The sequence below is a fragment of the Streptomyces sp. HPF1205 genome (genome assembly GCF_020400825.1).
In the GTDB taxonomy this organism is placed as follows: domain Bacteria; phylum Actinomycetota; class Actinomycetes; order Streptomycetales; family Streptomycetaceae; genus Actinacidiphila.
In genome coordinates, this window is sequence record NZ_JAINVH010000046.1 from 1 (window position 1) to 50,119 (window position 50,119).

43 protein-coding genes and 1 pseudogene are annotated in these 50,119 nt (G+C 72.4%); 26 read left to right on the top strand and 18 right to left on the bottom strand.

The window, feature by feature from the left end; translation table 11 throughout:
* On the top strand, positions 1-530 hold a 530-nt coding region (locus tag K7G61_RS32755), incomplete at its 5' end, for a hypothetical protein (RefSeq protein ID WP_225850777.1).
* An 828-nt stretch (positions 531-1,358) separates the two neighbouring features.
* Positions 1,359-2,228 (top strand): helix-turn-helix transcriptional regulator, encoded by an 870-nt coding sequence (locus K7G61_RS32760; protein ID WP_225850778.1) that lies wholly within the window; start codon positions 1,359-1,361, stop codon positions 2,226-2,228.
* A 225-nt stretch (positions 2,229-2,453) separates the two neighbouring features.
* Here K7G61_RS32760 and K7G61_RS32765 read toward each other — a convergent pair whose 3' ends face one another.
* On the bottom strand, positions 2,454-5,180 hold the full coding sequence (locus K7G61_RS32765; protein ID WP_225850779.1) for an AAA family ATPase: 2,727 nt from the start codon (positions 5,178-5,180) through the stop codon (positions 2,454-2,456).
* Positions 5,181-5,225: 45 nt separating this feature from the next.
* Between K7G61_RS32765 and K7G61_RS32770 the strand changes: the two genes are divergently transcribed.
* From K7G61_RS32770 to K7G61_RS32785, 4 genes and pseudogenes are all read left to right on the top strand, one after another.
* Entirely contained in the window at positions 5,226-5,678 is a 453-nt protein-coding gene (locus K7G61_RS32770) for a helix-turn-helix domain-containing protein (protein WP_225850780.1), read from the top strand.
* Between the two features lie 243 nt (positions 5,679-5,921).
* A complete protein-coding gene (locus K7G61_RS32775) occupies positions 5,922-6,200 on the top strand; it encodes a WhiB family transcriptional regulator (RefSeq protein ID WP_225850781.1) in 279 nt (92 codons plus the stop codon).
* A 61-nt stretch (positions 6,201-6,261) separates the two neighbouring features.
* Positions 6,262-6,517: pseudogene (locus tag K7G61_RS32780) on the top strand (alpha/beta hydrolase); the annotation flags it as partial.
* A 318-nt stretch (positions 6,518-6,835) separates the two neighbouring features.
* The gene (locus K7G61_RS32785; RefSeq protein WP_225850782.1) at positions 6,836-8,224 is read left to right on the top strand and encodes an NAD(P)/FAD-dependent oxidoreductase; all 1,389 of its coding nucleotides are present in this window, start codon (positions 6,836-6,838) and stop codon (positions 8,222-8,224) included.
* 186 nt (positions 8,225-8,410) lie between these two features.
* Here the strand turns inward: K7G61_RS32785 and K7G61_RS32790 are convergent, their stop codons facing one another.
* Positions 8,411-8,827: a YceI family protein gene (locus tag K7G61_RS32790; RefSeq protein ID WP_263985144.1), complete on the bottom strand. Its 417-nt coding sequence runs from the start codon at positions 8,825-8,827 to the stop codon at positions 8,411-8,413.
* Between K7G61_RS32790 and K7G61_RS32795 the strand changes: the two genes are divergently transcribed.
* The 4 genes from K7G61_RS32795 to K7G61_RS32810 all read left to right on the top strand — a co-directional run bounded on the left by K7G61_RS32795 (position 8,826) and on the right by K7G61_RS32810 (position 11,692).
* Positions 8,826-9,242, top strand: a complete 417-nt coding sequence (locus K7G61_RS32795; protein WP_225850784.1) for a TetR family transcriptional regulator C-terminal domain-containing protein — start codon at positions 8,826-8,828, stop codon at positions 9,240-9,242. The two genes, K7G61_RS32790 and K7G61_RS32795, sit on opposite strands and share 2 nt — an antisense overlap.
* A gap of 163 nt (positions 9,243-9,405) precedes the next feature.
* A complete protein-coding gene (locus K7G61_RS32800; protein ID WP_225850785.1) occupies positions 9,406-10,269 on the top strand; it encodes an alpha/beta fold hydrolase in 864 nt (287 codons plus the stop codon).
* A gap of 15 nt (positions 10,270-10,284) precedes the next feature.
* Positions 10,285-11,004, top strand: coding sequence for a hypothetical protein (locus K7G61_RS32805; RefSeq protein ID WP_225850786.1), 720 nt, complete (start codon positions 10,285-10,287; stop codon positions 11,002-11,004).
* A 151-nt stretch (positions 11,005-11,155) separates the two neighbouring features.
* A complete protein-coding gene (locus K7G61_RS32810; RefSeq protein WP_225850787.1) occupies positions 11,156-11,692 on the top strand; it encodes a hypothetical protein in 537 nt (178 codons plus the stop codon).
* 272 nt (positions 11,693-11,964) lie between these two features.
* Here the strand turns inward: K7G61_RS32810 and K7G61_RS37150 are convergent, their stop codons facing one another.
* The 3 genes from K7G61_RS37150 to K7G61_RS32825 form a co-directional block, all read right to left on the bottom strand.
* A complete protein-coding gene (locus K7G61_RS37150) occupies positions 11,965-12,414 on the bottom strand; it encodes an SSI family serine proteinase inhibitor (protein WP_225850788.1) in 450 nt (149 codons plus the stop codon).
* Between the two features lie 195 nt (positions 12,415-12,609).
* A complete protein-coding gene (locus K7G61_RS32820) occupies positions 12,610-13,296 on the bottom strand; it encodes a DUF3761 domain-containing protein (RefSeq protein ID WP_225850789.1) in 687 nt (228 codons plus the stop codon).
* A gap of 139 nt (positions 13,297-13,435) precedes the next feature.
* Positions 13,436-13,684, bottom strand: a complete 249-nt coding sequence (locus K7G61_RS32825; protein WP_308190780.1) for a hypothetical protein — start codon at positions 13,682-13,684, stop codon at positions 13,436-13,438.
* Between the two features lie 1,009 nt (positions 13,685-14,693).
* Here K7G61_RS32825 and K7G61_RS32830 point away from each other — a divergent pair.
* Complete coding sequence (locus K7G61_RS32830; protein ID WP_225850790.1) at positions 14,694-16,262, top strand: endo-1,4-beta-xylanase; 1,569 nt, start codon at positions 14,694-14,696, stop codon at positions 16,260-16,262.
* A gap of 107 nt (positions 16,263-16,369) precedes the next feature.
* On the opposite strand, the gene K7G61_RS32835 is transcribed toward K7G61_RS32830, so the two are convergent.
* The 6 genes from K7G61_RS32835 to K7G61_RS32860 form a co-directional block, all read right to left on the bottom strand.
* On the bottom strand, positions 16,370-17,035 hold the full coding sequence (locus tag K7G61_RS32835; protein ID WP_225850791.1) for a dihydrofolate reductase family protein: 666 nt from the start codon (positions 17,033-17,035) through the stop codon (positions 16,370-16,372).
* Entirely contained in the window at positions 17,035-17,556 is a 522-nt protein-coding gene (locus K7G61_RS32840; RefSeq protein WP_225850792.1) for an SRPBCC family protein, read from the bottom strand. Before K7G61_RS32840 ends, K7G61_RS32835 begins: the two co-directional genes overlap by 1 nt.
* The gene (locus tag K7G61_RS32845) at positions 17,540-17,902 is read right to left on the bottom strand and encodes a helix-turn-helix transcriptional regulator (RefSeq protein WP_225850793.1); all 363 of its coding nucleotides are present in this window, start codon (positions 17,900-17,902) and stop codon (positions 17,540-17,542) included. The genes K7G61_RS32840 and K7G61_RS32845 overlap by 17 nt, the downstream gene beginning before the upstream one ends.
* Positions 17,903-18,067: 165 nt before the next feature.
* Positions 18,068-18,619: a GNAT family N-acetyltransferase gene (locus K7G61_RS32850; protein ID WP_225850794.1), complete on the bottom strand. Its 552-nt coding sequence runs from the start codon at positions 18,617-18,619 to the stop codon at positions 18,068-18,070.
* Positions 18,620-18,822: 203 nt separating this feature from the next.
* Positions 18,823-19,824 (bottom strand): PP2C family protein-serine/threonine phosphatase, encoded by a 1,002-nt coding sequence (locus K7G61_RS32855; protein ID WP_225850813.1) that lies wholly within the window; start codon positions 19,822-19,824, stop codon positions 18,823-18,825.
* A gap of 414 nt (positions 19,825-20,238) precedes the next feature.
* Positions 20,239-21,954: a chloride channel protein gene (locus K7G61_RS32860; RefSeq protein ID WP_225850814.1), complete on the bottom strand. Its 1,716-nt coding sequence runs from the start codon at positions 21,952-21,954 to the stop codon at positions 20,239-20,241.
* Between the two features lie 207 nt (positions 21,955-22,161).
* Between K7G61_RS32860 and K7G61_RS32865 the strand changes: the two genes are divergently transcribed.
* The 3 genes from K7G61_RS32865 to K7G61_RS32875 all read left to right on the top strand — a co-directional run bounded on the left by K7G61_RS32865 (position 22,162) and on the right by K7G61_RS32875 (position 23,940).
* A complete protein-coding gene (locus tag K7G61_RS32865) occupies positions 22,162-22,698 on the top strand; it encodes a MarR family winged helix-turn-helix transcriptional regulator (RefSeq protein ID WP_374204321.1) in 537 nt (178 codons plus the stop codon).
* Between the two features lie 104 nt (positions 22,699-22,802).
* On the top strand, positions 22,803-23,336 hold the full coding sequence (locus K7G61_RS32870; RefSeq protein ID WP_225850795.1) for a hypothetical protein: 534 nt from the start codon (positions 22,803-22,805) through the stop codon (positions 23,334-23,336).
* A 91-nt stretch (positions 23,337-23,427) separates the two neighbouring features.
* On the top strand, positions 23,428-23,940 hold the full coding sequence (locus K7G61_RS32875; RefSeq protein WP_225850796.1) for a tetratricopeptide repeat protein: 513 nt from the start codon (positions 23,428-23,430) through the stop codon (positions 23,938-23,940).
* A 118-nt stretch (positions 23,941-24,058) separates the two neighbouring features.
* Here the strand turns inward: K7G61_RS32875 and K7G61_RS32880 are convergent, their stop codons facing one another.
* Complete coding sequence (locus K7G61_RS32880; RefSeq protein ID WP_225850816.1) at positions 24,059-24,913, bottom strand: NAD-dependent protein deacetylase; 855 nt, start codon at positions 24,911-24,913, stop codon at positions 24,059-24,061.
* A 391-nt stretch (positions 24,914-25,304) separates the two neighbouring features.
* Here K7G61_RS32880 and K7G61_RS32885 point away from each other — a divergent pair, with 391 nt between their 5' ends.
* The 3 genes from K7G61_RS32885 to K7G61_RS32895 all read left to right on the top strand — a co-directional run bounded on the left by K7G61_RS32885 (position 25,305) and on the right by K7G61_RS32895 (position 27,129).
* The gene (locus K7G61_RS32885) at positions 25,305-25,949 is read left to right on the top strand and encodes a DUF3105 domain-containing protein (RefSeq protein WP_225850797.1); all 645 of its coding nucleotides are present in this window, start codon (positions 25,305-25,307) and stop codon (positions 25,947-25,949) included.
* Between the two features lie 107 nt (positions 25,950-26,056).
* On the top strand, positions 26,057-26,707 hold the full coding sequence (locus K7G61_RS32890; RefSeq protein ID WP_225850798.1) for a DUF305 domain-containing protein: 651 nt from the start codon (positions 26,057-26,059) through the stop codon (positions 26,705-26,707).
* The gene (locus K7G61_RS32895; RefSeq protein ID WP_225850799.1) at positions 26,704-27,129 is read left to right on the top strand and encodes a hypothetical protein; all 426 of its coding nucleotides are present in this window, start codon (positions 26,704-26,706) and stop codon (positions 27,127-27,129) included. The genes K7G61_RS32890 and K7G61_RS32895 overlap by 4 nt, the downstream gene beginning before the upstream one ends.
* A 4-nt stretch (positions 27,130-27,133) precedes the next feature.
* Here the strand turns inward: K7G61_RS32895 and K7G61_RS32900 are convergent, their stop codons facing one another.
* Together K7G61_RS32900 and K7G61_RS32905 are read right to left on the bottom strand one after the other, a co-directional pair.
* Positions 27,134-28,378, bottom strand: coding sequence for a M20 family metallopeptidase (locus K7G61_RS32900; RefSeq protein ID WP_225850800.1), 1,245 nt, complete (start codon positions 28,376-28,378; stop codon positions 27,134-27,136).
* A 203-nt stretch (positions 28,379-28,581) separates the two neighbouring features.
* Complete coding sequence (locus K7G61_RS32905; RefSeq protein ID WP_225850801.1) at positions 28,582-29,826, bottom strand: MFS transporter; 1,245 nt, start codon at positions 29,824-29,826, stop codon at positions 28,582-28,584.
* A gap of 333 nt (positions 29,827-30,159) precedes the next feature.
* Here K7G61_RS32905 and K7G61_RS32910 point away from each other — a divergent pair, with 333 nt between their 5' ends.
* The 3 genes from K7G61_RS32910 (at position 30,160) to K7G61_RS32920 (ending at position 35,149) form a co-directional block, all read left to right on the top strand.
* Positions 30,160-31,029 carry a LysR family transcriptional regulator gene (locus K7G61_RS32910; RefSeq protein ID WP_225850802.1) on the top strand — a complete coding sequence of 290 codons (870 nt, stop codon included), beginning with the start codon at positions 30,160-30,162 and terminating at the stop codon, positions 31,027-31,029.
* Positions 31,030-31,174: 145 nt separating this feature from the next.
* The gene (locus K7G61_RS32915; RefSeq protein ID WP_308190781.1) at positions 31,175-34,015 is read left to right on the top strand and encodes an AAA family ATPase; all 2,841 of its coding nucleotides are present in this window, start codon (positions 31,175-31,177) and stop codon (positions 34,013-34,015) included.
* Between the two features lie 141 nt (positions 34,016-34,156).
* The gene (locus tag K7G61_RS32920; protein ID WP_225850803.1) at positions 34,157-35,149 is read left to right on the top strand and encodes a helix-turn-helix domain-containing protein; all 993 of its coding nucleotides are present in this window, start codon (positions 34,157-34,159) and stop codon (positions 35,147-35,149) included.
* Positions 35,150-35,173: 24 nt separating this feature from the next.
* Here K7G61_RS32920 and K7G61_RS32925 read toward each other — a convergent pair whose 3' ends face one another.
* Positions 35,174-35,908, bottom strand: coding sequence for a YoaK family protein (locus tag K7G61_RS32925; protein WP_225850804.1), 735 nt, complete (start codon positions 35,906-35,908; stop codon positions 35,174-35,176).
* 268 nt (positions 35,909-36,176) lie between these two features.
* Between K7G61_RS32925 and K7G61_RS32930 the strand changes: the two genes are divergently transcribed.
* From K7G61_RS32930 to K7G61_RS32940, 3 genes are all read left to right on the top strand, one after another.
* Positions 36,177-37,157 (top strand): alpha/beta hydrolase, encoded by a 981-nt coding sequence (locus tag K7G61_RS32930; protein WP_225850805.1) that lies wholly within the window; start codon positions 36,177-36,179, stop codon positions 37,155-37,157.
* Between the two features lie 152 nt (positions 37,158-37,309).
* The gene (locus tag K7G61_RS32935) at positions 37,310-38,029 is read left to right on the top strand and encodes an alpha/beta fold hydrolase (RefSeq protein ID WP_225850806.1); all 720 of its coding nucleotides are present in this window, start codon (positions 37,310-37,312) and stop codon (positions 38,027-38,029) included.
* A gap of 251 nt (positions 38,030-38,280) precedes the next feature.
* Positions 38,281-38,730 (top strand): DUF5709 domain-containing protein, encoded by a 450-nt coding sequence (locus K7G61_RS32940; protein ID WP_225850818.1) that lies wholly within the window; start codon positions 38,281-38,283, stop codon positions 38,728-38,730.
* 64 nt (positions 38,731-38,794) lie between these two features.
* On the opposite strand, the gene K7G61_RS32945 is transcribed toward K7G61_RS32940, so the two are convergent.
* The 3 genes from K7G61_RS32945 to K7G61_RS32955 all read right to left on the bottom strand — a co-directional run bounded on the left by K7G61_RS32945 (position 38,795) and on the right by K7G61_RS32955 (position 42,123).
* The gene (locus K7G61_RS32945; RefSeq protein ID WP_225850807.1) at positions 38,795-39,373 is read right to left on the bottom strand and encodes a hypothetical protein; all 579 of its coding nucleotides are present in this window, start codon (positions 39,371-39,373) and stop codon (positions 38,795-38,797) included.
* 196 nt (positions 39,374-39,569) lie between these two features.
* Positions 39,570-40,544: a DUF72 domain-containing protein gene (locus K7G61_RS32950; RefSeq protein ID WP_225850808.1), complete on the bottom strand. Its 975-nt coding sequence runs from the start codon at positions 40,542-40,544 to the stop codon at positions 39,570-39,572.
* A 118-nt stretch (positions 40,545-40,662) separates the two neighbouring features.
* Positions 40,663-42,123, bottom strand: a complete 1,461-nt coding sequence (locus K7G61_RS32955; RefSeq protein WP_225850809.1) for a ricin-type beta-trefoil lectin domain protein — start codon at positions 42,121-42,123, stop codon at positions 40,663-40,665.
* A gap of 1,029 nt (positions 42,124-43,152) precedes the next feature.
* Here K7G61_RS32955 and K7G61_RS32960 point away from each other — a divergent pair.
* From K7G61_RS32960 to K7G61_RS32970, 3 genes are all read left to right on the top strand, one after another.
* On the top strand, positions 43,153-46,221 hold the full coding sequence (locus K7G61_RS32960; RefSeq protein ID WP_225850810.1) for a glycoside hydrolase family 48 protein: 3,069 nt from the start codon (positions 43,153-43,155) through the stop codon (positions 46,219-46,221).
* 286 nt (positions 46,222-46,507) lie between these two features.
* Positions 46,508-49,246, top strand: a complete 2,739-nt coding sequence (locus K7G61_RS32965; RefSeq protein ID WP_225850811.1) for a cellulose binding domain-containing protein — start codon at positions 46,508-46,510, stop codon at positions 49,244-49,246.
* A gap of 321 nt (positions 49,247-49,567) precedes the next feature.
* Positions 49,568-50,119: ricin-type beta-trefoil lectin domain protein (locus K7G61_RS32970; RefSeq protein WP_374204322.1), on the top strand; the 552-nt coding region annotated here is incomplete at its 3' end.

A 50,119-nucleotide genomic window follows, 5' to 3' on the forward strand; every position in this document is an offset into this window, starting at 1 on the left:
ACTCCCCGTTCTGGGCCGCACTGCCCGCCACTGACCGCTCCGCCGTTGACGGCCTGATCCGCAAGGACCACCGGCTCGCGGCGGTCAAGCGCCTGCGCGATGCGTTCCCCGACGATTCCGGACCGGGCCTGTACGAGGCACTCGACGTGGTGGCGGAGCGCTACCGGGAGCTGGGCCGACGGTTCGAGCGCTCCCCGACCCCGCCGCTGAACCTGCCGGCGCTGACGGAGAAGGTGAACGCACTGCCGGGCCGGGCAGTGGCCATCGAAGCCCTGTGGGACGGCGACAGCGACGGCTGGTGTGTGGACCTGATGGCGCTGACGGACGATCCGCCCGCCGAGCACCGGCTTGCGGGCATCCGGCACGGCAGTGACATGCGGCTGTTCAACGGCTCGGTTCCGCCATGGCCCGAAGCCCAGGAGGCGGCGACGATCGGCCGTGCCCTGGCCGAGCACTTCGACGTGCCGTTCCACTTCGCCAGCCCCGATCGACCCGACCTTGACGCTCCCCGTTGGAGGGCCATCTCGTGAGCGTCCTCGGGTGTGCGAGAATCCCCCTCCCACACACGACGGCACAACTGCGCGCGTCCGGTCCGTCGTTCCGTACGGAAGGCGCGCGTTCGAGGGAGAAGCGAGGCTCCATGCGGGGAATTCGGGCGGTCGCGGTCTCAGGCGTGGGCGTCACCGCCCTGGCCGTGCTCACGGTGAGCGGCTGCTCCGCGTCCTCGCCCGCACCGCGCCCGGCAGCCGTCCACCCGGCCCGGACCGGGGCCGGCGTGTCCGCTTCGCCCACCGCCGCCCCACCCGGCCCTGCGACAACGCCGACCCGACCTGCTTCCCCGCCGACACCCTCCGCCACGCCCCGCACGAGGTCCCCGCACACCGTCCGGCCCGCCACCACGGCCAGCCCGAAGTCGGCCCCCACCGCCTCGCAGACACACGCGCCGACTGCGCAGGACGGGCTCAAGGAGGATCCCGGCCCGCGTCCCACCGGCCAGGCGACCGGGCCCGGGACGCACCCCGAACCGGGCTCGTCCGCCCCCGGCCGAGGCCCTTCCCTGTCCCCACCGGCCACGCCCTCCCCCGGTCCACCCCGCCCGGCTCCTGGCACCCCCTGAACCGCGCAGGCCACCCGGGCACGAACATGTCCTCCCGGGACGCCGGATACGTACCGCCCGCCCCGCGCGACCCGGAGTTCCGCCGGCGCGCGGTGCGCTGAACCGGGCCCGGCGCTCAGCCGCGCGGTCCGGCGCGGGTGGCCACTGCGGCGGCTGTCGGACTCGGGTCGCAGGCTCTAAGCTGGACGCGCGCTTCTCTTGTTCTGCTTGGAGCACGGACGGCGAGGGGGAAATTCGTTCCGTGGAAAAGGTCGGGCAACAAAGGGATCAGTTGGCGTCGTTCCTCAAAAGCCGCCGTGACCGGATCACGCCGGAGGAGGCCGGTGTGGACAGCACCGGCGGACGGCGGCGCAGCCAAGGGCTTCGCCGGGCGGAAGTGGCAAAGCTCGCCGGGGTGAGCCTGACCTGGTACACATGGCTGGAGCAGGGGCGCAGCATACGGGTGTCGCGTCAGGTGCTGAGCAGTCTGGGCCGGGCCCTGAGGCTGGACTCGATGGAGACCGAGCACCTGTTCCGCTTGGCCGGAGAGGTGCCGCCGACCGATCACCGCCTTGTGGGGCTGGCCGACATTCCGCCGCCGTACCTGTCCCTGCTGGAGAATCTCGACCCGCTGCCGGCGGCGATCACGAACTCGCGTTTCGATGTCCTGGCGTGGAACCAGGGTTACTGCGTGCTGTACCCGTATTTCGAGGAGCTGCCGCCGGCCGATCGGAATGTCCTGCTCATGACGTTCAACGACCGGGCGCGGTCGCTTCTCCCGGAATGGGACTACCATGCCGCTCAGTTACTGGGCCTGTTCCGTTCGCACAACGCCGAACGCCTGGCGTGCCCGGAGTTCGCGGGGCTCGTAGATATCCTGCGCGCTCGTGTTCCGGAATTCGCCAAGTACTGGGATCAGATGGATCTGACGGTCGGCGACCCGACGGCGGCCCGTCTCGACCATCCGGTTCTGGGACGTATAGAACTGGAGTACACCAAGCTGCATCTGGTGGGTATTGACGCGACGTTGTACGTGCACCAGCCTGTTACCGACCGCGATGCGCTGAAATGCCGGCTGGCCCGACTGGTGGCGGCCCGTCCGGCGTCCTCGTTGGTCGTTTCCGCTTCGTAAGGCCGATGCTCGCGCCGACCGGCCGGGCACGCCGCCGGGAACCCGAACCCCCGCGACTGCGGCTGTCCCCGGCCACAACCCCCGACGCGCACTCCACCCCCCTCCGGAGCGGTGAAGCCTGGCGGGGGGAGTCAAGGCCGCGGGAAGATCGACGAGACCCACTGATCAGGACATTTCGAGTGGACCTATGGCCAAACCCCAGCGCCGGGGGCGCCCAGCTCCGGCCTACGGCGCCGCCTCACCGAGGGCCGCGTGCAATTGACCGCGACTTGTTATGCCGAGCTTCGGGAACAGTTTGTACAGGTGAGCGGCCACGGTGTGGTGCGAGACGTAGATCCGGTCGGCGATCTCCCGGTTGGTCAGTCCTGACGCGGCCAGCTGCGCGATCTGCAGTTCCTGCGAGGTCAGCGTCGCCGCGGGTCCCGCCGTGGCCGCTCCTGGCACCGTCCCGCCGGCCGCGCGCAGTTCCGCCGCGGCGCGGTCGGTGAACGGGGCCGCGCCCGCCATGTCGAAAGCCGTCAGCGCGGTGGTCAGCTGCGTGCGCGCGTCCACGATCCGCCGGTGCCGGCGCAGCCATTCACCGTAGAGCAGACGGGTCCGGGCGAGTTCCAGCTCGGCGTCGACCCCCTCGGCCCCGTCCAGCGCGGCCCGGAAATGTTCGTCGGCTTCGGCGTCGGTAGGTGCCAGCAACGCGCGCGCCCGGTGTACGAGGAGGCTGTCCAGCCGGGCGCCGAGCCGCCGGGCCTGCTCTTCGGCATCCGCCACAAGCGGGCGGACCAGGTCCGGCCGATCGCATCCGGCCGCCGCCTCGGCCAGATCCGCGACGGCCCAGCGCCGGCTTGTGCGGTGCTGCGTCATCCGCAGCAGATGGTGCAGCGCCTCTGTGTGGTTCGCCGCGCACAGCGCCGCCAGTCCCGCCGCCCAGTGCGCGTCGTCGTTCCACAGGATCGCGGGATCCGCCGCCAGCAGTTGCCGGGCCCGGTCGAGGGCCTGCCGCGCGCGCTCGGGGTGCCCCTGCCACGCCAGCGCGCGGGCCAGGATCGCCGCCGCGGATCCCGCGGTCATCGGCAGGTTCATGTCCTCGGCCATGCGCAGGGCGTTCTGCGCCGTGATCACCGCCGACTGGATCCTGCCCTGCTGGATCATGAGGTGGGCCGTGCCGCGCAGGCTCTCGCACTCGTCGGCCGAGGAGTTCCGCGGCCGGGACTGGTTCTGCACGAGCGTCCAGCACCGCAGCGCGCTGGTCCGGCTGGAGACCGCCTCGGCGGCGAAGGCCAGCGACATGGCCAGCAGAGGACTGTCGGCGGCCCTGTCGACGAGCGTGGGCAGCCGTTCCCGCAGCCGCACCCCGTCGCCGACGTCGTCGACCAGTGCCATGGCCACATCCGTCAACGGGTCGTCCCCGGCGTCGTCGAGGCCGCGCAGGGCGGCCGCGACGGCCTGGCGCGGCCGCTCGGCCAGCCCGTGCATCCGGCATTCGATGGCGGCCGCCCACAGCAGTTCCCGCTGCCTGGGGTCGCCGTGGGGGTACTTGGCGGCCAGCGCGACCAGCTCCTGCGCCGGCTGACCAGGCAGCGCCGCCGTCACGTGCAGTACGAAGCGGGTGATCGCCAACGACTGCGCGCCGCAGTCCTCCTCGGCGAAGGGTTCGGCCTCCTCCAGGATGCTGAAGGCCTCCGCCGTCAGACCGGCACCGCGTGCGACGTCCGCGGCCGCGGCCAGCCGCCGTACGCGGTCCTTCACGTCGGGTGAGAGCAGCGCCGCCCGCCGCAACATCGCGGCCGACTCTGCGCCCGCGCCCCGCGCCCGGGTACGTTCGGCCGCGCGCTCCAGGTCGGCCGCCACGGCTTCGTCGGGCCCGAAGGCCGCCTCGGCGCGGTGCCAGGCCGCCCGGGTCGGATCGGGCGCGGCATCCGCCAGCGCGCGGTGCACGGTCGCTCGGGCCGACAGCGGAGCGGACCCGTACACGGTGGAGCGGATCAGCGGATGCCGTACCTGGATGCGGCCGCCGCCCACGGTGACCAGGCCCGCCCGCTCCAGCGGCGCCAGCTCCCGCACGAGGCTCATGCCGAGGCCGCGGGCGGCGGCGTGGATCTCGGCCATCGAGCCGTGCCCGGCCGCGATCACCAGCAGCAGCAGGCGGCTGTCCTCGGGCAGCGCCTCCAGTTGGGTCAGGAAGGCGCGCTCGACACGCCGGCTGGTGGGAAGCGGCTCGCCGGAAAAGGCGACCGTACCGCTGCAGCGCTCCCCGAGGGCGGCACTGAGTTCGATGAGTGCCAGCGGGTTGCCGTTCGCCTCTTCGAGCAGTCGCTGCTGCAGGTACGCGTCCACCTCGCGCGGCGACTGCCGCAACGCGTGCGCCAGCAGTTGCCGCGCGTCGTCGAGCCGGAGCGGGCCCACCGGCACTCGGGGCACCCCCTCCAGGCGCACCGCCGGGCCGCCGAGGTCCGCCCGCTCGGCGCACAGCAGCATCAAGGGCGCGTTGGTCAGGCGGCGGGCCACGAAGGCCAGGACGTCCAAGGAGGACTGGTCGAGCCATTGCACGTCGTCGACGACGAGCAGAAGGCGCCGCCTGCTCGCGGCCTCCTCCAGCAGGCCCAGCACCGCTAGGCCGACCAGCAGCCGGTCGGGGGCGGGTCCGTCGTCCAGCCCGAACGCGGTCATGAGCGCGCCCCGCTGACGGGGCGGCAACTCCGCGGCCTGGCCCAGCAGCGGGTGGATGAGTTCGTGGATGCCGGCGAATCCGACCTCGGTCTGGCTCTGGAAGCCGGAGCATCCGAGCAAGCGGTACCCGTCGGCGGCCGCCCGGTCCGCCGCGGCCTTCAGCAGCGTGGACTTGCCGATGCCCGCCTCGCCCTCGATCACCAGCGCCGTACCGGTACCGGAGATCGCGTCGAGCGCGTCGCCGATGACGGCAAGTTCCGCTGATCGCCCGAATATCACCTTCGTCACGCTAGCACGCTCACTTGGGCCGACCAACTCAGCTATACTACCCCGATGCGCACCGATCCGTGGCTCGACGACGCCTGCCCGATCGCACGCACCATGGCGGTGCTGGGGCAGCGGTGGGCGGTCCTGATCGTCCGGGAGGCCATGCTCGGCCGGTCACGCTTCTCGGAGTTCCGGGAGCGGCTGGGTGTGGCGTCCGACGTGCTGAGCGCCCGGCTGTCCGAACTGGCGGCGGCGGGCATACTCGAAGCGGTCGACTACCAGCGGCCCGGCGACCGCACCCGCAGCCGCTACGTGCTGACCGACGCCGGGCGCGACCTCGCACCGGTACTGGCGGCGATGGGGCAGTGGGGCCACGTCCACCTGGCCCGCCCGCACAGCAACGGCTCCTACTTCGTCGACACCGGCACCGGCGAAGCCGTCGGCGTCGGCTTCCGGAGCCCGGACGGCAGCAGCGTGCAGCCGGCCGGCGTCGGCATGGTGGAACGGCACCACGGCTGACCGTTCCGTTCCCTGACGGCAGCGCGGCGTCCGCCCCGGCCGCTCCACCAGCGTGCCGGGGTGAGCAGCGGACCCGTTGGGCGGCCGGGGCGGCGGGAACGGCGGGGCGGTGCTGCCGGACGCGGGCGGAACGGATCCGCGCGGGTTCGTTCCCGTCAGTCAAACGACCGATGCGCCGGCCTCTCGCACGGGGGCAGTCTCGGTCGGACACGACTGCGCGGACCGCTCGTGAGGTGAGTGACCATGTACAGAACCAGTTACCCCCGCCGGCTCAGACCTGTCGGTGACCTGTGGGACTGGCAGCGTTCCGCCGCCTGCCGGGGCATGGACAGCTCGGTCTTCTACCCGCCTGCGAACGAGCGCGGACGCCGGCGCAGGGAGCGCGAGGAACGGGCGCGCCAAGTGTGTGCCGGGTGCCCGGTCAGGGAGCAGTGCGCGGGCATGGCGCTTGCGGCGGGTGAGCAGTACGGCGTGTGGGGCGGCCTGTCGGAGACCGACCGAAACCGGTCCGGCGGGCGGTGACCCGACGGTGGCCGCGTGACCCTGGCACTTCCGCTCTGGATCGCGGGCCGAGCGGGGCGCCGACAACCCCGACGGCGCCGCCCCCCCTGGAGTTCTTCCAGGACATCGCCGACACCGTCAAGAAGGACCGCTACGCCTACTGCACGGCCTTCTACCGCGACTTCTACAACCTCGGCGACAACCTCGGCACCCGCATCGGCGAGGAAGCCGTGCGCAACAGCTGGGACGTCGCTGCCGCCGACGGCTCCTACGCCGCCTCCGCCGCACCCCTGACCTGGTTCACCGACTTCCGCGCGGACCTTCCCAGGATCGACTTGGGGCACTCAGGGCCCGGCCGGTGCGCGGACGACAGCGGTCGGCGCACCCGCCGGGCCCTTGGCAGTGGCGACTCCTCGGCTCCGTTCGAGGACAGGATCGACGTCCTGAGGCAGCTGCGCTACCCGGACAAGTGAAGCGGGCGGCCGGCGCCGGAAAACTGGTCATCTTCCGGATGCGGTGCGGCCCGGGCCGGACGATGCTGCTGCGTGGTGGTCACCGGGCCCGTACGCCGTCATCGGCTCCGGCCGGTGGCTGCGGCCGGTGGGTCCGGTCACCGCCGTCCGCGAACGGTTCACCCTGAAGGAGAACGCACAGTCATGACCGATTCCCAGAACGTCGTCGAGGACGTCGACCTGCTGGTGGTGGGCGGCGGCAAAGCGGGAAAGACCCTTGCCATGGACTTCGCGCGGGCCAGTCGCAGAGTCGTCATGGTCGAACGCGGCATGATCGGAGGCACCTGCATCAATGTGGCGTGCATCCCCACCAAGTCCCTGGTGACGAGTTCCCGGCTCGTCCGCCGGGCGGCCGCCGCGCAGTCGCTGGGACTTAGCCTCGGCAGGCCGGAGATCGACCTGCCGGGACTGCGCTCCCACAAGGAGGGCGTGGTCGCGGACATGGTGGAGCTCAACCACCGCCAGTTCCTGGACAGCGGGATGGATCTCGTCCTCGGTACGGCGCGCTTCGTGGCCGAGCGCACGGTCGCGATCGACCTGAACGACGGCGGACACCGGGTGGTGCGCGGCGCGGACGTCGTGATCAACACCGGCACCGTCCCGCACTTGCCCGCCGTACCGGGACTGGCCGGCATCGAACCGCTCAACAGCGAGACGATCATGAATCTGGAGCGCATACCGGAGCGCCTCGTGGTGATCGGCGGCGGATACGTCGGCCTGGAGTTCGCACAGATGTTCACGGCTTTCGGAAGCAGGGTGACGGTGCTCGACCGCAACCCGCGACTGCTGCCCCGGGAGGACGCCGACGTCTCCGGACTGCTCACCGAATGCCTGCGTGAGGACGGTGTCGAGATCCTCACGAGCGTCGACGTCAAGGAGGCCGACCGCGACGGGAAGGCCGTGCGCCTGGCGCTCGACGACGGCCGGGTACTCGTCGCCGACGACGTGCTGGCGGCCGCCGGGCGCGACCCGGTCACCCGCGACCTGGATCTGGACGCGGCAGGGGTGCGCACGGACGAACGCGGCTTCGTGCGCGTGGACGACACCCTGGCCACCCACGCCCCGCACACCTGGGCGGTGGGTGACGTCACGGGCGGTCCGCAGTTCACCCATGTCTCACTGGACGACTACCGCATCGTCAAGGCCAACATCGCGGGCGATACGCGCAGCACCACCGGGCGCCTGGTCCCGTGGAACCTGTTCACCGACCCCGAACTGGCACGGGTGGGAATGACCGAGGAGCAGGCGCGGGCCGCGGGACGCGACATCCGGGTAGCCAAGCTGCCGGTCAAGGCCATCCCGCGGGCCCGTACGATGCGCGAGACCCGGGGCATGTGGAAGGCGGTCGTGGATCGGAACACCGAGGAGATCCTGGGGGTGGCCCTGCTCGGCCCCGAATCCTCCGAGGTTGTCACCGTGGTCCAGACGGCCATGTGGGCCGGCCTGCCCTTCACCAGGCTGCGGGACGGACTCATCGCGCATCCCACCATGGCCGAGGGACTGAACGCGTTGTTCGCCGGCTGGGTGGACTGAGGCGCGGGACCGAGGTGGCGGGAAGGGGGATGAGCCGTCCCCACGCGCACCTGGGCTTCGAGTGAGGGATCCGGGCGCCGGCCGGTGTGCCGCGGGCCCCGGGCACCGGCCCGCGCGCCGGCCCGCCGGCTCCACCACGGCGAGCCGGCGGGGTCGGGCCGCGTTACTCCGGGGAGCGGCGCAGCTTCAGGTCGAATCGCACGGCCACCTTCCGGCCGACCAGGAACGACGGGCCGTAACCGAGTCCCGCGGCCCGCCGGTCGAGCACGGTGGTCGCGACGGCTTCGGCGGTGTCGTCCCCGTTCCGCTCCACCCGGACGTCAGATGTACTCCGCTGGTGACCCCGCGCAGCGTCATGTGGCCCTCGACCAGCCAGGTTCCCGGCTCCCGCGGTACGACCGCCGTGGAGCGGAAGGTGAGGTGCGGATGGGCCTGCGCGTGCAGGAAGTCCTTGCTGCGCACGTGCGTGTCCCGCTTCGGGTGGCCGGTGGAGAAGCCGTCCGCGTCCAGCGTGGCCGTGACGGACCGGGGGGCGCCCTCGGCGTCCACGGAGACCTCGGCGGACACGATCGGGAACCGGCCGTGAACTGTTTTGAAGATCATGTTGCGAACGGAGAACGCTGCGGTACTCGCGGCCGACGGCCTGCGAAGGCTGCTCGACCACACCCTCGACGTGCTGCGGGAAGAGGTGCGCTCTCCCGGAATCACCCGCCTGTTCGCGACGACCGCCGGCGAGGCCACCGACCCCGCCCATCCGGCACACGACTACTTCCGGCGGCGGTTCGAGCTGATGCGGGTGAACAACGCCCGCGCGGTGCGGGCGTCCGTCGAGTCCGGACTCGTCAGGGCGGACGTCGATCCGGACGCGCTGGGCCGCGCCCTGGTCGCGGTGGCGGACGGAATGACGGCGCAGTGGCTCATGGACCCCTCCTTCGACGTCGTCGCGCACGTTCGCGGCCACTTCGAGACGCTGATGCGGAGCATCGTCACCGACGGCGGCGGACTGAACGCGCCCTGAAGCGGCGAGGGCGGCCGGCCGCGACTGCGGACCGCGGCCCCGGACCGGTGGCGGCCCTGCGGCCCGGCCGCCGGCGAGCCGTAACAGTCATCCGAGGGATACCCGGGCCGGCCCGACCGGGGACAGCGTGGTGGTTGTACACCGACTGATGAGGAGATGCGGGATGACGACCCTCACCGAGAACACCGGGGCGGCCCACGCGGCCAACCTCCGCGTCGACGCGGCAGGCGAGACCTTCGCCTACCGGCGATTCGGTACGCCCTCGGCCACGCTGCCGCCGCTGGTGATGCTGCAGCATTTCCGCGGGAACCTGGACTACTGGGATCCCGCCCTGCTCGACGTGCTCGCCGCCGATCGCGAGGTGATCACGGTCGACCTGCGCGGTGTCGGAGGGTCCACCGGTACGACGCCCGACACCGTCGGCGAGATGGCCCGCGACGCCCTGCGCTTCATGGACGCGCTGGGGCTGGACGGCGTGGATCTGCTCGGATTCTCGCTCGGCGGGCACATCGCCCAGGAGATTGCCCTCGTGCGTCCCCGGCTGCCGCGCCGGCTCGTACTGGCCGGCACGGCGCCGCAGGGCGCACCGGATCTGCACCGCTGGTCCGACGACGTCTACGGCTACGCCTGCGGCGATGTGACCGCGCCGGAGGACTTCATCGCGTTGTTCTTCTCCGGGTCCGAGCAGAGCAGCCGGCGCGGGTGGGAATACCTGGCACGTACTCACGCCCGCACCGAGGACCGCGACGCCGAGACCACACTCGCCTGCCGCGACGCCCAGTACCGGGCGCTGATGACGTGGGGCATCCCGGAGTCGGCGAAGTCGGAACGCCTGTCGGCGATCAGCCAGCCCACCCTGGTGGCCAACGGGGACAACGACACCATGATGTCGACGAAGAACAGCTACCTGCTGGCCGAGAAAATCCGCGGCGCGCAGATCCGCATCTACGCCGACGCCGGCCACGGCTTCCTCGACCAGTACCCGGTCGAGTTCGGCCACCACATCCGTCAGTTCCTCGGCCGCTGACCCAAGGGAAATACCATGACAGACCTTCTCGAGAAGACACTGCAGGCCTACGGCGGATACGACCGCTGGAAGGAAGTGACGTCGGTCAGCGCGCACAAGCGCTTCGGCGGGGCGATCTGGGACATCAAGCAGGTCCCCGGCATCGTCGACGACGGCGAAATCACCGTGTGGATCAAGGATCAGCGAACGTCGCTGCGGCCGTTCACCGCACCCGACCTGAAGACGGCGTACACGCCCCGGCGGGTCGGCATCGAGACCACCGGCGGCGACGTCGTGGAAGTGCTCGCCGACCCCCGCTCCTCGTTCGCCGGCCACACCCTCGAAACGCCCTGGACGGCGCTGCAGTTGGCGTACTTCACCGGATACGCCATGTGGACCTACACCGCCGAGCCGTTCAACCTCACCTTGCCCGGTGTGCGCACGGAGGAAGGCGAGGCGTGGTCCGAGAACGGCAACCGGTGGCGGCGGCTGCACGTGACCTATCCCGACACCATCGCCACCCACAGCCCGCACCAGGTGCTCTACATCGACGACGACGGGCTCATCCGGCGCCGCGACTACCAGGTCGACATCGCGGGCGGCTCCCCCGGCGCCCACTACGTGTCGGACTTCGACGAGATCGACGGCATCGTCGTACCACGCACCCGCATGATCTACGTCCGCGACGAAGCGAACCACCCGGTGCCCGAGCAACTCGTGGTGTCCATCGAACTGACCGACATCGAACTCGACTGACGCGAGAAGGGATTGCGCGACATGCCCCACCTGTGTGCCGGCCACGCGTCCCTGTTCCAGCGCATCACGGACCTCGCCCACCAGGTCGACCGGCTCCTGAGCCGAGGTACTACCGTAGACCTCGGCCTTGTGTCGTCCGAAACGAGGAACGTTGACCAACGATGAGGACCGCGACCGACCGGTCCGGGATCTCAGCGCCTGGACCGTCGACCGGCTGGAAGCCTTCACGAGCACGCAACGAGGCCACGAACTGGAGCACATCAGAGTCGTCGCGCAATCCCACTCCTACCGATCCGACGAGCCACGGCACGTCCGCCTGCGCTGGGCGAAGCTGTCCTTGGACGCCAACACGCGTATGCCCGGCGACACCCCGTGGAGTCGGGACCGGAAGACGCGCCAGAACTTCGCCCTCCGCACCTGGATCATCGATCATCTCGGTCCCGGCACCGATGCGGACTGGGATCCCGAAGCCCTCGCCGCCGACACGCTGGCAGCGCTCGCTCTCGACCCCGGCCAGGCCGCAGCGATGTCCGCCGGTTGGCGTGACCTCCCGACCGAGCGGATCGGCGAACTTCGCCGCCACAAGAACATGACGGCTCACCTGGACCGGCTCCTGGACTTCCTGCCGCCGGGGCCCGACAGGGACCGGCTCACCGTCTGGACTCGGGTGCGTAAGTACCTGCCCTGAGTCGTCCCGTCCCGACGGTGCGCCCGCAAGTCGACGACATGTCCGACGCCGACCTCATCGGCATCCGGCCGCAGCGCAGCTCCATCGGCCGGGCGTCAACTGGTGCCGGCGGCCCGCTCACCCTGAGGGGGCCCGGGCCGCCGGCAGTACCTTGGGAGCGGCCATGACCGGACTGCTGCCCGGGACACCGCCACGCGGAGGCGCCGTGGCTGATCAGGCCCGGCCCGGGTCCGGGAGCGGTATCGGTATCGGTATCGGAAGGGTTCGGAAATTCAGAAACGGAAGACCCAGTTGCTCTCGACGGCGGCCTCGCAGTTGTTGCTGAAGACCTTGCTGAAGTACACCGCCCGCAGTTGCCAGTAGCCGGTGACGGTGACGGTGACCGGGTTGTACTCCGCCGTGCACCCGACGCCGGGGACGCTCGGCAGCAGCGCGAACTGGCCGTACACCGAGGTGAGCGCGGCGCAGGCGTCACCGGGCGTCGGGTGAGTGCCTCCGGCGGGGTCGCACTGCAGGGTCACTTGCTTGCTGACGGCGCCCGACTTGGTCATCGTGAGGTTTGACAGCGCCGAGGCGGTGGCCGGGGCCGATGACGCCGACGAGGGGGCGGACGAGGAAGCGGACGACGGGGCGGACGCGGCCGAGGCCGGGACGACGGAGGCGGCCGCCGCGGCGAGCACGGCGGCCGTCGTCGCGAGCGAGTTGCGCAGCTTCTTGTCCACGTTTCCTCCCGGTGCCTTGTGGGGGTCGCCCCCAGTGAACACCGCGGTGGCGCGCGGGAGAACGGCCCGAACGAGCCATCCGGCGTACGGGCCGGCCCGTACGCCGTGCCGGCGAACTCACACACCCGGAGCCGGGGTCTGCGGCGCCCTGCCCACGGTGTGCCGCAGACCCCACACGTCGGGCCACGTATCGGGCTACTTGTACCAAATGGCGACGCCGCCGTGATGTGAACACGTGCCCCGGTGGTGCTGGCTGTACGACAGGGTGCCGTCGTTGCACCGGGCGGTGGCCCCTCCCCCGGGCGCCACCGGCGCTTCGGTGTGATGAGAGGTGGAACCGGTGGGCAGGGACGAGCCGCCCGATCCGCCGCTGCCCGAGGTGCCGCTGTGGGTGGTTGCGGTATGGCGGACGATCGGTTTGCGCGTCGGCGGGTGGGTGGTCGGTGCGGGGGTGCTCGGTGCGGGGGTGGCCGTCGCGGTAGGAGACGGCGACGACGTCACGTCGTCCGGGCAGGACTCGTCGAGCTTGACGGCACCCAGATCGATCTTCACGTCACTGGTCGCGGTGGTCCCGGCCGCGGGGGCCTGGGTGCACACCTTCCAGTTGCGGTCGATGATCTGCATACGGCCCGCGCCGGAGGAGTCGTGCGAGGTGAGGTTGCGGAAACCGGCGGCCTGCGCCATGTCCTGAGCGGTTTGCAGACCGAGGCCGGTGAGCGCGGGCACTGGCGCCTGCGCGGCCGCAGCGGTGGTGCCACTTGCGGCGGCGGCCGGCGATGACGTGCCGCCGGCGTGGGCCGTGGTGTTCGGGTCACACCCGGTGAGCGCCACTCCCGCGGCGAGTAAAGCGGCGAACGTGACGACGGCGGCGTGAAAACGCATGATCATCCCCCCTGTGTGCTTTACGGGAGGATGAGCCTGTCAGTACCGCTGCCGTGACATGGGCGACGTGACGGTTTTGTGATGTAATGACTGGCTGGTAGGCAGAAGGACCAGGGTGAGCCGTCACCTTCCCGTCGTGTCAGGCGCTGCTGTCCCACCGCTCGATCAGGCGGAACGCCTCCAGCGGGTAGGGGGTTTCCCGGCTCTCCTCCTGGAGCGCGCGGAAGAAGTCCCACGTCACGGCGGCGACGCGCGCATAGCGGGTGGTGATCGCCGCGGCCGCTTCCGTGATCCCCGTGGGCCGCTCGCCCTCGGCGCACGCGCGCACCAGCGCGAGCCGCTCGTCCCACCCGTACCCGTACAGGGCGGTGATGAGCCAGTACACCAAGTACGAGGCCGTGTAGCGGAGGTCGTGCCCCCGGTGCCGGTCGTGGAAGGCGGCCTCGTCCTGGGACAGCTCGAAGCGGGAAGAGAACGCGAGGCCGTAGTCCGCGAAGTAGGTCCACGATGGTGCGCCATCGAGGTGAGGGGGCGGCGGCCAAGGCGGACCCTGGCGGATGCCCCGCGTCTGTCCGCCGGACGCCCAGGTCAGCAGCCCGTCCGGTGGTGCGTCAAGTGCGCGGCACTTCCCGACCCGGACGCGGGCGCGGACGCGGGCGCGGACGCGGGCGCGGACGTCAGGGCGTATGCGTCGCGAGCGCTGTGACGCGTCCTGGCCGCGCGGTCGGTCCTCCCGCCGTGCCGTCCCCCGGCGATCGCCTCGGCCTCCAGCGGCCCGTCACCCCCGTGAGGCCGCGAGCTGCGGCGCCGGCACGTAGCGCGTAGTCCGCTCCCGTACGGGTCTCGGTCGGCGTAGATGCCAACCATTTCAGCGCCTGCTTCGAAACATTCGACCGTCCTCGCGGGGTCCGCGCCGACAGGTCTCGCCTCACTGCCCGCCACCTGAGTCCGCGTCCGGCCGCTGTGCCCGGCCCCTCGGCGCGGCGCGGATCGGGATCCGTCACCGGGCGCGTGATCCTGTCGGCCCAAGCCCTCACGCCGGTCCCGGGTACGGTCGGAGCGACCAGGTAACGATGAATTCCCTGGTGAACGAGCCGGGGTTCAGCTCATGCGCCCCGGGCGGGGGTCAAGGACCGCGAAGGCCGGCCGGCCGCGAGGACCGGCGGCGAAGGGCATGGCCGCCCGGCGGGTGAGCGCGGGCCACCTCGGCGCTCCACCGGGTCAGGTGCGACGTCGAGCCGACGGTGCGTCACCCGATTTCCCAAAGTCTCCGACGAGCGTCTTGACGACCCCTATCGGCGGGCCTAATGTCGCGCCCGCCCTCCGAAACAACAGGAGTTGATCCCGAATGTTTCGACCAGGAGGGTCATCCTCCCACGACGAAGGGGTTCACATCGATGGACGCGCACATCGGCGCAGGCCGGCCCAGACGTCCCTCCCCCAAGCGCGCACGCGCGCGTGCACTCACCGCCTCGTTCACCGTGCTGGCGATCGCCGCGGTCGCCGCCCTCGCGGGCGCCCTGGCGACGGCCGGCTCGGCGTCGGCCGCCACGACGCTGCGGTCGCTGGCCGAGGCCCAGGGCCGCTACTTCGGCGTCGCGGTCGGCCAGGGCGACCTGAACAATTCGGCGGCGACCGGTGTCGCCGGGACCCAGTTCGACATGCTGACCCCCGAGAACGAGATGAAGTGGGACACGGTCGAGCCGTCCAACGGGAACTACAACTTCGGTCCGGGTGACACGCTCGTCAACTTCGCCACCTCGCACAACATGCGCATGCGCGGCCACAACCTGGTCTGGCACTCCCAGTTGCCCGGCTGGGTGACCAGCCTGCCGCAGAGCCAGGTGAAGTCCGCGATGGAAAGCCACATCACCACCGAGGTGAACCACTACGCGGGCAAGATCTACGCCTGGGACGTGGTCAACGAGCCGTTCAACGACGACGGCAGCTTCCGCCAGGACGTGTTCTACAACGCCTTCGGCGGCGGGGCGGCCTACATCGCGGACGCGCTGCGCACGGCGCACGCCGCCGACCCCAACGCCAAGCTCTACATCAACGACTACAACATCGAGGGCATCGGCTCGAAGAGCAACGCCATGTACAGCCTCGCGCAGACGCTGCTGGCGCAGGGCGCACCGCTGAGCGGGATCGGCTTCGAGAGCCACTTCATCGTCGGCCAGATCCCCTCCAGCCTGCAGGCCAACATGCAGCGTTTCGCCGACCTGGGTCTGGACGTCGCGATCACCGAGCTCGACGACCGCATGTCGACGCCCGCCAGCAGCGCCAACCTCCAGCAGCAGGGCACCGACGACTCCAACGTGGTCAAGGCGTGCCTGGCCGTCTCGCGCTGCCCGGGCATCACGCAGTGGAACATCAGTGACGCGGACTCCTGGGTGCCCGGCACCTTCCCCGGCCAGGGCGCTGCCACGATGTACGACAGCAACTACCAGCCCAAGCCGGCGTACAACGCGGTCGTCACGACCCTGAGCAACGCCACCCCGCCGACCTCGACGCCTCCGACGTCCACTCCACCGACGTCCACTCCGCCCACCTCGCCCCCGCCGGGTTCGCCGTCGGTGATCAGCCTGCGCGCCCACGCCAACAACGACTACGTGACCGCCGACAACGCCGGCTCCTCGCCGCTGATCGCCAACCGCACCGCCATCGGCCCCTGGGAGGAGTTCGACCTCATCAACAACGCCGACGGCAGCGTCAGCCTGCGCGCCCACGCCAACAACGACTACGTGACCGCCGACAACGCCGGCTCCTCGCCGCTGATCGCCAACCGCACCGCCATCGGCCCCTGGGAGGAGTTCGACCTCGTCAACAACGCCGACGGCAGCGTCAGCCTGCGGTCCCACGCCAACAACGACTACGTGACGGCCGAGAACGCCGGCTCCTCGGCCCTGATCGCCAACCGCACCGCCATCGGCCCCTGGGAGGAGTTCGACCTCATCAAGGACTGACCCGCCCGAAACGCGCGGCCCCGCCCCCGTGGGGATCGGGGCGGGGCCGGACGCGAGGGACGGGTCGGCCGCCTACGAAGGAGTCCCGCCCCACGCGGGAAGGCGGGTCACCGCTGCTTGACGGTGTACCTCAGGTGGGTCACCCGGGACGACGCGTCCGTACGGGTCTGTTCGAGGGCCAGGCGGGCGGGGTCCACGCGCTCGAACAAGCGGATGCCGGTGCCGAACAGCACCGGCGCCAGGGTGATCGAGAACTCGTCGACCAGGCCGCCGTCCAGGTACTGCTGGATCGTCTCGGCGCCGCCGGCGATGCGGATGTCGCGGTCGCCGGCGACCTCGCGGGCCCGGTCCAGCGCGCTGGAGATGCCGTCGTTGACGAAGTGGAAGGTCGTGCCGCCCGGCCGCTCCCACGGGTCGCGCTCGGTGTGGGTCACGACGAACACCGGCGTGTGGAACGGCGCGTCCTCCGGCCAGGCCAGCTCGCCTGCGTCGAACATGCGCTTGCCCATGATGCTCACGCCGGTGCGCTCGTACGTCGCCCGGGCGACGTCGTTGTCGAGTCCTTCCTCGCCGCCCTCGCCGAGCTTGGAGTTCTCCCGGAAGAACCGCTGCGGGAACAGCCACGCCTGCAGCTGCGACCACTTCGCCATCCACTGCCGCACCCTCGGGTCGTTTTGCCCCTCGGGCGAGAACACGTCCGCGACAGGCACGGCATCGGGTGCCATGAAGCCGTCGAGCGACATCGTCACGCTGAAGAACACCTTGCCGGCCATCAGTCCTCCGCTCCCATCGGTGTGGTTGTGCCGCCGGCGAGTTCGGCGACGTAGGCGGCCAGGTGGCGCAGCGTCTGCTCGCCGCCCTCGATCGCGTGGTACTTGTGCACCGCCTCCTCGCGCAGTTCCTTGGTGGGGAACACCGTGCGCATCACGATCCGGGTCCGCTCACCGGCCGGCTCGAAGGTCAGGACCGACTCGAAGGCGTTGGGGTCGTCGCGGGACTCGCCGTGCACCAGCGCGATCCGCTCCGGCCGGACGATCTCGGTCCAGGTGATCCACTCCTGGTAGTCGGTCCCGTCCGGCCCGTGCATCACGAAGTCCCAGACCCCGCCGGCGCGGAACTCGAAGGAGCGCGTCGTGGTGGTGAACCCCTCCGGTCCCCACCACCGCGACAGGTGCCGGACCCGCGTGAACGCCTCGAACACCGACTCCCTCGATGCGCCGATGGACCGGGAGATCAGGATCTCGCGTCCCGCGGTCGTGGGGTCGGGCCCGCCGCCGCTACTCGTCGTCGTCATCCGGTGGTTCCTCCTGCCTTGCCTTTTCCAGGTCGCGCACGTACTCGTCCAGCCGGTCGAAGGTCTCGTTCCAGAACCGTTCGAAGCCGCCCACCCACTCGTGGACCGGTCGCAGCCCGCGGGCGTCCAGGCCGTACAGCCGCTGCTTGCCCGCCTCGCGGACCCGCACCAGCCCGACCTCACGGAGCACCCGCAGGTGCTTGGACGCCTGCGGCTGGCTCATCCCCAGGTCCCGCGCAAGTGCGGTCACGGGCCGCTCGCCACCGCGCAGCAGCGCCAGGATCTCCCGCCGCTGCGGCTCGGCTATCGCGTTGAACGCATCCGAGGTCGTCGCCGCTCGTGCCATGACCTCATCGTATGCCCATATCGGCATGCGTCAAGCGAGGCGGTTCGAGCGGAGGGGGGCGAACGGGCGGATCGGGCGGGGTCGGCGGGAGAGGCCAGGCGGGCGGATTCGGGCAGACTGGTTCAAGCAGGCGGGTTCAGGCAGGCGGGCTCGGGCAGGCGGGGTTCAGACGGCCGGGGTGAGCGAGGGCCGCACGCCGAACCACTGCTCGGCGCCGTACCCCTCGAAGCGTTCCACCTCGGTGAACCCCAGCTTCGCGGCCAGGCGCATCGAGCGGGCGTTGGCGGTCTGCGTGTAGAGCACGACCGGTTCACCGGGCAGCGCGCCGGCGAACCAGCGAAGTGCCGCCCCGCACGCCTCCGTGGCGTACCCGTGTCCCCACGCCTCCGGCAGGAACAGGTAGCCGAGTTCGGTCCCGCCGAATTCCCGGCGGCGGTCGCCGCCCGGGAGCTCGGGGGCGTGCGGGTCGAGCTGGATCGTGCCGATCGCCGCTCCGTCGAGTTCGACCACGAAGAAGCCGGGCCGCCGTCCGGGCACTTCGGGCACCGTGCGTTCGAGTTCGGCCCGTGGCCGCGGGCCACCGAGGTAGGTGCCCACCTCCGGCGAGGCGTGCAGCTCGACGACCACCGCGCGGTCCCGGGCCTCGGACTCGCGCAGGACGAGCCGCTCGGTCCTGATCGGGGCGGGCGGCCAGGCGAGGCCTCTGGGGTCGCTCATACCGGCCAACCTAACCGGTACGGGCGGGCCGGCGGGCCGGGCCGCCGTCCGCCGCACCGGGCTGGAGGAGACGCTGCGGGCGGCCGACGCGCCCGCGGGCACGCTCGCCGGGACGACGTGATCGACCGCGGCGACGCGGTCGACGCCTCCGACTTCCCGCAGGTCCACCTCGGCCGGCCCGCGGGGCGGCCGCGGCGCCGGAGTCAGTCGTGCTGGCGGTACCTGAGCAGCAGCATGGCGGCGTCGTCGCCCAGGGGGCCTTCGACGTGCTTTTGCAGGTCCTTGCCCAGGGCTTCGAGGGCGGCGTCCGGGTCGGGGTTGTCGAGGAGGAAGGCCCGGTCGCGCAGCGGATAGAAACCCTGGCTGCGGTCCCGGGCCTCGCACACCCCGTCGGTGTAGAGGAGGACCTGGTCGCCCGGGTACAGGGCGAGCTGGAAGGGGACGGGGCCCTTCGGGGCGATGCCGGCGAGCCCGAGGGGCGGGGCGGGTTCCGGCGGTTCGGCGAACGTCACGGTGCCGCCCGCGCGCAGCACGAGGGGGGCGGGATGGCCGTAGTTGAGGAGCGTGACGGTCCGGTCCTCCCTGATCTCGGCGAGGACGGCGGTGACGAACTCCTCCCCGGACAGGTGGCGGTTGAGGGCCCGTTCCAGCCGGGCGCTGACGGACGACAGGTCGGGCTCGTCGGGAGCGGCCTCCCGGAACGCCCCGAGCACCACCGCCGCGGTCTCCACCGCCTCCAGGCCCTTGCCCTGCACGTCGCCCACGATGACGCGGGCGCCGCCGGGCGAGGTGACGACCTCGTACAGGTCCCCGCCGATGCGCGCCTCGGCCGCGGCGGAGGTGTACGAGACGGCGACCCGCAGATGCCCGGCCCGCCGCGGAACCGGTCGCAGCAGCACGCGTTGCGCGACCTCGGCCACGGACCGGACGGAGGCGAGTTCGGCCTCGCGCCGCTGCCGCAGCGCGGTGGCGGCCAGACCGGCGGCGCCCACGCCCGCCACGCAGGCCAGGGCGAGGAAGCCGCGCCCGGGGAACAGGCCGTCGTAGGCGCCGAGCAGGACGCACAGGGCCACGGCGAGGACCCCGATGGCGGCCGTCCTGCGCAGGCCGCCCACCAGCCCGGCGAACGCCGGTCCCAGCGACAGCAACGGCAGCAGACCGGCACGCGGGCCGGCCGACAGTTCCACGACGGTGAGAAGACCCATCACGGCCAGCGGCAGAGCCGACAGCAGACGAAGGCTGTTCCCGTCCGACTCCGCCAAGGTGCGACTCCGGTGCCTCGGTTGGTGCTCGACAGATGGTGCTCGACAAAGGGGCTCGGCGACCGCTCGCCGCGTCCCCAGCAGTAGAACCAATAATGGCCGGATCGGCACGGACATCCGGTGAAACTTCCACCAAGCACCCGAAAGCGTGGTAATCGCACGAGAAGCGCGCGGGGCGCGGGGGCACAAGGGGCTCCGCGAACGGCGGTCAGCGGCGCACAGTGGCGGTGAGCGGCGCACAGCGGCGTAAACGCCTCGCCGCGGAGGTCGACCGGCCGGCGGACCGCTCCGCCGCTTGTCCGAGGCCGAGGCGACGTCCATGGGTGCCGCCGCCCGGCGGCTTCGGCGCAGCGCGGGTCAGGAGGCGGGGGGCCGCGGCTGTACCGGCCGTGGTGCGGTGGTGGCGTGCATGGCGGTCAGTACGGACTGGTGGGTGATCCAGCCGACCAGTCGCCGCTCGGCCTGGTCGAGTACGGGCAGACCCGCGCCCTCGGCGGTGACGAGGGCGTCCAGGGCGGTGGACAGGTCGGCCTCGGCCGCCACGGACCGTGGCAGGTGGGCGATCGTGCCGACGGCCGCCGTGTCGTGGGCGCCGTCGGCGAGGGTCTCGGCGGCGGTTCTGGCGGTGGCGGTGCCCAGGTAGGTGCCGTCCGCCGCGACCACGGGCAGCGTGCCGTGCGGGGAGCGGGCCAGCGCGGTCGCGGCCCGGGCCAGCGGAAGGGCCCCGTCCAGGGGCGCGGGCAGGGGCTCCATCACGGCGCGCACGGGCAGGCCGGCCAGCGGGGCGGGCGCGGTCGGCTTCTCGTCGATGTCGATGCCGCGGCGGCGGAGCTTGAGGGTGTAGATCGTGTCGCGGGACAGGGCGCGGCTGACGGCGGTGGCCAGGACGATGGCGGTCATCAGCGGCAGGATGATCGAGTACTCGCCGGTGAGTTCGAACATGATGATCACGGCGGTGATGGGCGCGCGCGCCGCGCCGGCGAAGACGGCGCCCATGCCGATCAGGCCGTACGCGCCGACCGGGCCGGCCACGCCCGGCGCCAGGTGGTGGGCGGTGGCGCCGTAAGCGGCTCCGAAGGCGGCGCCCATGAACAGCGAGGGCGCGAAGACCCCGCCGGAGCCGCCGATGCCGATGGTCAGGCTGGTCGCGACTGCCTTGGCGACCACCAGCAGCAGGAGGAAGCCGATGACGTAGTGCCCCGCGACGGCGTTCTCCAGCACGGGGTAGCCGACCCCGTACATCTGCGGCAGGAACAGCAGCAGCAGCCCGAGCAGCAGCCCGCCCACCGCCGGGCGCGCCCACTCCGGTCCCCGCCAGGCCCGGTCGCAGGCGTCCTCCACCGCGTACAGGACACGGGTGAAGCCGACGCCCACCGCCCCGGCGAGCACACCGAGGGCGGCGAAGAGCGGGTAGTCCCACAGGTGGGTGACGGTGAAGGTGGGCGGGTGCAGGAAGGGGTGGTCGCCGAAGGCCGCCCGGCCGATGACGCTGGAGGTCACCGAGGCCAGCACCACCATGCCGAACGACTCGGCGGTGAAGTCGCGCAGGATCAGCTCCATCGCGAAGAACACCCCGGCAAGGGGTGCGTTGAAGGTCGCCGCGATACCGCCGGCGGCACCGCACGCCACCAGTACCCGCATCCGGTCCTCGGCCACCTTCAGCGCTCCGCCGAGCCCGGAACCGAGGGCGGAGCCGATCTGCACGATCGGCCCCTCGCGGCCCACCGACCCGCCGCCGCCGATGCACAGCGCGGACGCCAGCGACTTGACCACCGCGACCTGGGGGGCGATCCGGCCGCCCCGGCGGGCGACCGCGTACATCACCTCGGGCACCCCGTGGCCGCGCGCCTCGCGGGCGAAGCGCTGCACCAGCGGCCCGTACACCAGTCCGGCCAGCACGGGTGCGAGCAGGACGAACCAGCGCCCCAGCCACGGTACGTGTGCGTTGGCGGCATGCCCGGCCGCGGAATAGTCCGCGTGTCCCGACAGCAGACGGGTGAACGTGCTGATCAGCCACCGGAACGCGATCGCGCCCAGCCCGGCACCCGAACCCACCAGCAGGGCCAGGACCAGCAGCCCGCCCTTCGCCTCCCGCAGCGCGGTGACGGCCGCGGGTATCCCGGTGCGCACACGCAGGGAGGGGACGGGGGGAACGCTTTCGCGAGACGTGGTACGAGGCGGCATGTTTGCATTATGCAATACACGCTCTTGCCCTGTGCAAAATGCGGTGGGGACCCGCGGCGGCGCCGCGGGTCCGGTGCGAGGCTGTAGAAAGGAGTAATGGCCAAGCCCGCACCGACCCAGGTCGAGCCACCCGCCGCGGACAAGACGTCGGCCGACGCGGCTCACGAGGAGGTGGCCGACGACGTGGTCACCGCCGTCCTGACCGCCTCACGCCTCCTCATGTCGGTCTCGGCGCGGTCGCTCGCCGCGGTGGAGGAGACGCTCACCCTGCCGCAGTTCCGCATGCTGGTTGTCCTCGACAGCCGCGGCGCGATGAACATCTCCCGGCTGGGCGAGCACCTCGACGTCATCCCCTCCACCGCCATGCGCATGGTCGACCGGCTCGCCGCCGCGGGCATGCTGGAACGCGCACCCAGCCCCGTCAACCGCCGGGAGATCCTCATCACCCTCACCGGCAAGGGCCGCGGCACGGTCCGCCGGGCCACCGAGAGCCGCCGCGCCGAGATCGCGCGCATCGTCGCCGCCATGCCCCCGAGCCGGCGCAGCGGCCTGGTCAAGGCCCTGGAAGCGTTCGCCAGAGCCGGCGACGAACCCCTCGCCGGCCGCAAGCCGGCCACCGACGTCGGCTGGTGAACAGCGGCCGTGAACATCGACAGTTGAGGGTCGTCCCTTCCCGGAGGCGGACGGCGCGGGGGGGCGGCGTCGACTGCCACGGCGAACGTCGGCATGATGCGAAGATGACTCGAACCAGCCCGGGAAGGCGCCTGCTGGGAGCGGCCGCGGCGTCCATCGCCCTGGCCGCCCTCACCACGGCCTGCTCCTCGCACACCACCGACCGGCACACCGCGACCGGCCGTCCGGCGAACGGCGGGACCGCCCCCTCGACGCGGCCCGGGCGGGCCGAGGTCCACGTCTCAGGCATCGACCTCGGCATCACCCGGGCCACCGTCCACCTCGACGCCTCCGGTGACGGCACCCTGACCATGACCGTCCACAACGCGGGCGCCGCACCCGAGCACCTGGACATGGTCGCCACCCCCGGCGGCGGACGCGGCACGATCCAGGGCGATACGGGCGCGAGCAGCGGCTCCCTGACCAGCGCCGGAATCCTCTTCCGCCCCGGCAGCACCGTCACCTTCGGAGGCAGCGGCCCGACCGTCCGGTTCACCGCGGTCCACGGCGTCACCGCGTCCCGCACGCTCCCGCTCGCGCTCGAATTCGGCGTCGCGGGACTCGTCCACCTCGACGCCGTGGTCCAGGCATCCTCCTGACCGCCGGGCCGGGCGGCGGGGAGTGCGCGGGGCGGGCTGCGATACAGTGCGTCGATCTTGGGACCGGACACATGGCATGGGGGCCGCAGCAATGGCGATCGAAGTGACGCCCGAACTGGCCGAGGCGATCCGACTGGGCTACGAGCGGCGCGACCGGGCGAACATGGCGCCGACGATCGCCTACTTCGAGGCGCTGCTGGCCGAACACCCCGACCACCCCGTCCTGGTGTACGAAGTCGGCGGCGCCTACGACTCCGCGGGCCAGGAGCAGACCGCCCGCGGCTACTACGAGCGGGCGCTCGCCCTCGGCCTCGACGGTGACGTCCTGCGCCGGTGCCTGTGCCAGTACGCCAGCACCCTGAGGTGGCTGGGCGAGCTGGACGAGTCGCTGGCCGTGCTCGACCGCGCCCGCGAGGAGTTCCCCGGCTCCGACTCCGTACGTGTCTTCCGCGCCCTGACCCTGAACGAGGCCCGGCGGCCGGACGAGGCGGTGGCCGAACTGCTCACCGTCGTCACAGAGCACGCCGACGCCACCGACCTGGGGCGGTGGGCGACCGGGCTGCGCGGCCTCGCCCAGTGGCTCGCCGACGGCCGACCCGAGTAGGAACCAACCGCCCACCGGGACGTTCGGGCCGCGCGTCGGAGCCCGCATGCGTCGACCGGGCCGGCGCGATCCTGCTCCGGGCACGGTCGAAGGGCACGGTCGGCGGAGACGGTCGTGCCTACGCGGCCGTCTGCGGCGGACACCGCAGGTCGTCGGCCAGCCGCGTGAGGACCTTGCCCAGGGGCTGGTCGAGGCGGAACGCGGCGAGGGTGTCGCCGCGGGTCGCACCCTGGTTCACGATGGCCACGGGCGTGCCGCGCTTGGCGGCGTGACGTACGAACCGCAGCCCCGACATCACCGCCAGGGAGGAACCGAGCACCAGCACCGCCGAGGCGGCCTCGACCAACTCGTAGCAGCGCGCCGCGCGGTGCGCCGGGACGTTCTCGCCGAAGAACACCACATCGGGCTTCAGCGTCCCGCTGCCGCAGCTCTCGCAGTCCACGACGCGGAACCGCGCGACGTCCTCGTCCGCCACGACCGCGTCACCGTCGGGATTGGTGCGCGCCGCGAGGGCGCGGAAGCCGGGGTTGGCCCGGTCGAGGCGCTCGTCGAGACGGGCGCGCGGGCTGCGGGCGCCGCAGTCCAGGCAGACCGTCCTGGCGAGGCTGCCGTGCAGCTCGACCGCGTCGGGCGTGCCCGCGGCGGTGTGCAGGCCGTCCACGTTCTGCGTGATGACGGCGGAGACGAATCCGGCCCCGGCCAGCCGCGCCACGGCCCGGTGGCCCTCGTTGGGACGGGCGCCGGTGATCGTCCGCAGGCCGAGGTGGCTGCGCGCCCAGTAGCGCTGCCGCGCCGCCGCGCTGCCGGTGAACTCCTGGTAGGTCATGGGGGCGCCGCGCCGCCTGCTGCCCGTACTCCCCCGGTAGTCGGGGATACCGGACTCGGTGGACAGTCCCGCGCCGCTGAGCACCACCACTCCCCGCCCCGAGACCAGCGCGGTGAGCGCCTCCGGCGTGCCTGCCGGGGCCGACATCCACGGACCCGCGGCCGCGGCGCCCGGAACCCGGCCGGTGGGGGACGCGGGAGCGGCTGCCGGGCGCGAATCCATGGCCCCAGCGTACGCCCGCCCGACTCCTGCGCCCGGACAGGCCGTCACCGGCGCCCGGCGCGCTGTCATCAGCTCCTTCCGGCTCGGTGACCGCCGCCGGTTCCGACCGCCGGTGGCCACAAGGTCGTCGGCGCTGTAGCCGTGGTTCCGGCGTTTCTGGCAAGGTGTGCTCGGTGCGGCCGGTAGGAGGGCGCCGGAAGTGACGCCGGTGGTCCGTCAGCGCTCTTCCGACCGGTGCGGCGCCCATCTGTCCCACACGGACCCGCGCAGGACAGGCGCATTCTCGGCGGCGAACTCCGCCTGGAGGGAGAGCACGGTGACCAGCGGAAAGGCCGCCAAAGCGAATGCGGCGCGAGTCGCTGAGGAGCGGCGACGCAAGATAGCCGAGCAGCGGGCCGCGGAGGCCCGCAGGGAACGGCGGCGCCGCATCGTGATATGGACCACATCCGTGGTGGCGGTGGCGGCCGTCGGCGGCGGCATCGCGGCGGTGGTGATCGCCAACAAGCCCAAGTCGGCCCCGGCGATCGCCGGAGTGGTGAGTTACAAGAACCTCACCCGCAACCACGTGACGCACTCGGTCAAGTACGCCCAGACCCCACCGGTCGGGGGTGACCACAACCCGACCTGGCTGAACTGCGGGATCTACGACAAGCCGGTCCCGAACGAGAACGCGGTGCACGACCTGGAGCACGGCGCGGTGTGGATCACGTACCAGCCGAACCTTCCCGCCGCCCAGGTGGCCGCGCTGAAGAAGACGGTCGGCAGCCAGACGTATCTCGACCTCAGTCCGTATCCGGGCCTGCCCTCGCCCGTGGTCGTCTCCGCCTGGGGCAAGCAGCTGAAGCTGAAGTCGGCCACCGATCCCCGGCTGGCGAAGTTCATCGCCGCCTACAAGCAGGGCCCGCAGACTCCCGAGCCCGGCGCCCCGTGCACCGGTGGCACCGGCACCCCGACCGGATGAACCGCCTCTCGGCGCCGTCCGCGCGTGACACGCGGCAGCCTCCCGCCGGCACCACGCCGTCCGGTGCACTCCGGTCCGCCGGATGGCACCGGGAGGCGCGGTGGCTGGTGGTGGCCGCCGCGGTGGTGCTCGCGCTGTTCACCGCGGGTCTCGTCGGCCGCGGCACGGGGGCGGCCCCCGCGCCGGCCGACGACTCCGTGGCGGCCGGCTTCGCCCGCGACATGATCGACCACCACGCGCAGGCCGTGCAGATGGCGAGCATCGTCCACGACCGCACCCATGACGCGGACATCCGCACTCTCACCACCGACGTCGCCCTGACCCAGACCAGTCAGATGGGCCAGATGCGGGGCTGGCTGGACACCTGGCATCTGCGGCTGGGACGAACCGGGCAGCCGATGGCCTGGATGACCTCGGACGGCGACGGTATGGACATGGGCCGCGGCGGGGACGGGAAGTCCGGCGCGGCCGGGATGGATCCGTCCCTGATGCGGCTGCGACCCGACGGGCTGATGCCCGGCATGGCGACGGCCGCGCAGATCAACCAGTTGCGCACCCTGCCCCCGGAGCGGGCCGACATCGTCTTCCTCCAGCTCATGATCCGCCACCACACCGCGGGCGTCGCCATGGCCCGCATGGCCCTCGACCTCACCGACAACGCACAGGTGAAGGCGCTGGCCCAGTCGGTCGTCGAAAGCCAGGAGGCCGAGATCACCCAGATGACGCAGATGCTGCACCAGCGCGGAGCCACGCCGTGACCGCGACCGCCCCCGTTTCCCCGCCCCCCGCGCTCGGCCGCGCCGTCGAGCGGCGCCTCTTGTTGGCCGTGCTGCTGCTCGGCTCGGGCGCCGCGCACCTGCCGGTGCTGCAGGAGCACCTGCGCGAGGCCAGGTGGATGGGTTCGCTCTTCGCCGGCTTCGCCCTCGCCTGCGCCGCCCTGGCCGCCGCCTTGGCCCTGTCCGGCGCCCGTATCCTGCGGATCGCCGCCGGCGCGCTGTGCACGGCGGCGGTACTCACCTACGCTGCCACGCGGCTGGTGGCCTTTCCGCAACTGGGCGACGACGTCGGCAACTGGGCCGAGCCCTGGGGCGTCGTCTCCATCGCCCTGGAGGCACTCGCCGCGGCAACGGCCTTCGGCCTGACGTACCGCGGTCCCGGCGCGGCGAGCGGGAACGGATAGCCGCTCACGCCCGCCCGTCGGCGCCCGCCGCGTCCCCGGGGCGGGAGCCGGGGCCGTCGCCCGCGGCCGACAGGGCTGCCAGCCGTTCGGTGAGCAGGCCGGCCATGGCGCGTACGCCGTGGCCGATCGCCCGCTCGTCGGCGGCGAAGTCGGGGGTGTGCGGCGCGCCGTTCATCCCCGACTCCGCGTCCGCGACGCCGAGGTAGAACTGCGCGCCCGGCGCCTGGCCCAGGAACAGTGCGAAGTCCTCGCAGTTGAAGGGCCACGACGCCCGGGCCCACACGACGGAGTCCGGCCCCAGCGCGCCGCTGAGGTACCGGCCGGCCGCCGTGCTGAGCTCAGCTGAGTTCACCATGGCGGGGAACGGATCGCCCGGGAACTCGGCGTGCCCGCCCGCGGCCGCCACGATCCGCCGGACCCGCTCGCGCAGTTCCGCGTGCCGTTCGTGCGGCCAGACCCGCAGCAGCCCGTTGGGGACCGCGTGCCCGTCGGGCGTGTGCTCGGTCCACTGGGCGACGCACACGAATTCGCGCATCGACGCGGCGGTCGCGGGTTCCAGCGCCTGGTGGAAGCGCGCGGTGTAGTCGGCGAGGCTCCGCGGGAAGGCGACGGTGCCGAGCCCGGCGATCTCGGCCGAGACGGCGGCGGCCGCGTCGTCGCCGCCGGGCAGGATCATGCGGAAGTGGTCGAGTCCGGGCAGGCCGTACCCCGGGGACACCCCGATGGTGCCGGTGGGGAACGGGCCGCAGTGCAGCGCGTAGAACTCGCGCGGCGCGAGCCGCTGCACCAGGCCGGTCGCCAGCATCGCACGGGCCCCCTGGAGGTTCTCCTCGGCCGGCTGGAAGACGAACGCCAGGCGGCCGCGTACCGGCTCGGAGCGCTGGGCCAGCGAGCGGGCGACGCCGACGCCGATCGCGGTGTGCAGGTCGTGCCCGCACAGGTGCGCGGCGCCGGGGACACGCGAGGCGAAGCCCTCGTCGAAGGCCCGGTCCGAGCGCGGGAAAGGCAGCACGTTCGTCGTCGCGTCGACGGCGTCCATGTCCGCCCGGTACGCCACCGTGGGGCCGTCCGCGGAGCCGTCGAGCACCGCGAGGACGCCGTGCCCGCCGACTCCGGTCGTCACGTCGAGTCCCGCCGCGCGCAGCTGCTGCGCCACCAGTCCGGCCGTCTCCCGCTCCTCTCCGGCGAGTTCGGGGCGGCGGTGGATCTCCCGGCGCAGCTCGATCAGTTCCTCGTCAAGGTTCGTCACCGGTAGATAGTGCGCGCGGAGGTCGGTCCCACGCACCTGGTAATCGGTCCGCGGGAGTTCCGGGTCGTGGAACGCGGGGCCAGGTTCCGGCCGGCGGCGCTGTCGGGAACCGGCCCCACCCGCGGCTGGGCGAAGCCGGACGGACCGGCCCGCGCCCCGGCGAACGGCTCCCGCTCGCCGGGGTCGGCGGTCGCGGGCCCGGGTCACGCGTCCGCCCGCTCCGGCTCGGCCGCCGGACGCTGCCGCAGTTCCGTGAACCAGTAGGCGAGGGCGGTCAGCGGGAGGATCGCGCCCAAGGCGGTGAGCCCGGTCCAGCCCGTGGAGTCGTAGGCGAGGGAGCCGAGCTGGGAGCCGGCCGCGCCGCCGACGAAGAACGTGGCGATGAACGCGCTGTTGAGGCGGGCGCGGGCGGCGGGGTCGAGTTGGTAGACGGTGTGCTGGCCGAGGATGAGGGTGGTCTGCACGGCCATGTCGACGAGGATCGCGGCCACGGCGAGCAGCACGATGTCGTGCCGGCCGAGGCCCGCGAGCGCGAAGGCCAGCGCGGCGAGGACGAAGGCCGCTCCCGTCATCGGGCGGGACAGGCCCCGGTCGGCCCAGTGGCCCGCGAACGGGGCGATGGCGGCGCCCGCCGCGCCGACCAGCGCGAAGAGGCCGACCCCGGTCGCCGAGTAGTGGAAGTGGGGGCCGGTCAGCACGAAGGAGATCGTGGTCCAGAAGGCGCTGAACGCGCCGAACATGGCCGCCTGGTACAGGCCGCGGCGCACCAGCGCCGGGTGCGTGCGCATCAGCCGGGCGGTGGAGCGCAGGACGTGGTGGTACGGGATGGTCGTGGTCGGGGCGTGCCGCGGCAGGGCCAGCCGAAGGGCCACGGCGAGCACCGCCATGAGGCCGGCCGAGCCGAGGTAGACGACGCGCCAGCCCACCAGGTCGGACACCAGGCTGCTGAGCGTGCGCGAGAGCAGGATTCCGGTGAGCAGGCCGCTCATCACCCGGCCGACGACGCGGCCGCGGGCGTGGTCGGGGGCGAGGCTCGCGGCGAAGGGCACGAGGATCTGGGCGACCACGGAGGTGGCCCCGCTGATCAGTGAGGCGATCAGGAGCATGGGGAAGCCGGTGGCCAGGCCCGCGGCGGCCATGGCGAGGGTCGTGACCGTCAGAAGGGCGGTGACGAGGTTGCGCTTCTCCAGCCGGTCGCCGAGCGGGACCAGGAAGACCATGCCGATCACGTAGCCGACCTGGGTGAGCGTGATCAGCAGTCCCGTCGTGGCCGTCGTGGTGTGGAAGGTGTGACTCAGCGTGGCGAGCAGGGGCTGGGCGTAGTACAGGTTCGCGACCGTCATGCCGGACGCGACAGCCAGGAGTGCGACCAGCCGGCCCGGAACGCCCTGCGGCGTGGCCGCGGCAGTGGGCGGCTGCGGGGTCCGGGTCCTTGGGATTGCGGACATGAGCACCTTCTTCAGCGGTGGGCCGGTGGCCGGCCCGGGTGGAAGCACCGTGTGCGGCCGGCGGCTTCTTCGTCGCCGGCATGCTTGCTCAAGCGCCGGCGCGGCCGTCCCGCTTCCCCGCTGCGGGCGATGGTTCGCGATGTCAGTCATCTCCATCGGAGATGGGCCGGCGGGCGCTGCGGGGAGCGGCCGGCGCCGGGCGCGCGTCCCGGCGGCCGGGACGTACCGCCTGCCGGTGCGCGGCGCGCCGCCCGGCCGCGGCGTACGATGCACGAACGATCGAAGATCGCGCGACCGTGTTGCGACGGGACGCTGTTCGACCGGGAGCGGGCATTGGACCTACGGCAGATGGAGGTCGTCGTCGCGGTGGCGGACGCGGGCGGTTTCACCGCGGCGGCACGGCACCTGCACGTGGTCCAGTCGGCGGTGTCCGGCACGGTCCGGGCCCTGGAACGCGAACTGGGCGCGCCCCTGTTCGACCGCACCACGCACAGGGTGACCCTGACCCCGGCGGGCGAGGCGTTCGTCCCCGCCGCGCGCGCGGCCCTACGCGCGGCCGAGTCGGCGAGGGAAGCGGTCGACGCCGTACGGGGCGAACTGCGCGGGCGGATCACGGTCGGCACGATGCAGGGCGTCTGGGCCGGACTCCACCGCGCCCTGGCCGCGTTGCGGGCCGAGCATCCGGGTGTGGTGGTCCACCTGCGGCAGGCCGCCGTGGCCGACATCCGCCAGGCGCTGCGCGAGGGCACGGTGGACCTCGCCGTAGTGGCGTTCGACCGGCAGCAGCAGCGGGGGCTCACGACCCGGCTGCTGTCCCGCGAGGAGATGGTGCTGGTGGCGTCCTCCCGGCGGGTTCCTCCCGGGACGGCGCCCGGCGGCGAGGTCGAACTCGCCGACGCCGCCCGGCTGCCCCTGGTGGACTTCACCCCGGGCTGGGCCATCCGCTACGCCGTGGACCGGGCCTTCCGCGCCGCCGGCGTCGAGCGGAGCACGACGTTCGAGGTGAACGACATCGTCGCGGCGGCCGAACTCGTCCGCTACGACCTGGGGGTCTGCATCATGCCCGAGTCGATCGCCGATCGCTTCCCCGACCTCCCCCGGTACCGGTTCAGGCGGCACGCTCCGCACTGGCGGGTCATGGTGGTCCGGCCTCCCGGCGAGGCCCCCCAGGCGGTCGCCGCCCTGCTGCGCCACTTCGCCTGACGACGGCCACGGCACACCGCCGAGACCGGTGACCGCACCTCCCCGACGCCTCGGAGCTGCGAATATGGCATGCTTCGTACAGATTCACCGGGCCGCACGCCGCGACAGCGGCGGTCCATGCGGCCAAGGCTCCTGAGGATGGCGCGTGGACAGGTTCGGGAGGCGGCGGCGACCTGTCGGCGGCCCGGTCGCCGGGCAGTCGCCGATGCGCGGCCGGGACGGCGAACTCGCTTTCATCGACGCACGACTTGACGCGCTCGTCCGCGGCCGCGGCGGGATCGTGTGGGTGGAGGGCGCGCCGGGCAGCGGCAAGACCCGGATCCTGGAGGAGGCCTACGCGGCCGCGGTACGGCGGGGCCTACGGGCGTTCCGGGGAGGCGCGGATCCGGACGAGCACTTCGTACCGCTCGGTCCGCTGCTGGAGGGCCTGTCGACCGTGGCGCCCCTGCTCGACCTGGCGAAGGTGCGGGAGCTGACCGCGTCACCCGACCAGCGGTTCTGGCTGCTCCAGGAGCTGCAGGACCGGCTGGAGCAGACGGCCCTGGACACGCCGCTGCTGATCGTCCTCGACGACGTGCAGTGGTGCGACGACCTGACGCTGCTGTCCCTGCGGACCCTCACGGCCAGGGTCTCCTCGCACGCGATCCTGTGGCTGGTGGCCGTGCGCAGCGGACCGCTGACCTCGCCGGTGCGGATCACGCTGGACCGGCTCCGGCAGGCCGGCGCGGACGAGTTGCGCCTGGGCCCGCTCACGGACGAGGCGGTCGCCCAGGTCGCCGAGGACATACTGGGCGCGGCTCCCGACGCCGGCGTCCTGCATGCCGCCCGCCGGGCCGAGGGCGTGCCGCTGCTGCTGGTGGAACTGCTCGGCGGGCTGCGCGACGAGGACGCGGTGGTCGTCGAGAACCAGGTGGCACGGCTGTCGCGCGGCATGATCCCCGAGCGGCTGCGCTCCTCCGTGCGGCGGCGTGTCGACCAGCTCCCCGAAGCGGCGCGGGAGGTCGTGCGGACGGCCTCCGCGGTGGGCCGCACCGTCCCCATCGACCTGCTGGCCGAGCTGATGGGCGTACCCGCGGCGACGCTGATCGCACCCGTGCGGGAGGCCATCGACGCCGACCTCCTCGTCGAGCGGGACGGCCGTCTGCGGTTCCGCCACGACCTGATCCGCGAGGCCGTCGACGACGGACTGCCCGTCTCCGTCCGCCGGGCGCTGCGGCGGCACGCCGCCGACGTGCTGCTGGCCCGCGGCGCGCCCGTGGTCGAGACCGCCACGCTGCTGGCCGACAGCGCGGACGCCGGCGACCGCTCGGCCGTCGACCTGCTGCGGGCCGCCGCGGCGGAACTCGCGGCCACCGCGCCCTCCTCGGCGGCCGAACTCAGCGGCCGGGCGCTGGAACTCACCGCCGACAGCGCCCCCGAGCGCTCCGCGATCGTCGCCGAGACGATCCTGCTGCTCTGGCAGGCCGGGCAGGCCGCGCGGGCCCGGGCGCTGGGCGACTCGGCACTGCCCGGCGGCATGCGGCCGCACGACGAAGCCCGTGTGCGGCTCAACCTGGCGCGTATCTCCAGCCAGTACGACTTCACCGAGGCCGTACGGCAGGCACGTACCGGCGCGGCGCTGCCCGGCGTCCCGGCCGCCCTGCGGGCCCAACTGCTGGCGCTGCTGTGCCTGAACCTGTCGATGGCGGGCGACATGGAGGCGGCGGCGTGCGCGGTGGCCGAGGCGCTGGAGTGCGCGGCGCGGGCGCGGGACCGTGTCGCCGAGGCCACCGCGATCACCGTCCACTCGGTGGTGCTCTTCTACCGGATGGACTGGGACGAATCGTTTCGGCAGGCGGACCGGGCCGCGGCCCTGGCTGCCGGTCTCGGGATCGCGCGCTCCTTGTGGGTGCCGGAGGCGCTGTGGACGACGTTCCTGCTCAACGCGGCGGGGCGCTCGGCCGAGGCGCTCGCGGCGTCCGCAGCGGGCGTGCGCGGCGCCCGGCGGCAGGGGCAGGCCGCAGCCATGCTGTTGTGGCTCATGAGCCGTTCCCGGACCCTCCTGGACGCGGGGAGGCTGGCCGACGCCCGGGCCGAGGCGGAAGGCGCGTCGGCCATGGTCGACGAACTCGGCATGGGCAACCTCGCCGACGTCACGCTGCTGTACACGCTGGTGCGCGTCGCTCTCCACACGAACGACCTGGAGACCGCCCGCGCCCTCGTCGGCCGGGGCCGGCGGATGCTGAGCGACCAGGCGCCCCTGGTCCGCAACGTGGGCTCGTGGATGGCCGCCCTGCTGGCGGACCACGAGGGCCGCCCCGAGCACGCCATGGCGCTGCTCGACGAGGCGGTGGAGGCGCTCACCGGACAGCGGCCCTGGCTGGCCGGCCCGGACGATCCCGCCGACATGCCCGTCTTCGTCCGCATGGCGTTGCGGGCCGGCGCCGCCGAGCGCGCCGGGACGGCGGTACGCGTGGCCGAACGCCGGGCCGAGTTCAACCCCGGTTTCCCGATCCTCGCGGCCGCGGCGGCCCACGCCCGCGGCCTGCTCGACAACGATCTCGGTCACCTCCTGCGCGCGGTCCGCCTGTACGAGGAGTGCCCCAGGCTCCTGCCCAGGGCGTCGGCACTGGAGGACGCCGGGCGCAAGCTGGCCGCCACGCGCGCCTACGAGGCCGTTCCGCACCTCGACGCGGCCCTCGCCCTCTACACCGAGGCGGGCGCGGAACGGGACGCCGCGCGGGTGCGCCGCCGCCTGCGGCAGGCGGGCGTCCGGCGGCCCGCCGCCTCGCCGGGACCGGTGAAGGGGTGGCCGGAGCTGACCGCCTCGGAGGTGGGCGTGGTGCGGCTGGTCGCGCAGGGCCTGACGAACCGGCAGGCCGCGCAGCGCCTCTCCTTGTCGCCGCACACGGTGAGCTCGCACCTGCGGCGCGCCTTCACCAAGCTCGACATCACCTCGCGCGTGGAGCTGGCCCGGTTGGTGCGGGACCGTGACAGCGGACAGTGACCGCTTCGTATCCCACGCCGGCTTCCCGGGCCTTGGCCGACCGTGGGATGTGCGGGCGCGCGCGGCCCGCCACAGTGGTGACCTACGCCATGAACGCCATGAAGGCTGTGAACGCCGTGCAGCCGGAAGGGGACGGGGGACATGACGCCGATCGCATCTCCACCCGAGGAGGACCGCTTCGCCGGCAGCCTCCTCACCACGGCCGCCGTGCCCGCCGGCCGACGGCGGGAGTACTGGCGCGAGGCGCTGTCCCGGACCTTCGGCGCGGTGGACATGTCCGTCCCCGAGGAGGTGACCGCGGGAACGATCCGGACGGCGGCCCTCGGCGGGCTCAGGGCCACCAGGGTGGACGGCGATCCACTGGAGGCCCGGCGCACCCGGCGGCTCATCGCGCGGGGCGACGAGGACGGGTTCGTGGTCGTCAAGCTGCTCAGCAAGGGGGTCGCCAGGATCGAGCAGGACGCGCGCGAGGTGGGCGTGAACCCCGGCGAGGTGTTCATCTACGACATGGCGCGGCCGCTGCGGCTGGTCCTGCCCGAGTGCTTCCAGACGAAGTCCCTCGTCCTGCCGCGGGAGGCCCTGGGTCTGGACGAATCGGACCTGAGCCGCATCACGGCCTCGCCTTTCCGTTCCGACACGGCACCGGGCGCGCTGCTGTCCGTCCTCGTGTCGCAACTTGCGGACACCGCGGGATCGTACCGGCCCGGCACGGCCGAGTTGCTCGCCCGCAAGGCGGCGGACCTGGTGACCGTCCTGGCCGAGGAACGGCTCGGCAGGGCGTCCGGACGGACGGAGGGCCGCGACGAGGCGATGCGCCTGCGCATCCGTGCGTTCATCGGCCGCAACCTCGCCGATCCCGGCCTGACCCCGCAGACCCTCGCCCGGGCCCACCACATCTCGGTGCGCTACCTGCACAAGATATTCGAGGCCGAGGACACCACCGTCAGCCGCTTGATCCGCAGCCGCCGCCTCGAAGCGTGCCGGCAGGACCTGATCCGCCGGGAGAACGCGAACCGCACCATCGTCGCGGTGGCGCGGCAGTGGGGCTTCACCAGCGCCTCCCACTTCAGCCGGGTCTTCCTGGCCGCCTACGGGATGTCCCCCGGCGAGTGGCGCGCGGCCCACCGGCCGTAGTCGTGCCCACTCCCCCGCCGGGGCTCACGCCGGCCGGACCCACGGGGCGCCGGCGGTCGAGAGGCGGTGGACGGTCACGGACGTGCCCGCGAGGAGCAGCGCGGCGAGACCGAGCGCGAGGACGAGGCGGCCGTGCAGGACGAGTCCGGCGCCGGCCAGGGCCCCGAGGAACATCGCCAGCACGGACAGGATCCGCCGGCCGGGCCGCGGCGCCGCGCCCCCGGCCGGGCCGGAGTCCGCGGCCAGGCCCGTCAGGGTCAGCGTCAGTACGGTGGTGGTCAGGTCGGGGACGCCGAGACGGCGGACGGCGGCGTTCTGCAGGCCCATGCCGAGTCCCAGGAGCACGATCAGGGTGTACCGGACGCCGGGGCCGACCCGCCCGTCCGCCACCGCGGCGACCACCACGGCCCCCGCGACGAGGAGCGTCTGCGCGCCCGTCGACATCCTCAGCAGGTGACCGCGGTGGCCGGCGAACCGGGTGCCGAGCCTGCCGCCGGCCAGGGCGCCGCAGAGGAACGCGGTCATCGCGACGACGGAGGCGAGTGCGGACAGGCCCTGGGCGCCGGCGAGCGCGAACCCCAGGAAGACCACGTTGCCGGTCATGTTCGCGACGAAGACATGGCCGAGGGTCAGATAGCTCACGGCGTCGACCAGGCCGGTGACCACGGTCAGGACCAGCATGAGGGGCGGCAGGGGCCCGTCACGGTCCGCCCGGGCGGGCACGAGAGTGCGGGCCGCGTCGCTCAGCAGCCTGTGCATACGGTTCCCCTTCGATCCCGGCCGGCGGGCGGCGCGGCACGTGGTCCCACAGTGCACCGCTTCCGGCCGCGTTCCGGAAGTCTTCCGCGCGGCCACCGGCGCGTCTGTGCGCGCACAGGACACAGGCCGTGCGCGCAGGGGCAATCGCGGTGCGCCCCGGCGGCCTAGCGTCGCGCGCAGAGGTTCCGGATCGTCCCCGCGACCGCCGGCCGTACCGCCGCGAAGCGGGCGTACCCGTGAACCGCCGAGGAGAGCTGAGGAGACACGTATGCCCGAATCCGTCCAGCCGGTTCAGCCGGTCAAGCCGGTGCTGGAGCCGGCGGCGGCCGCCTTCGCGCAGGCCACCGCCGATCCGCCCTACCTGTTCGACCTGCCCCCGGCGGAAGGGCGCAAGGCGGTCGACGACGTGCAGTCCGGGGAGATCGGGAAGCCGCAGGTCGACGAGGAGTGGGTCACCGTCTCGGGCGGTCCGACGGGCAGTGTCCGGGCCCGCGTCGTCAAGCCCGCGGGCGCCGAGGGGACCCTGCCGGTGATCCTCTACATCCACGGCGCCGGCTGGGTGTTCGGCAACGCCCACACCCACGACCGCCTCGTTCGCGAACTGGCCGTCGGCGCGGGCGCGGCCGTGGTCTTCCCCGAGTACGACCTGTCGCCCCAAGCGCGCTACCCCGTCGCCATAGAGCAGAACTACGCCGTCGCCCAGTGGGTCGTGCGGCAGGGCTCCGCCAAGGGCCTGGACGGCACGCGGCTGGCCGTGGCCGGGGACTCCGTCGGGGGCAACATGAGCGCCGCGCTGACCCTCATGGCCAAGGAGCGCGGCGACGTCCCCCTGGTGCAGCAGGTGCTGTTCTACCCGGTCACCGACGCGAGCTTCGACACCACTTCGTACCACCAGTTCGCCACCGGCTACTTCCTGCGCCGTGACGGCATGCAGTGGTTCTGGGACCAGTACACGACCGACGAGGCCGACCGCGCCCGCGTCACCGCCTCTCCGCTGCGTGCCACCACCGAGGAGCTGAGCGGCCTGCCCCCGGCCCTTGTCATCACCGGCGAGGCCGATGTGCTGCGCGACGAGGGCGAGGCGTACGCGAACAAGCTCCGGGAGGCGGGTGTGCCCGTCACCGCCGTGCGGTTCCAGGGCATCATCCACGACTTCGTGATGCTCAACGCGCTGCGCGAGACGCATGCCGCGCAGGCCGCCATCACGCTGGCCGCCGGCACCCTGCGCGCCGCGCTGCACGCCGCCTGACGCGGCCCCTGGCACCCGCGAGGCGGCCCGAGACACCCGCTGGGCCTGCCGGACCCGCAAACCCGAGACACCCGTAGCACCCGTAGCACCCGTAGCACCCGAGATACCCGAAATACCCGAAATACCTGAGACACATGGGAGAGAGCCCTGCCATGACCACTTCCACGCCCACCGTCGTTCTCGTCCACGGCGCCTTCGCCGACGCGGCCAGTTGGTCCGGGGTCATCACCGAGTTGCAGGGCCACGGCGTCGCCGTCGTCGCTCCGCCCAACCCGCTGCGCGGACTTGCCGCCGACGCCGCGTACGTCGCCTCCGTGGCCTCTCAGATCGACGGCCCCGTCATTCTGGTCGGCCACTCCTACGGCGGCGCGCTCATCACCGTGGCCGGCACCACCGAGAACGTGGTCGGGCTCGTCTACGTGGCCGCCTACGTCTTGGAGGAAGGCGAGAGCCTCGGCGAGCTGCAGGGCCGGTTCCCCGACAGCCCGCTGGTCAGCAACCTGCGGCAGGCCACCTACCCCGTCGAGGGCGGGGAGCCCGCGGTCGAGGTCACCATCGCGCCCGAGGCGTTCCCGGACGTCTTCGCCGCCGACGTGCCCGCCGACGTCACGAAGGTCCTGGCCGTGGCCCAGCGGCCGCTGGCCGCCGCGGCGTTCGGCGAGAAGGCCACCGCGGCCGCGTGGCGGACCAAGCCGTCGTGGGCCCTGGTGGCCGGCGCCGACCACGCGATCAACCCCGACGTCGAGCGTTTCGGCGCCGAGCGGGCCTCGGCGACGGTCGTCGAGGTCGACGGTGCCTCGCACGCGGTCGCCCTGTCCCAGCCGAAGCAGGTCGCCGACCTGATCCTGGCGGCGGTGCGCGCCACGAGCTGAGCCGGCGGGAGCGGCGGGGCCGCGCGGACGGACTCCCCGTACCGTCTCCGCGCGGCCCCGCAGGCCCGACGCGCCCGCTCCTTGCTCCGGAGCGCACGATTCCGACCCCTCGGCGCTGGTGGGAGACCCGGCGCGGCACACTTGAGGCAGCACCGCCGTAACGGCGCGGTGCCGTGGACGGGCCTCGCGAGGATTGGCTGCCCCAACCTCCGGCCCTGGAGCAACATGGAGCGCAAGTGGCCGACGAAGCGATGGGTGACGACGTCTACCAGCCGGACGGTTCCGAGGTGCAGGACGACGTCGGCCTGCTCGACGCCTCGGACACCCTGGACTACCGGGGCGGCGACCAGGCTCTGGACGAGGGCTACTCGCCCCCGGAGCGGCCCTGGGGCGTGGAGCACACCGGCGTCACGGCGTCGGAGCAGCGGCGGGGCGAGAGTCTGGACGAGCGGCTGTCGGAGGAGGTGCCGGACATCGGTGTCCCCGAGGGCGACGGCATCGGGGACACGTGGGACACCGACGGTGAGCCCATCGACGACGAGGTGGGCGACGAGCGCGCCGGACGGCTGGTCGCGCCGGACGAGGGCAGCCACGCGATAACCGACTCGGACCTGCTCGCCTCCGACGTGGGGCTCGACGGCGCCGGGGCTTCCGCCGAGGAGGCCGCGATGCACCTGATCCCCGACTCCGAGACGTACTGAGGCCGCGCCCCGCCGCGCGAACGGGCGTCGGCACCCCGTGTCCGCGCCCGGGGCCCGGGCGGGCTCACTCGACCGGCGACGCGGCGGGGTCCGGTTCGATCCCGTACTCGGCGAGCCGGGCGAGGAGGTCACGGCGGTCGGTGCGGACGAGGCTGCCGCCGGTGAAGCGGGCATCGTCGGTGACCTCGGCGACGCAGCCCGCGGGCGGGCGGAAGGAGAGCGCGGCCTCGTCCGTGGCGAACTCGGCCTCGGCGAGGATCAGACCGTGCAGTGGCGGGTCGAAGACGTCGACGCCGAGCGGCGGAACGCTCAAGCGGGTCTTGGACAGCACCGCCGCCGGCAGCGAGGCGAGCAGGTCGTACTCGCTCCGGGACAGGTACGTGTTCGTGATCAGTCCCTGGACCGGCCCGGGCCGGCCGGCGGGCACCTTCTGGGTGAGCTTGTACTCGACGGTGCCGCGGTCCGGGCCCTCGACCCGCCGCAGGCGCAGGCGCGTTCCCGGCAGGTACCGGTCGGTGATCCGGCGTGTGGCGGTGACGGCAGACGCCGGGGGCGGTCCCGCCAGCAGGAATCGTCTCTCGCGCTCGATCCGCGCGTACTTGCCGCCGGCGACGGGTCCTGCCGCGTCACTCCGCTCGGTCATGCCGCTGCCTCCTCGGGCCGTTCGTGTTCTGCGGGGACGCCGTGGAACCACCGCCGTCCGGGGGCCGGGACCGGGTCCCGGCCTGCGGAACGCCGCGGCGCTCACCGTACGGGAGAGCGCGGCGCCGCAGAAGGCCCGACCGGGACGGCCGCGCGGCCGTCCCGGTCGGCGGGCACGCGAGGGGCGGGCCGCGCCCTCACGGGGCCGCGTGCCCTGGCGGCGCCTGGGGCGCTTCGCCGGCCGGGGACGGCCCCGGCTCGGCGGCACCGGGAGCCGGTTCGGCGGCGACGAGGCGGGCCATCGCCTCGGCGGCGCGGACGGCGGCGTCGGCGCAGCAGTTGTTGAACAGGACGTGGACGTCCCGGGCGCGTTCGGCCATCGCGTGGATCCGCGGGGTCCACTGCGCCAGCTCGGCCGGGGTGTAGTCGTGGCGGAACCGGTCCTCCTTGGAGCCCGTGCCCCAGGCGGGGCTGCGGCCGTGCAGGCGGATCACGGCCAGCCGGGCAGAGGTCACCTCGGCGACGGGCGGCACGGAGGACGGCAGGCCCTGCGCCATGTCGACTGCCACGGCCGAGGCGTCCAGGTCGGCGAGCAGGGCGGCGGTGTCCGCTCGCCGCTCGGGCCGCCACCAGGCCGGGTGCCGGAACTCGACGGACACCGGCCAGCCGGCGGCGCGCTCCCGGGCCGCCCGCAGGTACGCCGCCGCCCGCGCTCCCGGCGCGAACCACGGCGGGAACTGGAACAGCACGGCCCCCAGCCGCCCGGCCCGCCGCAGCGGCTCCAGCGCCCCGGCGAAGCGGCGCCACACCTCGTCCAGCAACTCCGGGGCCGCCGCCGGGGACGCGGGCCCGCCCCGCGCCCCGCCCCCGTAGCCGCCTCGCAGTTCACCGCGCAAGTCCTCCGGCAGTGCCCGCGCCGTCGTCGGGTGCCCGGTCAGCAGGGAGAACGCCTTCACGTCGAACCGGAACCCCTCCGGTGTCCGCTCCGCCCACACCCGGCTGCTCCGCTCGGCCGGCAGTCCGTAGTACGTGGCGTCGACCTCGGCCACGGCGAACCGCGACGCGTAGAACCGCAGCCTCCCCTCGGCGTCCCGCCGGCCCGGCGGATACCATCCGCTCCCCACCAGTGCCTTGTCCGTCCACGAACACGTCCCGACGCGTATCCTCCCCATGATCCCGCGCATTCCCCGCGCCCCGGCCCCGACACCGATACCGGCATCGACACCGGCACCGGCACCGCGCATTGCGCCGGCGGGCCGGGGTCCGGGCCCGCTCAGGTGAGGACGCCGGTCAGCCGCGGGTCCACTTCTGGTTGCTGCCGCCGTTGCAGGTGTACAGGTCGACCTTGCTGCCGTTGGCCGTGCCCTGGCCGGCGACGTCGAGGCACAGACCGGACTGGACGCCGGTGACGGTGCCGTCACTGTTGAGGTTCCACTGCTGGTTGGCGCCGCCGTTGCAGGTGTAGATGTCCACGACGGTGCCGTTGGTGCGGCCCTGTCCGTAGGCGTCGAGGCACTTGTCGCCGTAGACCTGCAACTGCTTGCCGGAGGTGTAGGTCCACTGCTGGTTGGCGCCGCCGTTGCAGTCCCAGATGTCGAGTTGGGTGCCGTCGGTGCGGGACTGGCCGGGAACGTCCAGGCAGCGGCCCGAAGCGGCCGAGCGCAGCGGGGCCGCCCCGCCGGTACCTCCTCCTCCGCCGCCGCCGGAGGTGAGTCCCCAGCCGTAGCGCAGGCGGTCGGCGCCGCTGGCGTTGTTCGTGGTCAGGGACAGATCGGTGCCCGAGCCGTGCAGGGTCTCCATGCTGTACCAGTCGCCGTTGCGCAGGCCGGGCCAGTAGACCGAGCCGACGGACATCGAGCGAGCGATCTCGGTCGTGGCGCGGATGTAGGAGACGAAGTTGTCGGTGCTGGTGGCGTCGTCGTAGTTCAGGCCGTTGGTCATGGGGGCGCCGAACTCGTCGATGACGGTGCGCGAGGCGCAGCCGCCGATCTTGTTCCGGTAGTCCGTCAGCCAGTCGTTGTAGCTGTGGGTGGCCCAGAAGGCGTAGTTGTGCAGGGACAGGTGAGTGCCGGTCAGGCGGCTGTCGGCGCACTCGGCGGTGACGTCCTGGTTGTAGCCGGTGCCGCTGACGAACACCCTGTCGCGCGGGACGGCGGAGTGGTCGGACAGCCAGCCGGCGACGATGTCGGACCAGGCGGAGGAGCTGTAGCCGTGGGGCTCGTTCATCGGCTCGAAGTACACCAGGGAGTTGCCGCCGTACGCGGCAGTGACGGTGTTCCACATGGTCTTCCACGCGGTGGTGTCGTCGATCTTGCCGTCCTCGTGGGCGGTGCCCTCCCAGTAGCTGAGGATCACCTTGAAGCCCATGCCGGTCGCGGCGTCGATGGCGCCGGTGTAGGAGTTCCACCACGTGGTGCCGACCGAGTACGGATTGACCGGCAGGCGCACGGTGTTCGCGCCGAGGTTGTCCTGGAAACCGGTCAGGATCGCGGTGGCCTTGGCCTTGACCGTGGCGTAGCTGTCGGAGGCGCTCAGGCCGGAGGGGACAACCGCGTCGTCGGCGAAGTTGTCACGCGGGTCGGCCCAGTTGACGCCTCGGAAGTCCGACGTTCCAGTGGCCGCGTGGGCGGTGGCCGGTACGGCCGCCGTGGCCCCGGCGACTGCCGCCACGACGAGGCTCAGCGCGCTCAGCGCCGCTCGGAGGCGGGCGGAGTACCGCCGTCGGGGCGGTACGGGAGTGGTCGTGTCCATGGATGCTCCGGGTGTGAGGGGTGCGAGGGGTGTGAGGGGACGGACGGGTCGCCCGCCGCGCCCGGCTACCGCGCCCGGCGGGCGAGCGGGCAGGACGGACCGGCGGGCACGGTGGGGACGCGGACGGCCGAGGGCCCGGGCGGTGCGAACCCGGGTCCGGTGACCGGCGACGCGAACGGCGACCGGCGACCGGCGACCGATGAGCACCCGTCAACCGGCCCGCCGCAGACGGTGTTTGCGTTGCCATCAGCATCCGACTGACATGCGAGTGTGGAGCGGGCGACTCGGGGCGTCAAGACGGCCGCGCGGAGGATTCTGTTGGAACGTGCGTGAATATGAGGGACTTTCCCACCAACGACCGCAAGCTCCTGTGGGGATCCGAGGGCGGTTCGCAGCCGCCGGCCGATGTGAAAACCCTGTGACCGGAAGTTGCGGCCGGACACTTCCCAAGGGATTGCTCGCCTGTTAGCTTCGGTCGAGTGGGAGCGCTCCCACACCGGGCTCCACCGCCGTCGCCCTTGGTGTCAGCATCGGCCGACGGCAGGGGCCGCCCGACTGCTGTACCCGCCACGCCACTTGACCACTGGCAGCGTCACCGGCGGGTCGCCCGGCCACTGTTCGCGGGGCAGCACACCCAACTGAAGCGCACCGGCTTGCGGGACAGGCGACGTGGCGTCCCGGAATACGGCTGTCGCATTCGATACGGGGACGTGTCATGCGAGAGGAGAGCTGGTCGCCATGCGCGCGAAACACCCGTCGTCACAGCGGTGGTCCCCCCACGACCCGCTGACGGCCGCACTCCCTCGTCCCGTACGGGCCGGCCCGGTACGGCCGGCCCCGCGTACCCGACACGTGTCCGTACACCGGTCCTGCGGGGCCGGAACCGGTCGCGGCCCCGGCCGTCACCGGTAGCGGCCGATCCCGGCGGCAGCACCACCTCGCAGTCGGCCCGGTCCGTGCCCCGCCCTCCGGCGGGACCACGCTCCGGGCAATCCCCCCACACAGCTCCGTGAAGGAGAAACAGGCGTTATGGCCAAACCCGTATCCCGACGGCGGTTTGCCAGCGCGGTCGGCGGCGCGTTCCTCGCCGCGGCCGCGGCACCGACCCTGGCGAAGTCAGCATCCGCCGCCCCCGCCGGCGACGCCGCGCCGGCCGCCGCCTCGGCCGATGCGTACACGCAGCAGTTCCTGACCCAGTACAACAAGATCAAGGACCCGGCGAACGGCTACTTCAGCAAGGACGGGATCCCGTACCACTGCGTGGAGACGCTGATCGTCGAGGCTCCGGACCACGGGCACCAGACGACCTCGGAGGCGTTCAGCTTCTGGTTCTGGCTGGAGGCCACCTACGGCCGGGTGACCGGTGACTGGACCGCGTTCAACAACGCCTGGACCACCGCCGAGCACTACATCATCCCGCAGCACGTCGACCAGCCGTCCAACAGCTCCTACAACGCCTCCTCGCCGGCGACCTACGCCCCGGAGTGGCCCGACCCCAGCTCCTACCCGAGCCCGCTCGACTCCTCGGTGTCGGTCGGACAGGACCCGCTGTACAGCGAGCTGAACTCGACGTACGGCACGGCCGACATCTACGGCATGCACTGGCTGATGGACGTCGACAACGTGTACGGGTACGGCAACACGCCCGGCACCGGCGGCGAGAACGGCCCCGGCAGCAACCCGTCGTACATCAACAGCTACCAGCGCGGCGCCCAGGAGTCGGTGTGGGAGACCATCCCGCAGCCGTGCACCGACCTGATGAAGTACGGCGGGCCGAACGGGTACCTCGACCTGTTCGTCAAGCAGTCCAGCGCCTACTCGCAGCAGTACAAGTACACCGCCGCCCCCGACGCCGACGCCCGCGCCGTCCAGGCCGCGTACTGGGCGCTGCGCTGGGCCACCGCCCAGGGCGCGCAGGGACAGGTCGCCCCGTCGGTGCAGAAGGCCGCCAAGATGGGCGACTTCCTGCGGTACGCGCTGTTCGACAAGTACTTCAAGCAGATCGGCAGCTGCACCAGCCCCAGCGGCTGCGCCGCCGGATCCGGCCGCAGCTCCGAGCACTACCTGCTGGCCTGGTACTACGCCTGGGGCGGGGCGGAGCCCGGCGGCGGCTGGTCGTGGCGGATCGGCGACGGCGCCTCGCACCAGGGGTACCAGAACCCGCTGGCCGCCTTCGCCATGTCCACCGTGTCCTCCCTGACGCCCAAGTCGCCGACCGCGCAGAGCGACTGGTCGAAGAGCCTGACCCGGATGATGGAGTTCTACCAGTGGCTCCAGTCCGCCGAGGGCGCCATCGCCGGCGGCTGCACCAACAGCTGGAACGGCCAGTACGGCACCCCGCCCGCGGGCACCCCGACCTTCTACGGCATGGCCTACGACTGGGAGCCGGTCTACCACGACCCGCCGAGCAACAACTGGTTCGGCATGCAGGCGTGGTCGATGGAGCGCCTCGCGGAGTACTACTACGTGAGCGGTGACGCCACCGCCAAGAAGATCCTGGACAAGTGGGTGAAGTGGGCCTCGTCCGTCACCACGGTCACCGCCACCAGCTTCCAGATCCCGTCCGACCTGGCCTGGAGCGGGCAGCCGGACACGTGGAACCCGACGAGCCCGGGTTCCAACTCCGGCCTGCACGTGTCGGTGACGGACTCCGGCAGCGACGTCGGCGTCTGCGCCGCGTACGTCAAGACGCTGACGTACTACGCCGCCAAGTCCGGTGACACCGCCTCGGCCGCCCTCGCCAAGAGCCTGCTCGACGCGATGGCCACGATGACCGACTCCAAGGGCATCTCTGTTCCGGAGACCCGCAAGGACTACAGCCGGTTCGGCGACACGGTGTACGTGCCCTCCGGCTGGTCGGGCAAGATGCCCAACGGGGACGTGATCAAGCCCGGGATCACCTTCCTGGACATCCGGTCCTGGTACAAGAACGACCCGGACTTCCCGAAGGTCCAGGCGTACCTGAACGGCGGTTCGGTGCCCTCGTTCACGTACCACCGCTTCTGGGCCCAGGCCGACATCGCGATGGCCTACGCCGTGTACGGCGAGCTCATCGCGGGCGGCGGCACCAGCGGTGACACGACTCCTCCGTCCGCGCCGACGGGTCTGAAGGTGTCGGGGACGACGAGCAGCACGGTGTCGCTGACGTGGACGGCGTCCACCGACGACGTCGGGGTGACCGGGTACAACGTGTACCGGGGCACGACGCTCGCGGGCAGCAGCACCACCACGTCGTTCACCGACACGGGGCTGGCGGGGTCCACGCAGTACTCGTACACCGTCAAGGCGTTCGACGCCGCGGGGAACCTGTCGGCGGCCTCCAGCGCGGTGACCGCGACCACGCAGGCCGGCACCGGCGGGGACACCACGCCTCCGTCCGCGCCGACGGGTCTGAAGGTCACCGGGACGACGAGCAGCAGCGTGTCCCTGTCGTGGACGGCGTCCACCGACAACGTGGGCGTGACCGGGTACGACGTCTACCGGGGCACCACCCTCGCGGGCAGCACCGCCACGACGACGTTCACCGACTCGGGTCTGACCGCGTCCACGCAGTACTCGTACACGGTCAAGGCGAAGGACGCGGCCGGGAACGTCTCGGCGGCCTCCGGCTCGGTGACCGCGACCACGCAGTCCGGCTCGACCGGCGGCGGCGCGCTGAAGGTGCAGTACAAGAACAACGACAGCTCGCCCACCGACAACCAGATCAAGCCGGGCCTGAACCTGGTCAACACCGGCACCAGCGCGGTGAGCCTGTCGACGGTCACCATCCGGTACTGGTTCACCGGCGACGGCGGATCCTCCTTCAGCACCTACATCGACTACGCGGCCCTGGGCTCGTCGAACATCACCACCAAGGTGGTGTCGACCTCCGCCAGGACCGGAGCCGACCACTACCTGGAGGTCGGATTCACCAGCGGCGCGGGAAGCCTGGCCGCCGGCAAGTCCACCGGCGACATCCAGTGCCGCCTCAACAAGTCCGACTGGTCGAACTTCAACGAGACCAACGACTACAGCTACGGCACCAACACCTCGTACGCGGACGCACCCAAGATCACCGTGTACATCGGCGGCACCCTCGCCTACGGCACCGAGCCGTAAACCCGGCTGCCGGGTGGGCCGGACGGGCCCACCCGGGACACCGGCAGTGGCCAGGCACGCCCACGGCTGCCTGGCCACTGGCCGTTGCCGGTGCACGCCGGTCACGGGCCGCCGTGCCCGTCCCGCCGCCCCTCCCTCCGACCCGGCCTCCCGACCCGTCCCGCTGTGCCTGTTCCGCCGTGCCCGTCCCGCACGCCCGTACGCCGGGGCTGTCCCGCCACCGCCGCCGGGTTTCCCGCCGTATCCGGCCGGCGGCTTCGACGTCCTCATCCGAAGGAGCAAGTCCATGGCCCTTCCGTCCAGACGCTGGGGCGGCGCCGCCCTGGCGACGGCGCTGACCGCCGCCGCCGCGGTGACAGCGGTCGCCGGGGGCGCCACGAGCGCGGCGGCCGACACCGGAGCGCTCTGCGGCGCCTCGTACACCATCGCCTGGCAGACGCCCTCCGACAGTCCGCCGGACTTCGGCGTCACCGTGACGGTCACGAACAAGGCCTCGTACGCGATCAACAGCTGGTCCGTCTCGTGGGCGTACGCGGCCGGCCAGAAGATCATCGCGGGCTCGCCCTACAGCGCGAACGTCACCCAGAGCGGCACGACGGTCACCGCCACCCCCCTGGGGAGCAACGCCAACCTGGCGCCCGGGGCGAGCACCACCTTCGGGTTCCACGCCACCTACGACGGTACGTCCAACCCCGTGCCGGCCGTCACCTGCGCCGGACCGAGCCAGGGCTCCTCCCGGGCCACCCTGTCCGGCTCGCTCGACCCGCTGGGCGTCAACACCGCCGCCTGGGACACCGACTTCACGGCCCCGGCGATCGCCGACGACCTCTCGTCCGCCGACGTGGGGCTCATCCGCTACCCCGGCGGATCGTGGGCCGACCAGTACATGTGGCAGACCAACACGGTCAAGGGCGCCACCCAGCCGGTGGACTTCGGCGCGTACTCGACCCAGGTCGACGCCGTGACGAAGGGCCAGAAGTTCGTCACAATCAACTACGGCTCCGACACCCCCGACAGCGCGGCCGCCTGGGTCAAGCAGTCACAGACCCCCGGGCAGGGGGTGAGCCTGTGGGAGATCGGCAACGAGGTGTACGGGTCGTGGGAGACCGACAACCACTCCGGCGCGCACACGGCCTCCTCGTACGCGACCAACGGCCTGGCGTACATGAAGGCCATGAAGGCCGCCGACCCCAAGGCCAGGATCTGCTACGACTACGCGATGGACGGCAGCCTGGCGCCCGGGGCCGGTGTGGACGGCTGGCAGGACTGGAACAACACCGTCCTGCAGGCCGACGCCGCGTACATCGACTGCGCCGACGTCCACTGGTACCCGATCAACGGGACGCCCCCCGAGAGCGTGCAGTCGATCATGGAGACGGTCGACAACATCCCGGCGGCGGCGGCCGAGATCCACGCCGCCCTGTCGGCCAACGACCCGACCGCCGACTTCGTGGTGGGCGAGACCAACATCTCGCAGACGGCGAACGAGTGGAACGAGGAGCCCGTCGGCGCCCTGTTCTCGGCCGCGAACACCATGGAGTGGCTGTCGTACGGGGCGCAGAGCGTCGACGGGTGGGACGTCCACAACTACGGCACGCCGACCGCGGACTTCGGGATGTTCTCCTCCGGAACCGGCGGCGAACCGGCGGTCAACACCCCGTACCCGCCCTACTACGGATTCAAGCTGGCCGCGCAACTCGCCGTCCCCGGCGCGACGGTCGGCACGCTGCCCCAGGCCACGCCCAATCTCTACACCTACTACTCCCAGCTGCCCGACGGCTCGTACGCCGTCATGCTGGTCAACGCCGACCCGTCCGCCTCCGCCACGGTGAGCACGGCCGGCCTGGGCATCACCAGCTCCTCGGAGACGTCGTCCACCTACGACAGCGCCAACCCGGCCATCGCCACCGGCACCGCGTCGGGCAGCTCGGTCACGGTCCCGGCGGAGTCGATCGTCACCCTGACGCACGCGAGCGGCGCGCCCCCCACGGCGACCGGTGACACCACGCCTCCGTCCGCGCCCACCGGCCTGAAGGTCACCGGGACGACGAGCAGCAGCGTGTCCCTGTCGTGGACGGCCGCCACCGACAACGTCGGCGTGACCGGCTACGACGTCTACCGCGGCACCACCCTCGCCGGCACCACCGCCACGACCACCTTCACCGACTCCGGCCTCACCGCATCGACCCCCTACACCTACACGGTGAAAGCGAAGGACGCGGCCGGGAACGTCTCGGCCGCCTCGGCCGCGGTGACCGCGACGACGCAGTCCGGCACCGGCGGGGACACCACGCCCCCGTCCGCGCCGACGGGTCTGAAGGTCACCGGGACCACGAGCAGCAGCGTGTCCCTGTCGTGGACGGCGTCCACCGACAACGTGGGCGTGACCGGGTACGACGTCTACCGCGGCACCACCCTCGCGGGCAGCACCGCCACGACGACGTTCACCGACTCGGGTCTGACCGCCTCCACGCAGTACTCGTACACGGTCAAGGCGAAGGACGCGGCCGGGAACGTCTCGGCGGCCTCCGGCTCCGTGACCGCGACCACGCAGTCCGGCTCGACCGGCGGCGGCGCGCTGAAGGTGCAGTACAAGAACAACGACAGCTCGCCCACCGACAACCAGATCAAGCCGGGCCTGAACCTGGTCAACACCGGCACCAGCGCGGTGAGCCTGTCGACGGTCACCATCCGGTACTGGTTCACCGGCGACGGCGGATCCTCCTTCAGCACCTACATCGACTACGCGGCCCTGGGCTCCTCGAACATCACCACCAAGGTCGTCTCCACCTCCGCCAGGACCGGAGCCGACCACTACCTGGAGGTCGGATTCACCAGCGGCGCCGGCAGCCTGGCCGCCGGCAAGTCCACCGGCGACATCCAGAGCCGCCTCAACAAGTCCGACTGGTCGAACTTCAACGAGACCAACGACTACAGCTACGGCACCAACACCTCGTACGCGGACGCACCCAAGATCACCGTGTACATCGGCGGCACCCTCGCCTACGGCACCGAACCCTCCTGAGGTGTGCGGGGTGCCGGGGTGACGGCCTCTCAACCCCCGGCACCCCTGCGCCCCGTACCCCGCCGCCGGTCACGGACCATCAGCGGCGAAGGCGAGGATTCCTCGCCGGACGATTGACAACTCCTGCCGCACCAGTCACGCTGACCGCGGATGTTAGCGATAACACAATCGACTGCCGGCTCCGCCCGCCACCCGGCTCGGTGACGCTCGATGCCTTCTCTCGGTGGCGCGCGGACCGCCATGGACCGCACCACATCACCAGTCCGGACGGCTCCCGACGGGGCCGGCCGGAATCGCTCACCCAGGGACGAGGAGGTCCCCATGCACAGAGCAGGTTTCAACGGAAGACATATGTTCGCGGTGCTCGCCGCCGCCCTCGCGGCCGTGGTCGCGTTGGCGCTGGCGATCGTCGCCAACCCGGCTCAGGCGGCCACCAGCGGCGCCCTGCGCGGTGTCGGGTCCGGCCGGTGCCTCGACGTGCCGAACAGCAGCCAGACCGACGGCACGTTCCTGCAGATCTACGACTGCTCGGGCGCGGCCAACCAGCAGTGGACGCTGACGTCCGCCAACGAGCTGACCGTGTACGGCAGCAAGTGTCTGGACGTTCCGGGCAAGGCCACCACGGCCGGCACCAAAGTGGAGATCTGGACCTGCAACGGCGGCACGAACCAGCAGTGGCGGGTGAACTCCGACGGCACGATCGTCGGGGTGCAGTCCGGGCTGTGCCTGGACGTCACGGGCGCCGGTACGGCCAACGGCACGGCGGTGGAGATCTGGACCTGCAACGGCGGCAGCAACCAGCAGTGGACCGGCCTGAGCGGAGGCACCACCGGCGGGACCACGACCGGTGGCACCACCACGTCGGGCGGGACG

Bases quoted from the DNA above. Each gene is read 5' to 3' on its own strand.
- K7G61_RS32805 (WP_225850786.1), top strand. From the start codon at position 10,285: ATGACAGACCTTCTCGAGAAGACACTGCAGGCCTACGGCGGATACGAC.
- K7G61_RS32880 (WP_225850816.1), bottom strand. From the start codon at position 24,913: ATGTCGGCCCCGGCAGGCACGCCGGAGGCGCTCACCGCGCTGGTCTCG.
- K7G61_RS32870 (WP_225850795.1), top strand. From the start codon at position 22,803: ATGACTCGAACCAGCCCGGGAAGGCGCCTGCTGGGAGCGGCCGCGGCG.
- K7G61_RS32790 (WP_263985144.1), bottom strand. From the start codon at position 8,827: ATGATCTTCAAAACAGTTCACGGCCGGTTCCCGATCGTGTCCGCCGAG.
- K7G61_RS32960 (WP_225850810.1), top strand. From the start codon at position 43,153: ATGGCCAAACCCGTATCCCGACGGCGGTTTGCCAGCGCGGTCGGCGGC.
- K7G61_RS32840 (WP_225850792.1), bottom strand. From the start codon at position 17,556: ATGACGACGACGAGTAGCGGCGGCGGGCCCGACCCCACGACCGCGGGA.
- K7G61_RS32875 (WP_225850796.1), top strand. From the start codon at position 23,428: ATGGCGATCGAAGTGACGCCCGAACTGGCCGAGGCGATCCGACTGGGC.
- K7G61_RS32770 (WP_225850780.1), top strand. From the start codon at position 5,226: ATGCGCACCGATCCGTGGCTCGACGACGCCTGCCCGATCGCACGCACC.
- K7G61_RS32785 (WP_225850782.1), top strand. From the start codon at position 6,836: ATGACCGATTCCCAGAACGTCGTCGAGGACGTCGACCTGCTGGTGGTG.
- K7G61_RS32905 (WP_225850801.1), bottom strand. From the start codon at position 29,826: ATGTCCGCAATCCCAAGGACCCGGACCCCGCAGCCGCCCACTGCCGCG.
- K7G61_RS32775 (WP_225850781.1), top strand. From the start codon at position 5,922: ATGTACAGAACCAGTTACCCCCGCCGGCTCAGACCTGTCGGTGACCTG.
- K7G61_RS32865 (WP_374204321.1), top strand. From the start codon at position 22,162: ATGGCCAAGCCCGCACCGACCCAGGTCGAGCCACCCGCCGCGGACAAG.
- K7G61_RS32935 (WP_225850806.1), top strand. From the start codon at position 37,310: ATGACCACTTCCACGCCCACCGTCGTTCTCGTCCACGGCGCCTTCGCC.
- K7G61_RS32830 (WP_225850790.1), top strand. From the start codon at position 14,694: ATGGACGCGCACATCGGCGCAGGCCGGCCCAGACGTCCCTCCCCCAAG.
- K7G61_RS32920 (WP_225850803.1), top strand. From the start codon at position 34,157: ATGACGCCGATCGCATCTCCACCCGAGGAGGACCGCTTCGCCGGCAGC.
- K7G61_RS32965 (WP_225850811.1), top strand. From the start codon at position 46,508: ATGGCCCTTCCGTCCAGACGCTGGGGCGGCGCCGCCCTGGCGACGGCG.
- K7G61_RS32800 (WP_225850785.1), top strand. From the start codon at position 9,406: ATGACGACCCTCACCGAGAACACCGGGGCGGCCCACGCGGCCAACCTC.
- K7G61_RS32930 (WP_225850805.1), top strand. From the start codon at position 36,177: ATGCCCGAATCCGTCCAGCCGGTTCAGCCGGTCAAGCCGGTGCTGGAG.
- K7G61_RS32850 (WP_225850794.1), bottom strand. From the start codon at position 18,619: ATGAGCGACCCCAGAGGCCTCGCCTGGCCGCCCGCCCCGATCAGGACC.
- K7G61_RS32925 (WP_225850804.1), bottom strand. From the start codon at position 35,908: ATGCACAGGCTGCTGAGCGACGCGGCCCGCACTCTCGTGCCCGCCCGG.
- K7G61_RS32940 (WP_225850818.1), top strand. From the start codon at position 38,281: ATGGGTGACGACGTCTACCAGCCGGACGGTTCCGAGGTGCAGGACGAC.
- K7G61_RS32955 (WP_225850809.1), bottom strand. From the start codon at position 42,123: ATGGACACGACCACTCCCGTACCGCCCCGACGGCGGTACTCCGCCCGC.
- K7G61_RS32945 (WP_225850807.1), bottom strand. From the start codon at position 39,373: ATGACCGAGCGGAGTGACGCGGCAGGACCCGTCGCCGGCGGCAAGTAC.
- K7G61_RS32835 (WP_225850791.1), bottom strand. From the start codon at position 17,035: ATGGCCGGCAAGGTGTTCTTCAGCGTGACGATGTCGCTCGACGGCTTC.
- K7G61_RS32820 (WP_225850789.1), bottom strand. From the start codon at position 13,296: ATGCGTTTTCACGCCGCCGTCGTCACGTTCGCCGCTTTACTCGCCGCG.
- K7G61_RS32795 (WP_225850784.1), top strand. From the start codon at position 8,826: ATGTTGCGAACGGAGAACGCTGCGGTACTCGCGGCCGACGGCCTGCGA.
- K7G61_RS32950 (WP_225850808.1), bottom strand. From the start codon at position 40,544: ATGGGGAGGATACGCGTCGGGACGTGTTCGTGGACGGACAAGGCACTG.
- K7G61_RS32845 (WP_225850793.1), bottom strand. From the start codon at position 17,902: ATGGCACGAGCGGCGACGACCTCGGATGCGTTCAACGCGATAGCCGAG.
- K7G61_RS32855 (WP_225850813.1), bottom strand. From the start codon at position 19,824: ATGGGTCTTCTCACCGTCGTGGAACTGTCGGCCGGCCCGCGTGCCGGT.